The 57,671-nt window shown below is 46.6% G+C and carries 46 protein-coding genes and 1 tRNA gene (2 of these 47 running past the window's edge); 29 read left to right on the top strand and 18 right to left on the bottom strand.

Going from position 1 to position 57,671, the window contains the following annotated elements; translation table 11 throughout:
- The 9 genes from MUY27_RS13145 to MUY27_RS13105 all read left to right on the top strand — a co-directional run.
- Positions 1-4,146, top strand: the 3' portion of a protein-coding gene (locus MUY27_RS13145) for a beta strand repeat-containing protein (protein ID WP_245130491.1). Its footprint begins 504 nt before the window's first position; 4,146 of the gene's 4,650 nt are visible here — the last part of the coding sequence; its start codon lies beyond the left edge, outside the window; the stop codon is at positions 4,144-4,146.
- Between the two features lie 102 nt (positions 4,147-4,248).
- Positions 4,249-5,181 carry a PorP/SprF family type IX secretion system membrane protein gene (locus MUY27_RS13140; protein ID WP_245130490.1) on the top strand — a complete coding sequence of 311 codons (933 nt, stop codon included), beginning with the start codon at positions 4,249-4,251 and terminating at the stop codon, positions 5,179-5,181.
- Between the two features lie 410 nt (positions 5,182-5,591).
- Positions 5,592-5,768: a hypothetical protein gene (locus tag MUY27_RS13135; RefSeq protein WP_245130489.1), complete on the top strand. Its 177-nt coding sequence runs from the start codon at positions 5,592-5,594 to the stop codon at positions 5,766-5,768.
- Between the two features lie 773 nt (positions 5,769-6,541).
- Positions 6,542-6,637 carry a hypothetical protein gene (locus MUY27_RS20675; RefSeq protein WP_338042675.1) on the top strand — a complete coding sequence of 32 codons (96 nt, stop codon included), beginning with the start codon at positions 6,542-6,544 and terminating at the stop codon, positions 6,635-6,637.
- Positions 6,638-6,875: 238 nt separating this feature from the next.
- Positions 6,876-7,967 (top strand): sensor histidine kinase, encoded by a 1,092-nt coding sequence (locus tag MUY27_RS13125; protein WP_245130488.1) that lies wholly within the window; start codon positions 6,876-6,878, stop codon positions 7,965-7,967.
- Positions 7,964-8,662, top strand: coding sequence for a LytR/AlgR family response regulator transcription factor (locus MUY27_RS13120; protein WP_245130487.1), 699 nt, complete (start codon positions 7,964-7,966; stop codon positions 8,660-8,662). Before MUY27_RS13125 ends, MUY27_RS13120 begins: the two co-directional genes overlap by 4 nt.
- Before the next feature lie 30 nt (positions 8,663-8,692).
- On the top strand, positions 8,693-10,948 hold the full coding sequence (locus MUY27_RS13115; protein ID WP_245130486.1) for a CocE/NonD family hydrolase: 2,256 nt from the start codon (positions 8,693-8,695) through the stop codon (positions 10,946-10,948).
- Positions 10,949-10,998: 50 nt separating this feature from the next.
- Positions 10,999-12,432 (top strand): S41 family peptidase, encoded by a 1,434-nt coding sequence (locus MUY27_RS13110; protein WP_245130485.1) that lies wholly within the window; start codon positions 10,999-11,001, stop codon positions 12,430-12,432.
- A gap of 32 nt (positions 12,433-12,464) precedes the next feature.
- Positions 12,465-13,910, top strand: coding sequence for a serine hydrolase domain-containing protein (locus MUY27_RS13105; protein ID WP_245130484.1), 1,446 nt, complete (start codon positions 12,465-12,467; stop codon positions 13,908-13,910).
- A gap of 103 nt (positions 13,911-14,013) precedes the next feature.
- On the opposite strand, the gene MUY27_RS13100 is transcribed toward MUY27_RS13105, so the two are convergent.
- Both MUY27_RS13100 and MUY27_RS13095 read right to left on the bottom strand, forming a co-directional pair.
- The gene (locus MUY27_RS13100; RefSeq protein WP_245130483.1) at positions 14,014-14,220 is read right to left on the bottom strand and encodes a hypothetical protein; all 207 of its coding nucleotides are present in this window, start codon (positions 14,218-14,220) and stop codon (positions 14,014-14,016) included.
- 186 nt (positions 14,221-14,406) lie between these two features.
- A tRNA-Asp gene (locus MUY27_RS13095) sits at positions 14,407-14,480 on the bottom strand.
- A gap of 192 nt (positions 14,481-14,672) precedes the next feature.
- Between MUY27_RS13095 and MUY27_RS13090 the strand changes: the two genes are divergently transcribed.
- From MUY27_RS13090 to MUY27_RS13080, 3 genes are all read left to right on the top strand, one after another.
- Positions 14,673-15,461: an adenylate/guanylate cyclase domain-containing protein gene (locus MUY27_RS13090; RefSeq protein WP_245130482.1), complete on the top strand. Its 789-nt coding sequence runs from the start codon at positions 14,673-14,675 to the stop codon at positions 15,459-15,461.
- A 111-nt stretch (positions 15,462-15,572) separates the two neighbouring features.
- Positions 15,573-16,310: a YoaK family protein gene (locus tag MUY27_RS13085; protein ID WP_245130481.1), complete on the top strand. Its 738-nt coding sequence runs from the start codon at positions 15,573-15,575 to the stop codon at positions 16,308-16,310.
- 164 nt (positions 16,311-16,474) lie between these two features.
- Complete coding sequence (locus MUY27_RS13080) at positions 16,475-16,843, top strand: hypothetical protein (protein WP_245130480.1); 369 nt, start codon at positions 16,475-16,477, stop codon at positions 16,841-16,843.
- A 71-nt stretch (positions 16,844-16,914) separates the two neighbouring features.
- On the opposite strand, the gene MUY27_RS13075 is transcribed toward MUY27_RS13080, so the two are convergent.
- The 4 genes from MUY27_RS13075 to MUY27_RS13060 all read right to left on the bottom strand — a co-directional run bounded on the left by MUY27_RS13075 (position 16,915) and on the right by MUY27_RS13060 (position 22,266).
- Positions 16,915-17,466 (bottom strand): YciE/YciF ferroxidase family protein, encoded by a 552-nt coding sequence (locus tag MUY27_RS13075; protein ID WP_245130479.1) that lies wholly within the window; start codon positions 17,464-17,466, stop codon positions 16,915-16,917.
- Positions 17,467-17,538: 72 nt separating this feature from the next.
- A complete protein-coding gene (gene ligD / locus MUY27_RS13070) occupies positions 17,539-20,100 on the bottom strand; it encodes a DNA ligase D (protein WP_245130478.1) in 2,562 nt (853 codons plus the stop codon).
- A gap of 3 nt (positions 20,101-20,103) precedes the next feature.
- Positions 20,104-20,871 (bottom strand): non-homologous end joining protein Ku, encoded by a 768-nt coding sequence (gene ku / locus MUY27_RS13065; protein WP_245130477.1) that lies wholly within the window; start codon positions 20,869-20,871, stop codon positions 20,104-20,106.
- Positions 20,872-20,934: 63 nt separating this feature from the next.
- Positions 20,935-22,266: an APC family permease gene (locus tag MUY27_RS13060; protein ID WP_245130476.1), complete on the bottom strand. Its 1,332-nt coding sequence runs from the start codon at positions 22,264-22,266 to the stop codon at positions 20,935-20,937.
- 167 nt (positions 22,267-22,433) lie between these two features.
- Between MUY27_RS13060 and hflX the strand changes: the two genes are divergently transcribed.
- Entirely contained in the window at positions 22,434-23,618 is a 1,185-nt protein-coding gene (gene hflX, locus MUY27_RS13055) for a GTPase HflX (protein ID WP_245130475.1), read from the top strand.
- Here the strand turns inward: hflX and MUY27_RS13050 are convergent.
- The 4 genes from MUY27_RS13050 to MUY27_RS13035 all read right to left on the bottom strand — a co-directional run bounded on the left by MUY27_RS13050 (position 23,615) and on the right by MUY27_RS13035 (position 29,435).
- The gene (locus MUY27_RS13050) at positions 23,615-27,355 is read right to left on the bottom strand and encodes a sensor histidine kinase (protein WP_245130474.1); all 3,741 of its coding nucleotides are present in this window, start codon (positions 27,353-27,355) and stop codon (positions 23,615-23,617) included. The genes hflX and MUY27_RS13050 overlap by 4 nt on opposite strands.
- Before the next feature lie 70 nt (positions 27,356-27,425).
- Positions 27,426-28,313: an ACP S-malonyltransferase gene (fabD, locus tag MUY27_RS13045; RefSeq protein ID WP_245130473.1), complete on the bottom strand. Its 888-nt coding sequence runs from the start codon at positions 28,311-28,313 to the stop codon at positions 27,426-27,428.
- A gap of 59 nt (positions 28,314-28,372) precedes the next feature.
- Positions 28,373-29,014: a GTP cyclohydrolase I FolE gene (gene folE, locus MUY27_RS13040; RefSeq protein ID WP_245130472.1), complete on the bottom strand. Its 642-nt coding sequence runs from the start codon at positions 29,012-29,014 to the stop codon at positions 28,373-28,375.
- Between the two features lie 4 nt (positions 29,015-29,018).
- Positions 29,019-29,435, bottom strand: coding sequence for a 6-pyruvoyl trahydropterin synthase family protein (locus MUY27_RS13035; RefSeq protein ID WP_245130502.1), 417 nt, complete (start codon positions 29,433-29,435; stop codon positions 29,019-29,021).
- A gap of 75 nt (positions 29,436-29,510) precedes the next feature.
- Here MUY27_RS13035 and mqnB point away from each other — a divergent pair, with 75 nt between their 5' ends.
- From mqnB to MUY27_RS13020, 3 genes are all read left to right on the top strand, one after another.
- Entirely contained in the window at positions 29,511-30,161 is a 651-nt protein-coding gene (gene mqnB / locus MUY27_RS13030) for a futalosine hydrolase (protein WP_245130471.1), read from the top strand.
- A 53-nt stretch (positions 30,162-30,214) separates the two neighbouring features.
- Entirely contained in the window at positions 30,215-31,117 is a 903-nt protein-coding gene (locus MUY27_RS13025) for a menaquinone biosynthesis family protein (RefSeq protein WP_245130470.1), read from the top strand.
- Positions 31,118-31,243: 126 nt separating this feature from the next.
- A complete protein-coding gene (locus MUY27_RS13020) occupies positions 31,244-32,674 on the top strand; it encodes an ATP-binding protein (protein ID WP_245130469.1) in 1,431 nt (476 codons plus the stop codon).
- Between the two features lie 52 nt (positions 32,675-32,726).
- Here MUY27_RS13020 and MUY27_RS13015 read toward each other — a convergent pair whose 3' ends face one another.
- The gene (locus MUY27_RS13015; protein ID WP_245130468.1) at positions 32,727-33,644 is read right to left on the bottom strand and encodes a coiled-coil domain-containing protein; all 918 of its coding nucleotides are present in this window, start codon (positions 33,642-33,644) and stop codon (positions 32,727-32,729) included.
- Between the two features lie 289 nt (positions 33,645-33,933).
- On the opposite strand from MUY27_RS13015, the gene MUY27_RS13010 reads away from it, so the two are divergent.
- Positions 33,934-35,505 (top strand): glycoside hydrolase family 10-like protein, encoded by a 1,572-nt coding sequence (locus MUY27_RS13010; protein ID WP_245130467.1) that lies wholly within the window; start codon positions 33,934-33,936, stop codon positions 35,503-35,505.
- Between the two features lie 92 nt (positions 35,506-35,597).
- On the opposite strand, the gene polA is transcribed toward MUY27_RS13010, so the two are convergent.
- The 4 genes from polA to aspS all read right to left on the bottom strand — a co-directional run bounded on the left by polA (position 35,598) and on the right by aspS (position 41,503).
- Positions 35,598-38,408 (bottom strand): DNA polymerase I, encoded by a 2,811-nt coding sequence (gene polA, locus MUY27_RS13005; RefSeq protein WP_245130466.1) that lies wholly within the window; start codon positions 38,406-38,408, stop codon positions 35,598-35,600.
- Positions 38,409-38,513: 105 nt separating this feature from the next.
- Positions 38,514-39,104, bottom strand: coding sequence for a DNA-3-methyladenine glycosylase I (locus MUY27_RS13000; protein ID WP_245130465.1), 591 nt, complete (start codon positions 39,102-39,104; stop codon positions 38,514-38,516).
- A 123-nt stretch (positions 39,105-39,227) separates the two neighbouring features.
- Complete coding sequence (locus MUY27_RS12995; protein WP_245130464.1) at positions 39,228-39,695, bottom strand: FKBP-type peptidyl-prolyl cis-trans isomerase; 468 nt, start codon at positions 39,693-39,695, stop codon at positions 39,228-39,230.
- Between the two features lie 62 nt (positions 39,696-39,757).
- Positions 39,758-41,503, bottom strand: coding sequence for an aspartate--tRNA ligase (gene aspS / locus MUY27_RS12990; protein ID WP_245130463.1), 1,746 nt, complete (start codon positions 41,501-41,503; stop codon positions 39,758-39,760).
- Between the two features lie 189 nt (positions 41,504-41,692).
- Between aspS and MUY27_RS12985 the strand changes: the two genes are divergently transcribed.
- The 7 genes from MUY27_RS12985 (at position 41,693) to ffh (ending at position 47,561) form a co-directional block, all read left to right on the top strand.
- Entirely contained in the window at positions 41,693-42,331 is a 639-nt protein-coding gene (locus MUY27_RS12985) for an O-methyltransferase (RefSeq protein ID WP_245130462.1), read from the top strand.
- A 3-nt stretch (positions 42,332-42,334) separates the two neighbouring features.
- Positions 42,335-42,868 carry a glucosaminidase domain-containing protein gene (locus MUY27_RS12980; protein ID WP_245130461.1) on the top strand — a complete coding sequence of 178 codons (534 nt, stop codon included), beginning with the start codon at positions 42,335-42,337 and terminating at the stop codon, positions 42,866-42,868.
- 54 nt (positions 42,869-42,922) lie between these two features.
- Entirely contained in the window at positions 42,923-43,801 is an 879-nt protein-coding gene (locus tag MUY27_RS12975) for a glucosaminidase domain-containing protein (protein WP_245130460.1), read from the top strand.
- A 19-nt stretch (positions 43,802-43,820) separates the two neighbouring features.
- Positions 43,821-44,606, top strand: coding sequence for a carboxypeptidase-like regulatory domain-containing protein (locus MUY27_RS12970; RefSeq protein WP_245130459.1), 786 nt, complete (start codon positions 43,821-43,823; stop codon positions 44,604-44,606).
- Positions 44,596-44,925, top strand: a complete 330-nt coding sequence (locus MUY27_RS12965) for a hypothetical protein (protein WP_245130458.1) — start codon at positions 44,596-44,598, stop codon at positions 44,923-44,925. Before MUY27_RS12970 ends, MUY27_RS12965 begins: the two co-directional genes overlap by 11 nt.
- Before the next feature lie 64 nt (positions 44,926-44,989).
- Positions 44,990-46,093 carry a DUF3078 domain-containing protein gene (locus MUY27_RS12960; RefSeq protein ID WP_245130457.1) on the top strand — a complete coding sequence of 368 codons (1,104 nt, stop codon included), beginning with the start codon at positions 44,990-44,992 and terminating at the stop codon, positions 46,091-46,093.
- 139 nt (positions 46,094-46,232) lie between these two features.
- Positions 46,233-47,561 carry a signal recognition particle protein gene (gene ffh, locus MUY27_RS12955; RefSeq protein WP_245130456.1) on the top strand — a complete coding sequence of 443 codons (1,329 nt, stop codon included), beginning with the start codon at positions 46,233-46,235 and terminating at the stop codon, positions 47,559-47,561.
- 527 nt (positions 47,562-48,088) lie between these two features.
- Here ffh and MUY27_RS12950 read toward each other — a convergent pair.
- Positions 48,089-48,439, bottom strand: a complete 351-nt coding sequence (locus tag MUY27_RS12950; RefSeq protein WP_245130455.1) for an MmcQ/YjbR family DNA-binding protein — start codon at positions 48,437-48,439, stop codon at positions 48,089-48,091.
- Positions 48,440-48,499: 60 nt separating this feature from the next.
- On the opposite strand from MUY27_RS12950, the gene pepT reads away from it, so the two are divergent.
- The 3 genes from pepT (at position 48,500) to MUY27_RS12935 (ending at position 51,572) form a co-directional block, all read left to right on the top strand.
- Positions 48,500-49,747: a peptidase T gene (pepT, locus tag MUY27_RS12945; protein WP_245130454.1), complete on the top strand. Its 1,248-nt coding sequence runs from the start codon at positions 48,500-48,502 to the stop codon at positions 49,745-49,747.
- Positions 49,748-49,815: 68 nt separating this feature from the next.
- Positions 49,816-50,058 (top strand): hypothetical protein, encoded by a 243-nt coding sequence (locus MUY27_RS12940; protein ID WP_245130453.1) that lies wholly within the window; start codon positions 49,816-49,818, stop codon positions 50,056-50,058.
- A 158-nt stretch (positions 50,059-50,216) separates the two neighbouring features.
- Complete coding sequence (locus MUY27_RS12935; protein ID WP_245130452.1) at positions 50,217-51,572, top strand: DNA recombination protein RmuC; 1,356 nt, start codon at positions 50,217-50,219, stop codon at positions 51,570-51,572.
- A 73-nt stretch (positions 51,573-51,645) separates the two neighbouring features.
- Here MUY27_RS12935 and MUY27_RS12930 read toward each other — a convergent pair whose 3' ends face one another.
- Both MUY27_RS12930 and MUY27_RS12925 read right to left on the bottom strand, forming a co-directional pair.
- Entirely contained in the window at positions 51,646-52,965 is a 1,320-nt protein-coding gene (locus tag MUY27_RS12930) for an amidohydrolase family protein (protein ID WP_245130451.1), read from the bottom strand.
- Between the two features lie 20 nt (positions 52,966-52,985).
- Positions 52,986-56,117 (bottom strand): amidohydrolase family protein, encoded by a 3,132-nt coding sequence (locus MUY27_RS12925; RefSeq protein ID WP_245130450.1) that lies wholly within the window; start codon positions 56,115-56,117, stop codon positions 52,986-52,988.
- Positions 56,118-56,244: 127 nt separating this feature from the next.
- Here MUY27_RS12925 and MUY27_RS12920 point away from each other — a divergent pair, with 127 nt between their 5' ends.
- Positions 56,245-56,718 carry a cytochrome B gene (locus tag MUY27_RS12920; RefSeq protein ID WP_245130449.1) on the top strand — a complete coding sequence of 158 codons (474 nt, stop codon included), beginning with the start codon at positions 56,245-56,247 and terminating at the stop codon, positions 56,716-56,718.
- Positions 56,719-56,932: 214 nt separating this feature from the next.
- Positions 56,933-57,671, top strand: the 5' portion of a protein-coding gene (locus MUY27_RS12915) for an anthranilate synthase component I family protein (RefSeq protein WP_245130448.1). Its footprint extends 671 nt past the window's final position; only the first 739 of its 1,410 coding nucleotides appear in the window; its start codon is at positions 56,933-56,935; its stop codon lies beyond the right edge, outside the window.

Below are 57,671 nucleotides of genomic sequence, written 5' to 3'. Positions count from 1 at the left end.
ACCACCACTACGATTAATAATGTAAAGGTGACGCAGGTACGCGAACTGTACAGCGATTATTCAGGTTCTACACTGCCGCCGGGTTACCTGCCAGCAGATCAGCCTTCGGGTATGAACCATAACGAAGGCATCTTCGCAGAAAGTGCTACGGGTGCAGGCGCACATACGCTGACCATTACCAACTCAACGGTTACCAAATACCAGAAAACAGGTATCCTGGCCTGGGGGCCGACACTGACCGTCGACATCCACGACAATACGGTACAGGGATACGGCCAAACGCTTTTCAGTACAGGCAATGGCATCCAGATCGCATCTTCAGACCGTACGAGCCTGGGCGGTTTCAACGGCGACCGTACGGGTACAACCGGCAGTGTGGTGAATAACCAGATCCTGGGTATCGGTATTGTGATCCCGACCCAGGGTAATCCCGGTTATTATTACAACGCCGGGCTGGGCGGTTCTACGGGTATCCTGCTGTACAATGCCGGTAACGGAATCCAGATCAAGAACAACACGATCACGGGCAGTGGTACTTATAGCTGGCACAACAGCATCAACTCATCCAATAATGATGGTTATGCAAACCAGGCGATCGATATCACCAACAGCAATAATGCGGTGATCCAAGATAATACGATGAAAGATTTTGATGCAGGCATCCTGGAAGAGTCTTCGCTCTCCGGGTCCAGCCTGACGGTATCGGGCAATACTTTCAGCGGAAACCAGATCGACGTGATCGGTGCTGCGGGCGATGACCAGTTCAGTCTGGGCAGCGGTGCAGAGATCATCGGTTATCAGAAAAGCAATAACGGAACCGATGCGATCACCGGTTTTGGCACCGGCGATAAGCTATACCTGTTCGATGCCACGGCCAGCAATGTCCTGAACGGGATGATCGGCAATAGCCCGAGCATAGACTTTACCGGCGGCACCATCAGTACTGGTGACGGCAGCAACGTAGCAGCACATTCGGTACAGGTAGCGGTAGGGCCAAGCTCGACAACGCTATACATTGATGCCGATGGACAAGCAGGTGCAGCAGAAGTGCAGGTGAAGCTTAACGGTACCTACTCTACCGGTAATTTTAAATTGAATAAAGCATACATTGAATATGCCACTCCGGCAGCTACTTTAGTTCATAATAACACACAAACGGACTATAGTACTATTCAATCAGCAATTAACGCCGCAGTGAATGGCGACGAAGTGGATGTGCGAGCCGGTACCTTTACGGAGCAGCTGACGATTACACAGGGTATTACGCTGAAGGGGGCAGGATTAAGCCAAACCATTATTCAGTCGCCATCGGCATCGAGCCTGGTGCAGAGCGGTGGGAATTGGAAGAATCTGAAAGCGCAGGACGTATTTGCGGTCATCGGCGTTAAAAGCCCGAATGCAGCAGTGACGATCAGCGACCTGACGGTAGACGGCAACAACCAGGGCTACCTGCCTGATGCCACCTATCCGGACAAGAACGCGTACGCTTTTGATGGTATCGCATCGCTGAATACCACCACTACGATTAATAATGTAAAGGTGACGCAGGTACGCGAGCTGTACAGCGATTATTCAGGTTCTACACTGCCGCCGGGTTACCTGCCAGCAGATCAGCCTTCGGGTATGAACCATAACGAAGGCATCTTCGCAGAAAGTGCTACGGGTGCAGGCGCACATACCCTGACCATTACCAACTCAACGGTTACCAAATACCAGAAAACAGGCATCCTGGCCTGGGGGCCGACACTGACCGTCGACATCCACGACAATACGATCCAGGGATACGGCCAAACGCTTTTCAGTACAGGCAATGGCATCCAGATCGCATCTTCAGACCGTACGAGCCTGGGCGGTTTCAACGGCGACCGTACGGGCACAACCGGCAGTGTGGTGAATAACCAGATACTGGGTATCGGTATTGTGATCCCGACCCAGGGCAATCCCGGTTATTATTACAACGCCGGGTTGGGTGGTTCTACGGGTATCCTGCTGTACAATGCCGGTAACGGAATCCAGATCAAGAACAACACGATCACGGGCAGTGGTACTTATAGCTGGCACAACAGCATCAACTCATCCAATAATGATGGTTATGCAAACCAGGCGATCGATATCACCAACAGCAATAATGTGGTGATCCAAGATAATACGATGAAAGATTTTGATGCAGGCATCCTGGAAGAGTCTTCGCTCTCCGGGTCCAGCCTGACGGTATCGGGCAATACTTTCAGCGGAAACCAGATCGACGTGATCGGTGCTGCGGGAGATGACCAGTTCAGCCTGGGCAGCGGTGCAGAGATCATCGGTTATCAGAAAAGCAATAACGGAACCGATGCGATCACCGGTTTTGGCACCGGCGATAAGCTATACCTGTTCGATGCCACGGCCCGCAATGTCCTGAACGGGATGATCGGCAATAACCCGAGCATAGACTTTACCGGCGGCACCATCAGTGCAGGTGACGGCAGCAACGTAGTAGCACATTCGGTACAGGTAGCGGTAGGGCCAAGCTCGACAACGCTATACATTGATGCCGATGGACAAGCAGGTGCAGCAGAAGTACAGGTGAAGCTTAACGGTACCTACGCTACTGGAAACTTTAAACTCAATGGCGCTTATATTGAATATGCTTTAGCCACCCCAGTTATCACCTTCAACGCCTTATCTGCAAAAATTTATGGAGATGCAGATTTTGATCCCGGTGCAACCAGCACTAATAGCGGTGTTCCGGTAACGTATACCAGTAGCGATACCACTGTGGCAGCCATTGTAAACGGTAATATCCATATCGTGGGGGCGGGCTCGGCTACAATAACCGCCAGCCAGGTAGCAAGTGGAAATTATGCTGCAGCAACGAATGTACAACAAACACTCACTGTTAATAAGAAAGCCATCGCAGTTACAGCAGACGCCAAAACCAAAACCTATGGGGACAGCGACCCTGTGCTGACCTATACCTTCAGCCCGGCATTGATCCAGGGTGACAGCTTCAGCGGTTCATTTACAAGAGTAGCAGGCGAAAATGTAGGGACGTATGCGATCAACCAGGGCACACTGGCTTTGAGCAGCAACTATACGCTGACCTATACCGGTGCAAACCTGAAGATTGGCAAGAAAACCATTGCGGTAACGGCAGACGCAAAAAGCAAGATATACGGACAGGCAGACCCGGCGCTGACCTACACCTTCAGCCCGGCATTGATCCAGGGAGATAACTTCTCTGGCAGCTTAAGCCGTGCAACAGGCGAGAATGTCGGTACATATGCCATCAACCAGGGATCGTTATCACTAAGCAGTAACTATGCGTTAACGTATACCGGCAATAGCTTAACCATCAACCCGGCTAACCGTACGCTGACGTTCAATAACCTGCCGTTAAAAACCTACGGTGATGCTGACTTTGACGGTGGCGCCAGCCTGAGTAGTAACGAAACAGTGAGCTATGCTTCGGCAGACCCTTCCGTAGCTACCGTGGTGAACGGGAAGATCCATATTGTAGGTGCAGGCTCAACGGTGATCACGGCTTCGGCGCCCAATAACGCGAACTATAACTTTACTGCACCGATAACCCAATCGTTCCTGGTGATTAAAGCGAACCAGACGATTAGTTTCAGCAGCATCCCGACACTGACCCGCGGCGGCAAGTACGACTTGTCCGGCGTGAGCAGCAGTTCGGGCTTACCGGTAAGCTTTGCGGTAGCCGACAAGATGATCGCCTCGCTGCAAGGCACACAGCTGACAGCACAGGCCATTGGCACCACCAGGGTAACCGCATCAGCGGCTGGTAACAGCAATTACAATGATGCGATAGCGGTGGTGCAGACGGTAAAAGTGATTGATCCTAACGGCTTGCAGGTATTGGTACGCAGAGACGTATCACCAAATGGCGACGGCATCGGCGACGGCTTGTATATCGAGGGTATTCAGGATTACCCGAACAATAACGTAACGGTCGTGAACCGCGATGGGGTGAAGGTGTTCGAGGCAAAGAACTACGACAATGTGAACAATATCTTTAATGGTCGCTCTAACATCACGAATGCTTTACAAACACCGGGAACCTACTTCTACATTGTACAATGGACAGACGCGCAGGGTGTAGGCCGCCGCAAGGCCGGTTACTTTGTATTGAAGTATAACCAGTAACGAGAAACCAGAGACAAGAAACAAGAATGCCAAAATCCAAAGTCCTCCCTTCCGGGGAGGATAAATGAGGGGCTAAGACAATACAAAAAGACAAAGGATTACATGAACCTTTTCCAATCAACCAGACTACAAAGAGCGATCCGCGGCATCATGGCTGCGGGCGCTTTGTTCAGCATAACCACTGCCGCGAAAGCACAGCAGTTCTTTACCTATAACCAGTATATGAACAACCTGACGCCGATTAACCATGCCTACTCGCTGGTGGATAAGAATGGTAACATCACGGGGCTGTTCCGCAAACAATGGGTAGGGGTAGAAGGCTCACCGCAGACGTTTATCTTTAATGGGTATGCCCCTTTGGAAAACATCGGAGCAGCCATCGGTGGTACGGTACTAAACGATAAGTTTGCGGCAGAGAACCTGACAGAAATCAACGGATTTTTTGCCAAAGGCGTACAACTGGGCCGTAATAACTACCTTGGGGTATCGCTGAATGCGGGTTACCGCAGGTATACCACCAACTACGCAGAGCGTAACGCGGGTGACCCGGTATTTGCCAACGACGTACGGCAGAACAAGGCGAACATTGGTTTCGGGGTAATGTATTATACCAGTAATGCTTACCTGGGGGTATCGGTACCCGAGCTGACGATCACCAGCCTGGGTGATGCAGGGGTGCAGCAGAACGCCTATTTCCGTAACCATTATTACTTCAGTGGCGCTTATCTGCTGAACACCGCTGAAGATTTCAAGGTAAAGCCGGCCTTCCTGGCCACTTATACCCGTGGCGTACCGTTTGTGGCAGACTTCTCAACGACGATGTACATCAAGAACACCTTGGGCATCGGCGCCAACTACCGGACGAACAACGAGATGTCGGGCATCATCAGCGTAATGACAGATCAGTTCCGGCTGGGTTACAGTTACCAGTTCGGCACCTCATCGGCGAATATAGGCAGGTTTAACAATGCCACCCACGAAGTTACACTCAGCTACCGCTTCGGTAAACACTTGAACGAACACGGCTTGCTGTAATTGCATAGCAAACCTATTAATAAAACCGGGCAGCACCTGCTACCCGGTTTTTTATCGACTTCAATTCCAATAGTTAATGAATGCTATCGGCAGTGGAATAATCGTCAAGTTGATTTGGTATTTAAAGGTTCGAGTCCCGATTATCAAAAACGTCAAAAAACCTTTAACAATTTAGTTTAAAAGGAATTCTAAATTTTTAGCTGAATGAACGGGGCTGTAACCTTTCCTGCAACTAATTCAATCATAAGCATGTAATGTGATAACGGGCTAAGGTACGTGAGATCATCTTCTGTATAATCGCTTGCAGGGCTCTTTTAACATAATGGGCATAAGCCTTACGGGTTTTAGCGTCCGTGCCACAACGTAAATATCAATATCACCTGAAGGATTAGCTGGGCAACGTGCGCGTAATGATCGAGAAGGCCAGTACGGGCAGCACCACGGCAGTTGACGAGAACGAGTATTACGCCTTCGGTTTTAAGTACCGGGTAACAGCGATTAACCTTTGCTATAGAAAGTATAAGTATGGGTGTTTATTGAGTGTACCGAGAAGTGATATCAAATTTACAGACCCTAAAAGTCCGTAGGATACTCCCAATTGATCTTCCTTTTAAGGTTTTAAGTAGAAAATAAAACATTGGTACCCGATTTGGTACCCTTTTAATAGTTTTAAGGCTGAAACTCAAGTTCAATTGAATCTAAATGTGCTTAATTACGAATGTTTAATAAACTTTTCAGTTAGGTTCGAGTCCTGTCTATGGAAATAAAAAGCCCTGTAAGTTATTGACTTACAGGGCTTTCTTGATTTTTGTATATTTCTTAGCGGAATGGACGGGACTGTCCATCCGTATGAAGTAGTCTCATTTAGAGATATATAAAGTTATAAATGATCAATGGTACCCTAATTGGGACCCGAGATAAATACTTTTAGTTAGCAGTATTTGGAAAGAACTTTTGTTATTCAAACTTACGAAATAGCTTTAAAAAAAACAAAGACAACTATTTATTAGGCTCAAAGGATAGATCAATTCAGTGACGATGTAATCATTTCGTAGCTGGAACTATTATTAAACCACTGCAATCGGTTTTATCACCGGCAGTTCATCACGCGCAAAATGCTCATCATGACCTGATCTGGCTGATGAATGTCTGGCTGAACGATTATTTTGAGCATGCCATACTGAACGGCTTACGCCACAGGCCATCGCTGCCCATTTGCAGGTTTCGCAACGTTAGTTATCAGACATGCTGAAACGCCGACGGGCAAAACCACCCAAGAGCATATCCATCTGCTCCTGATCGAGAAAGCGAAACGCTGCTCAGTAATGAAAAGCTGACGACTGCCGAGATCGCTTATCGATTGGGTTTTGAACATCCACAATCGTTTAACAAACTGTTCAAGCAGAAAACCAATCTATCCCCGCTGGAATTCAGAAGAGCTTTTAACGAAAACTGAGATCCGGTTCGCAACTGCTGATCCTGCATGACGAAGGACATGGAGCGGGTTATTCAGCTGATGGTGTAAATTATTCGGATGAATTTATGAAAGGCCTGCTAAAACCGCTGAAGTCAATCGGTAACAGTGCAGTCGTCGATTAACGTTGAAGGGGTGCGTTCATCCCCTGATTACCGCGCTCCTGTACTTTATCTTTCAGATCTTACAGATATTACGTTGCTTTGATCTAAATAGCCCAATGAAAGGAAGAGATCAAATTTCATTATACTGGAAATGCCAGCTGGCCGGCTGGTCAGTTGCGTCTTTGTACTGGGCTACACAGGGAATGCTGGACGGACATTTTATTCTCTGGATCGGATCGTTGCAATTCGTGTCTGATGTGGTACTGTATATCCTGATCACCCATCTTTACCACCGTTTTGCCCTTCGGCGCGGTTGGCAGAACCTGGAATTAAGGCCCTTAATCGGCAGGCTGATCCCGGCACTTGTTGTTTTAAGCGTGTTATACCTGGCGGTAACGGCTAGCAAGGTTTATGTTTTTCGTTTATTCTTTACCCATTACGACGCGGGTACGATTGCCGGTCTGCTGCGCAATAACGGATTGCCCATGTTCATGGCCGGTATCCGGCTGATGTCGATCTGGCTGCTGGCCCACCACCTGTATTACTATGGGAAACGCGAATTGAGCCTGGCGCAGGAAAATTCCCGGTTGGCCCTTGCCGCTAAAGACGCGGAAATGAAGCTGGCGCTCATCACGAAAGATGCCCAAATGGAGACGTTACAGTCCCAACTCAACCCACATTTCCTGTTCAACGCACTCAATACGATCAAGGCACTGGTGGTCGACGATCCTGCATTAGCCAGACGCGGCATCGACCTGATGTCTGAGCTGTTACGATCGTCGCTTTATCACAACAGGATGGCTACGCATACCTTGCGAGAGGAGATCAGTTTGATAACGGATTACCTGGAATTGGAGAAGCTACGGTTAGAGGAACGACTTCAAGTCAATATCGCCTATCCTGATGAGCTTGCAGGAACAACCATATTGCGTTACAGCATACAAGTATTGGCGGAAAATGCGGTTAAGCATGGGATCAGCCATCAGCGTTCTGGCGGACTGCTCAGTGTAAACGTGACCGGGCACCAGGATTGTATCGAGGTACTAGTACGGAATCCGGGAACGCTGCAGATTGCGGTCCACAATGAAGGTCTGGGCTTAAAAAATCTGAACGAGCGGTTACAATTATACTATCAGGGTAAAGCGAGTTTTCACATTAATGAAAATGCCGGGATCGTTGCGGCATCCATTTTTATTCCAAGGATATGAAGCAAATAAGGGCGGTGATCATTGACGACGAGCGGAGCGCCAGGAACGAACTCCGACGGCTGGCTACCCGCTATCCCGACCTGGAGATCTCGGGCGAAGCCCGGGACGCGGATGAGGCACAGAAACTTCTGGGGATACTGAAACCCGATCTGATCTTCCTGGATATTCAAATGCCGGGCAGATCCGGCTTCGAACTACTGGAATCATTGGAACGGGTCCCGCAAGTGATCTTTGTCACGGCATTCGATCAATATGCGTTAAAAGCTTTCGAGGTGAGCGCGCTATACTACCTGCTCAAGCCGGTGCGCGAAGAACGTTTCGCTATAGCCATCGAACAAGCCCGGGAAAGATTGCGAAAGACCGAGGAACCAGCTGTTTTTGTTAAAGACAAGAACCGGTATTATTTTCTCCCCTGGAAAAACGTCTACCTGGTTGAATCGCTGGACAATTATGCCCGGCTGTATTTCGGCGACCGGAATGTCCTGATCAAAAGTTCGCTGAACCGGCTGGAAAGCCAGCTGGAGAAAAACGGTTTTTTCCGCGCCAACCGGGCGCAGATCTTTAATAAAAATTTTATAAAAGAGATCGTTACGATGTCCGGCGGGCAGGCACAGGTCATGCTAAAAAGCGGTGATCAGCTAGAACTTTCCGAACGTCAATGGGTCAAATTTAAAAAGACAAACGCGGGTAAATAGTTAAACACCTTATTTAAAGCGTAAAAAAAAATGAACAGATGGATCTGCCTGGCATTGCTATGCCTTTTTTTTAACCTATCCGGCAAGGCACAGTCTTTAAAATGGACTGCCGAAGCCGGTCGCGACAGCGTGCATACAGATCTGCAGATCCGGCAGATGGCCGGGAAATTGCAGAACATCTACAGGGAGCGTAACCGCAAAACCTATCTCGAAAACTATTACCGCTTGCAGTTGCTGACCGGGAATTATGCAGCGGCTATCCTTACCGCAAAGCAGTGGCTCCCGCTTTGGCAAGCCGAAAGCCCTTATAAACCGGCGGTCAGCCTTGCTTATCAGCTTTATGCCCGGGCTAAACAAGTGCAGTCGGCTCATCCGGGCACCTTTACAACGATCTATACCCAGGTATTCCGAGAGGCCATGCGTAAGCTGGACGACCGGACCGCTTACCGCGAATACGGCAGTTTTTCGAATCCCGGGGTCCTTAATAATTTAAGATCAGCATTCGAGGATCGTTTAAATGCTGCCAATAAAACAGCTATGCTAATCCCGGCTGAAGCGCTCGCCCTTTGCGTTGCCTATGCCGATCTGTGCCTGGCTGAGGAAACGGGACAGATCGCGCAGGCGCTGATCCTTGCCGATTGCCATAGACGATATGCAGTTACTCAACAACTGGCGCGCATCCCCAGCGGCATACATCTGCATGTAGTGACGATACTTAAAAAAGAGCAACACCAACCACAACCGGCGGCGATGCAGTATACCATCTATGCAGACAGTGTCCCCGGCGTGAGATTATATGCTCCGGCAGCTTATGGTTATGCAGGCGTCGTGGTTTACAGCCGGGGTAAGGGATTTAGTCGGGATGGGATTGTGCCCTTTGAACATGACGGGGAAGATGCCAACCAGATCATCACCTGGATTGCCAGGCAGCGCTGGTGCAACGGAAAAGTCGGCATGTTTGGCGGCAGCTATAATGGGTTCACCCAATGGGCGGCAGCCCAATACCATAATCCTGCACTGAAAACCATCGTGCCCTATGTAGCAGCGATTCCGGGCCTCGGCCTGCCCATGGAAAATAATGTATTCCTCAACGCCAATTACGGCTGGGCTTTTTATGCCACGAACAACCGCTACCTGGATAACCGTACTTACAATGACCCGGACCGATGGGCATCATTGAACCGGAACTGGTTCAAAAGTGGCGCAGCCTATAATAAGATCGATAGTGTTGACGGCACCCCCAATCCCTGGCTGCAACGCTGGCTGCAGCATCCAGACTATGACCAATACTGGCAGCAGCAGGTACCTTACCAGCAGGATTTCGCCAAGATCAACATACCGGTGCTAACGGTAGAAGGCTATTACGATGACGGACAGATCTCAGGCCTGCATTATTACCAGGAACACCTGAAATATAACCGTAAAGCAAATCATTATCTCCTGATCGGCCCTTATGACCATTTCGGCACCCAAAACGGCGGCGTTCCGGTATTACGTGATTATGCCGTCGATCCCGCGGCATTGATCAGTACCCGCGAGGTCACTTTTCAGTGGCTCGACTATGTACTGAAAGACAAAAAGCGGCCTGCCCTCATTAAAGGCAAAGTGAACTATGAGGTAATGGGTGCGAACAAGTGGGTGCATACTGGATCTATCGCCGGAATGGCCGATAAAAAACTGCGCCTGTACCTGACCGATCAACCAAGCGGAAATTACTACCAGCTCTCGGCAAAACTGCCGGTGCATCCTTTCCAGCTTAACGATACGGTAGACCTGTTTAGCCGACAGGCCTGGTACGGCGATTATTACCCATCGCCCATCATCAAAAACGACATCAACCGCAGCAACGGGCTGTTCTTTGTATCAGAACCATTTAATACAGCAATACAAATTAACGGCCTGTTTACCGGCGAGCTGAAAGCGATCATCAACAAACGCGATATGGATATTACCGTGGTACTTTACGAAGTAACGCCCGATGGCAAATATTTCCAATTGTCTTACTTCCTGGGCCGTGCCAGTTATGCCCACGATATGACGCAGCGCCAACTGCTGGTACCCGGACAAACCACCACGATCCTTTTTGAACGTACCCGCCTGGTCAGTCGGCAACTACAGAAGGGCAGCCGTTTGCTGGTGGTGGTCAATACCGATAAGAACCCGTTCGCGCAGGTTAACTACGGGACAGGCGGTGATGTGGCTAAAGAAACCAGCAGCGATGGCAAAGCGTCTTTAGTGATCAAATGGCTAAACGGGAGTTACATCGATATACCCGTCAAATTTTGATTTCACATTTTTTAACAAACCACAGTTATTGATGCATTTATTTTAGCATTATGAAAAACTACCTATCCTTTGCCTTCCTTCTTTTGCAATCGCTATCGCTTATTGCACAAACCAGTAAAAGTTTCAACCCGCAGCAAACCATTACCGCAGACTCGGCTCGCCATAGTATTAAGGAACTCCTGGACGAGATGGCCAAAAAACATCCCGGCTTTTACCGTTATACGCCGAAGGCTGAATTCAACCATTTTATCGATTCCAGCCTTTCGGCCATCCAGGGGCCGATGGATGAATTAACCTACTTCCGCACGTTAAAGCCCCTTATCGCGAAAATACGTTGCGTGCATACCGGTGTTTCCTTACCCGAGCAATATATCAACTTCCTGAATGAACAACCGAATATGCTGCCGCTGGATGTTTACTTCACCGACGAAAAAGCCTACCTCATTAAAAACTATTCAAATAATAGCGCAGTACCCGTCGGTGCTGAACTGCTGAGCATTAACGGACATCCCATTACTGCAATTAAAACACAATTGTTTGAAATGATATCGTCAGATGGTTTTAATGAGACCTGGAAGTACCAGGCCATCAATAATCGCTTCGCGCAGGTTTACCGCACTAACTATAAGGTTAGCGATTCTTTTAAGATCCGCGTAGCGACTAACCAGGGCGAAAAGGAATTTGACCTGCCTGCCGTTCGCAATGATCAGATACCGGTACCTGCGGCCATGGACTTGGGCAAGCACCCCCGGTTGAGCTTTAACAAGAAAGATTCCGTCGCTATCCTGACCATTCGCTCGTTTGGCGAAACGGATATCAAAGCCGGCGGACAACAGTTTAAGAAGTTTATTGCCGGCGTTTTCAAAGAGCTTAAGGCGCAGCATACCGGGAAGCTGGTGATCGATCTGCGAAATAATACCGGTGGCAGCGACCCTAACGCGGCTTTGCTGTGCAGGTACCTGATCGACCGGCCTTTCCGTTACTGGGACCGGATCGAGGTGACCGAGCCCTTTGCTTTAAGCATAAAAGGTTCGGCCAAGCTCGTCTACGGCAAACCCTTAAAGGCGGATTCCGGCTACCTCTGGCGGAAATCTAAATTTACCCGTGAATTTGATTTTTACGAGCCGCAGCAACCTGAAGACGATGTTTATAGAGGAAAACTGGTCGTATTGATCAATGGCGCCTGTTTGTCGTCTTGTGCAGACGTTGCTGCGGTGTTGCAGTACAACAAACGTGCAACAATGGTCGGCGAGGAAACGGGCGGGGACTACGGGGGCAATAACAGCGGACTGATCCCCGAAGCCCAGGTCGCTTTCGGTATAAAAGTTTCTATCCCTTTGCTGAAGTATATTAACGCCGTGGATCAAAACAAAAACTTCGGGCATGGCACTACTCCTGACATCATTGTTGAACCCTCTTTGAGCGATATTTTAACTGGGCGGGATGCGGTCTTAGCCAAGGTATTACAGCATTTAGCCAATTAAGTGTCACACTTACCATTTGCGTCAATTTCCATATGAAACGATTCATTCACCTCATTACCTTTATCATCACCAGTTATACTGCCTCGGCACAATCCCCCGCCGAGCGCGTCGATGAAATTATCCGGCGGGAAATGCAGGAACGCAAGGTCCCCGGATTGCAGATCGCCATCGTCAAGAACGGCGAGATCGAGTTGAGCCGCTCCTATGGCCTGGCCAATCTCCAGGACAGCGTACCGGTGGATAACCGGACGATCTTCCCGATCAACTCCTGCACTAAGGTTTTTACCAGTGTAGCGGTCATGCGGCTGGTGGAAGCGGGTAAGGTCAACTTATCAGCGCCTGTCGCCGCCTACCTGGACAGCCTGCCGCCAAGCTGGCAAAAAGTAACGGTCAGGCAATTGCTGACCCATACCTCCGGTCTCCCTGACCTGCTTAAACTGCTAGACCCCAATACCGGCGGCTTAGCCGCATTAAAAACCGAAAAAGGCGCCTGGGAAAAGCTGAAAGCCCAAGCTTTGGATTTTCAGCCAGGCGAACGCTTCAGTTATAACCAGACCAATGGCTATTTGCTCGGCAAGATCATCGAGAAATTTTCCGTGCAGCCCTTTGCAGAGGTCTATGCCGAAACCCAGTTCGGCCCATTGAACATGAGCCACACGCTGTTCGGGGACTCACGTGATGTGATCCCGCATTACGCGCCGACCTACTTTTTCCGCGGCGCGCTTGATGGCAGGCGGCTGACCCAACCAATACTGGTTAACAATTATTATGAATTTCCCTATTTCCGCAGGACCGGGTCCGGGTTGAATAGCACTGCGGAGGACGTAGCACACTGGCTGATCGCCCTGCAAAGCGGCAAATTGATCGCTTCCAAAGCCCTTCGCGACACCATGTGGTCGCAGGCTAAATTCAACAACGGTCAGCCAACCCCCTGGGCCTTAGGCTGGGGCATTGCCAAAGTTAGGCCTAAGCACCGGGCCATGGGCATGTCCGGCGGGGGGCGCGCCGCTTTTTTATTGTATCCCGATGATGACCTGGCTGTTATCGTTTTCGATAACCTCGGCAACAGCAATCCCGAAGATTACCTGGAAGAGATCGCGGCGTGTTACCTGCCTGACATTGCTGAGGCGGATCCGCTGACCTTTTTAAGGACCAACCTGAGAAAAGTGGGTTTTGACAAAGCCATAGCCATAACGGAGGCGCAGATGAAAAAGGACCCGGGCTTTCGTCCCAACGAGTTCGAGCTGAATGAGTGGGCCTACCGCATGCTGGACAAGAATCAATTACCCGAAGCAACGGCGATCCTGCAACTGAACGTCCATTTGTTCCCTAACAGCTCCAACGCGTATGACAGCTATGGCGAAGCCCTGTTAAAGTCCGGAAGGAAAAGCGAGGCTATGAAGATGTATAAAAGGTCTTTAGCGCTAGACTCTCATAATGACCATGCGAAAAGGGTACTTAGGGAAAATGGGCAGTGAAAAACGCTTTGCAAAATTCGATTATTTGCCCCTCAATATCATGTGATTATTATGATTATTAAAATCACTAGTACAACCATACTTATGAAATTCATGATTGCTGTTATTTATCGGGGGCTGGCATATTTACGCGCGGAAGCGCCGGTAAGCTCTGGTCACTGTTCGATTTAGCCGGATCAGCTGCATTGGTGACCAGGTTCTTAAAAAATATACCTGCGATATTCGCATCCAAACGCACGGTCCTTACCGTTGACCCAAAGGTCCGTAGGATAGCTGCCAACAAGCTGGAATTGAAGACATTAATCGGCATAATAAAATGGTACCCGATTTGGCACCCTTTTAAAAAGTTTCAACGGTGCGACCAAAGACCATTTCGGTCTAAAATATGCTTATTTGAGTGTATTTGACAGGATTTGACAATTGGGTTCGAGTCCCATCAGTCAGAAATAAAAAAAACCTGTAAGTCAGCGACTTACAGGTTTTTAATCATTTCTAGCGGAATGGACGGGACTCGAACCCGCGACCCCATGCGTGACAGGCATGTATTCTAACCAGCTGAACTACCACTCCTCCCGTTTGGGACTGCAAATATAGAAACTAATTTCAGTTTATAAAATCCATTTCGTTGCTTTTACCGATAAAGCCTTTGTCATCACAATCTTTAAATGTTGTCATCTTATTTTCACATCAATTTAATTAATCGTTTGATTAAAATGTTTTTCAAAGCTTTGCGTCTGTCTACTTAAACACAACACGCACAATATGAATACCTCTGAAAATCCTCATAAACTTTCTTCATTCGCAAATAAAGAAACCCAGCCGTCTGTTTGGGCTGATACCAATAGTTGTCAGTACCTGACCGAATCTTTTGCCTTATTAAAAAAGAACAGCACGACCATAGAGGGTTTGCCCAACGGAAGTGTCGAGAAAGAGCTGGCCATTGTTTTTTTAGATGTCCGGAATTTTACCGGCCTGATGGAAGCCCGTCCTGTTAATGAAGTGATCCAATTGGTAAGATGGTTGTTTAAAGGGTTCACGCAGATCATTAATAGCTTTAACGGCAGGGTAGTTGAAATAGCTGGTGATAGCCTTTATGCCGTGTTTGGCTTGGCAACAACTGCTGAAAAAGCTATCAATGATGGGTACCAGGCCGTACAACGGATTTTTGAAACCATGAACTGGTTCAATGCCGCTTACACCAACATTAACAGTGGTTATCCTTTGGAGATAGGCGTTGGGCTACATACCGGAAATGTGGTTGTTGGCGAAGTGGAGTTTGATGCTAAAAGGCAATTATCTGTAATGGGGCTGCCTGTAAATATTGCTGCCAGGTTGCAGTCAAAAACAAAGGAGGTAAATAACGACTGGCTGATCTCTGAACAGGCCTATCAATACCTCGATCATCAGCATAGCGACTTTAAGCCTTTAGCGTTAAAACTGCAGGGCATATCTGCTGCGCAACAGGTTAGGCTTGCAGGAAAACCTTATCAGCGACTGATAGCAGATAGCAGGAGCAGTGAAATGGATTACATCATGGCGATTTCCGGGTAATAATCTTACTTAAATACGCTTATTTGTTCTTTTCAACATATTTATCGCATCGCTATTTTTAAATAATCCCCAGGAAAATTACATTTAGCCCCAGCTTAGGTTAACCGCATCATGCTGCGACATTGGGGTAATAAAAGAACTTTCAAACACAATTTCCTGCTGGCTTCACTCCTGGGGCTTACCGCAGGCTTTGTTAACGCTGCCGGGTACCTTGCTTTTGCCGTACTAACTACTAACGTAACGGGCCACGCTGCACTTTTTGCTGAAAGGCTGGCTTTTCGCGATTGGCCGAACGCTACCATTATCGCCCTATGGATGTTTCTATTCCTGGCCGGGGCTTTCACGTCTGCCTTAGTGGTTTCTATAATCGGAAAGAACCATCGTTTTGGGTATGTAATACCTATCTCTGCAGAACTGCTGATCTTGCTTTCGGTAGCCAGCTTTGGTCATTTCTATCATGGCTATTTTATTGAAAAGGCGTTTCTGGCCGGTGGCCTGTTATTCGCCATGGGCATGCAGAATGCATTGGTGTCCTTAGTATCAGGCTTTGTAGTGCGGACCACCCACCTTACCGGTACATTTACAGACTTGGGCATTGATATCGCCCATGCAATACAATTGAAGCGTACCGAACGCAAAATGCTAATGCCCCGCATACGGTTACGACTGGTGATTATCTTTTGCTTCATGCTCGGAGCATTGGCCGGGGCTTATCTTTTTCAGTTACTTCGTTACCGAGCTTTCTTTATCCCCTGTGGGCTGCTTGTATATGCGCTGATCTACGATGTAGTAAGGGTGCATATTAAACGGTACTATCATAAGCATCTGCATCAAAAAAATCAGGACTAAATCCAGCAAAGCTAATCACGGTGATTACGTTAAAAAGTCGGCAATAACGGCCTTGTGTTCCTATTGTATTCCTCATTAAAAGGTAACGTTTTAGTGAATAGGAAAATTTTCGCGTTATAGATGCATGAGTTTTTATATCTTTATTTTTTAATTATAACTAAACTATGTCAATTAGAAAGAAAATTGAAGAAGGTGCTTCAACTATTGCTTTGGTAAGAAAATTAGAAAACACCTTATTCGATTTGCTTGATGATGACGACCCTGTTAACATTTACATGCTGACAGACATCTGCAAACAACTGAACGTTGATATTACTGCCTATTTCTCTGGTATTTACACATCCGGACGGTATAACCTCAAGGTTTTAAGTAAGGGAGATTTTAATGTAGCGTTAAACGTGGCGGAAGCTTTATATGAAACCTGTGTGCGTTTCCAGAAATTCGAACTCGCTCTTATTGTTAATACTGAAATAGCAAAGGCTTTGCAGGAAACAGGAGTAGACCTGAAATGGATTGACGGTAAGTTTATCTGAATCTGAAGTTACCGGAAATAAAAAACCGCCTCAATAATACTACTGAGACGGTTGCGTTTCTATGCGTATTGTTACTTCGCTTCGTTCTTTGCCGAAGGATTGATGCTACCTTCTGCCAGCTGTGTTAACAGACCGTCGGTCTTTTTTTCTTCTTCCAGTGTCTGGTTCAGAAGTTCAGCAGCTTCTGTATAACCAAGCGTAGTGGCCAGCGTTTTCAAGGTGCCATATGAAGCGATCTCATAGTGCTCTGCTTTTTGTGCCGCCGAAATAATACCGACATCGCGGGTGATGCTGCCTTTTTCGGTGTCTTTCATGATCTCTTCGCCTTCTTTGATCAGGCCTTCCATGGCCTCACATTTTTTGGCTGAAGCTTTTTCTTCAATAGAACCGAACACTTGTTTCAAACGCTCTATCTGGCCTTCGGTTTCCTGCATATGCGTTTCTAAAGCCTGGCGCAATTCATCTGAAGTAGCGTTTTTTGCCATCTTGGCTAATGCTTTGCTCAGGTGTTGCTCTGCCCAGTAAATATCTTTAAGTTCGTCTATAAACAGTTCTTGTAAGGCCGACTCGTTAGCATCAGTCGCTACATTTTCTTCTTCTTTTGCTTTAGTTTTAGTTGCCATTTCATTTATTTTTTTAGTTATTAATTAAACGCGATAGCATCAAAGTGGTTTTATTTCTTTCTAAGAAATAGCTTATTTCTTTTTGAACTGAACCGTATCCGGTTTCAAAAGCTGCAAGGCCTTTTGCAGGTCAGCCTTTTTCTTCATCATATCCTTCCAGGGGTCATCAACCTGTTTTACACGATCCGGCATGTTGAAAATGGTAAAGTCGGAGATCTTCAGGTTTTCATTCACCTCGTGCCAGTGCAGTGGTGCGGACACGGTAGCACCTGGTTTAGGCCGGGCAGAATATGGCGCAGCAATGGTTTGTCCACGGCGGTTTTGCAGAAAGTCGATATAGATCTTATTTGGCCGCTTGGCGGGCGTACGTTCTATGCTGGTAAATTCGGGTAGTTCTGCATGGATGATCGTGGCAATATATTCTGCAAATACCCGGATGAAATCGTAATTATACTTGCCGCCCACATAACAGTAAATATGCAAACCTTTTGATCCCGAGGTTTTAATATAGCAGTCCACATTCATGCGGTTGAAGATCTCCTTAGTTTTATGTGCCGCAGCGATGGTCTGGCTGAAAGGTACATCGTGCGGATCAAGGTCGATCACCAGAAAATCGGGATGGTCCGGCTTTTTGTACGAGCTTAACCAGGGGTTCATTTCAATGCACCCTAAATTAGCCAGCAGTAGTAAAGTAGCTTCATCTTTACCGATGATGAACTGAATGTCTTTATGGATACTTTCCGAATAGAGCGGTTCAGTTTGCACCCAATCGGGTATCATTTTCCGGTCTACATCTTTCTGGAAGAAACCCTCGTCTGCAATGCCGTTGGGCTGGCGCCGCATAGAGATAGGCTTGTCTTTCATAAAGGGAATGATCTGCGCCGACACCTGCTTATAATAGTGGATCAATTGACCTTTGGTAATACCCTCTTCTTTCCACCATAACTTGTTCTGGTTGGTCAGCTTCAGGGTTTTACGGCCGATCTTTATCGTTTCATCATCTGCCAGTTGCGTTTCCGGAGTTTCTATCACTACTTTTTCTGGTTCTTTATCGTTTCGTAAACCTTTAAATACGGGATGGCGCAGATGCCTGTCGCCGGTCCATTCACTATAATAAACTTCGCATACCAATTTTGGCTTCACCCAGGTAACCGGTCCGCGCTGATGGATTTTCTCTTCGAGTGTGCGCTCTTTGGTCACAAGGGGCTGCATTTTTTCATACAAGTCTTTCAGTGAAGCTTCGTTAAACCCGGTACCGCAGTTACCGGCGTAACGGATGTTCGCGCCTTCTCTGATACCCAGCACCAGCGAACCGAAATAACGCCGCGAGCCTTCTGGTTTGGTAAAACCGCAGATAATCGCTTCCTGCGAATTCTGCAGTTTGAACTTCAGCCACCTGTCCGAACGTTTACCGCTTTCATAAGTGCTGGTTTTATCCTTGCCGATAATCCCTTCCCAGCCTTTTTCCTTGGCAGTTTCCATCAGAGCGGCGCCTTTACCTTCCACATGGTCGTGGTAGATCAACTGCTTCAGTTGAGGGTATGAATCCAGCAGGGCTTTCAGTAATTCTTTACGTTTCCATAATTCCAGCGAGCGGACATCGTGCCCATCCAGCATCAGCAGATCAAACACATGGTAACGCAGGTTTAGCTTTTTACCGCTGTTCTGGTAGTTTTGTAACTCCTGGAAACTTGCGCGGCCTTCTTTATCTTCAGCTACTATTTCACCGTCTAATACGGCTTGGCGGTCAATAGTTTTTATCTCGTCTAACACCTGTTTGTACTTGTCGCCGAAGTCGATGTTATTCCTCGAGATCAGTTTGGCTTCCTTACCGGTATAACCCAGTGCCCGGTAGCCATCCAGCTTATGTTCGTAAAACCAGTTTTGATCCTCAAATAGTTTGGCTTCCAGCTTGGCCATCATTGGCTCGTACTTTTTACCGGATGTCTTCTTACTGTTATTTTGCTTGGAATCAGGCTCCGGCTCATGCGTTTCCGCCGGGGCTGAAACATGTTCACTATGATCGTAAACCTCAGCCGGTGATTCATGCTTCGGCAGTTTTTTTACTTTCTCTGTCTTATTGTTCAACAGCTCCTTAATATTATCGGGTACGAAGTCCTCGCTGTTGTAAGGATCGCTAACTGCAAACTCATCTTTATGCTTAATCAGCAACCAGGATTTTTCGTCTGAATGCAGTTTGACCAAGGCAAACTCACCTTGTAAAATTTTGCCATGCAGCCTGAATTTCAGGTCGCCTTTGTGTAAGCCGGCATGCAGTGCTTTTACATCGTCTTCACGGGTTTCAGCAAGCGACTCGTAGGTGCCTTCGTCCCAGATAATCACTACGCCACCACCATATTCACCCTGGGGAATCAGTCCTTCAAAGGTTCGGTAATCATAAGGATGGTCTTCTACCATCATGGCCAGTCGCTTGTCCTTCGGGTTCATGGAAGGGCCTTTCGGCACTGCCCAACTTTTTAAAACACCGTCTAACTCTAAACGGAAATCGTAGTGTAAGTGTGAAGCATGGTGCCGTTGAATTACAAATCGCAATGTTTTGCCGGTGCCTTTACCCCCTTTAGGTTCTGATGTTTTGTTAAAATCGCGCTTCTTTTCGTATTCTTTCAATCCCATACCTTACGCTCCTTTCTTCAGGCTGGCCATCAATTGGTCGTACAGGTCATCACCCGGTTCTTTAACAGGTTTTAGCTTTTTAATGGTTGGGCGTTTACCTTTTGCCTTCGCCTTGATGATCTTCATCAACTCGTCGGTGTATTCGTTCTTAAATTTCGATACGTCGAACTTCTCAGAGTATTGATTAATCAGCGCCAGACCCATATCCAGTTCCTTTTTGCTCAGTTTGGAATCTTTAGGCACGGTTAATTCGTCGCTGCTGCGCAGATCCTGCCCAAAACGTATGCGGGTGACTACTAACACGCCATTTTCCGGATGGATAATGCACAGGTTTTCTGCGCTGCGAAGCACAAAGCGCGCAAGACCTGCCTTTTTACTTTTCTCTAAAGCTTGTACCAACAGCGAGTAAGCTTTGCTGTTTTTTTGCTCGGGTTCGGCATAGTACGAGGTCTCGTAGAACATCGGGTTTACCTCGTCCATTTGCACAAAGCTTTCGATCTCGATCATACGGGTTTTTTCCGGACTGGCTGCTTCAAAGTCGGCATCCTCCAGGATCACGTAGTTGCCATCGTCCATTTTGTAGCCTTTTACAATCTTGTCGTAAGGCACTTCTTTTTTGGTATTTTCGTTTACCCGCTGAAAGCGGATGCGGGCATGGTCGCGGCCATCCAGCATGTCCAGGTCAATAGAACTGGTTTGCACGGCCGAATACAGTTTAATGGGAATATTAACAAGGCCGAATCCAATCGAGCCCTTCCATATCGATCTCATAGATAGTGCATTGTAGCCTATCTATAACTATGAAAATGCCGAAACAGTTTTAGTGTAGTAATTTCATACTACAGGCGAGTTCTTAAAACGTTTATAAAACCTTACAACCTGCCATGCTATTTCTACTGTGGCAAGGGTGAGTAAAGCAAATAAAGCGGGTATAATTGCCTTTTCTTCGGATGCTAATGCACCTGCTAAAGCCACCACATAAACGGCTGTGGGTATAATCAAACAGACGCAAAGCCAGCCTGTCCTTAACGGTATTTTAAACGGACGGAGTAGATCTGGTTGCCGGATACGCATCACAATAAGGGTGATGTATTCCATGAACAAGCCTGCGCCGTAAACTGTAACGTCGATGATCAGCAGTTCGTCGAACGACCATAGGATCATCAGGCTAACTATCAGTGAGCAGATCAATATCGAAAGATATGGTGTACCGAAACGGTTTAGTTTATTCAGTTTCGCTGGTAGCAGCTTATCATCTGCCATTACTTTTGGGATGCGACTAACCGAAAGCAGCACAGCGGTATAAATACCCATTGCACTGGCCATGCCACCTGCAGCGAGCAGAACACCTAACCAATGCCCGCCGATAAAAACACCCAAAGCGGGGAAGCGCTGGTCTGATAGGGTTTGTGGGTTAAAGCCCGATTGCTGGGCAATCAGGATCACTACAAAATAAACCACCATCACCAGGCCGAATGCCGTAAACACGGATAATAAGTAAGATTTAACCGGTCGTTCCACTTCCTGCGCGTAGGTAGTTACGTTATCCCATCCCAGGCAGTTCCACATCACGGTGTATAAAGCCATGGAAAAAGATGGAAACGGTAGACGCTTTAACGAAGGCGCAGGCAAGTGTGCAGCCAGCGAATGGTGCATCAGGCTGACGATGAGCAGCACAATGAAAGGGCCCAGTACTGCCACGCTCAAGATCATGGAAGCACGGCCTACCTGCACTATCCCTAGGATGTTGATCAGCGCGGCTACCCAGACAAATACCAGGCAAACGATTACTTGGTAAGTGGCCATCCAGGGGAAGAAAAAGCTGCCGTACTGCACAAACATTACTGGGTAAATGGCCAGGTCGATAAAAGTATAGAGCCAGGTCCACCACCCTTCATAAAAACCCCAGCGCAGGCCCAACGCATTTTTAACCCAAACATAATAACCGCCCTCTACTGGCATCATACTGTTCAACTCTGCCACTGTTAGTATTGCCGGGAGGTCCCATAACAACGGTGTAATTAGCAGGATAAGCAGCGTGGCATGGGTACCCGCATAAGCAATCAGTGACTCCAGACCATAAGGCCCTCCGGACACCGTAAAGAATACAATAAATATCAGCTGTAAAGCGCGGAGCTTGTTAGATTTTGGCGTGCGGTTCTTCAATTTTATTCCTGCTGCAGGCTTCTAATTTAATTGAAGCTTCGCTGATTCAAAAATCCGGTATGCCGATTTGTTATCAATAACTTAAGTTCCATACCGGGTTGAAGTAACTTTTCTGCCAATTTGCTTGTTTTTTATAACTTGGCATTTGTATTGCGCCTTAAAAAGTAATGAGAAAAAAGTTTTATGATACTGCTGTGAAGCAGGAGAAAGCCGTTTTGGTGGGTATCGTCACTCCTGACGAGACCGATGCCCAGGAACGCGAATATTTAGAAGAGTTGGAGTTTCTGGTGGATACCGCCGGGGGCGACACCGTAAAAAACTTTACCCAGAAGATGCAGCGGCCAGACAGAGCTACATTTGTAGGTTCGGGTAAACTGGAAGAAATACGCGATTATGTAAAAGCCGAAGAAATTGATATGGTGGTGTTTGACGATGAATTATCGCCGTCGCAACTGCGGAATATCGAAAGAGAAATCGGTGTAAAGATATTGGATAGAAGTAACCTGATCCTGGATATTTTTGCGCGCCGTGCGCAAACAGCCCAGGCAAAAACGCAGGTAGAGCTGGCCCAGTTGCAATACCTGTTGCCTCGATTGACAAGATTATGGACCCACTTGGAACGGCAGAAAGGTGGTATCGGGATGCGCGGACCAGGTGAGTCGCAGATTGAGACTGACCGCCGTTTGATCCTGAACAAGATCTCCCTGCTAAAGGAAAAACTAAAACATATTGACCGGCAGAACGAGACGCAGCGCAAAAACCGCCAGCAGTTAGTTCGTGTAGCATTGGTTGGATATACCAACGTGGGTAAATCTACCATCATGAACATGATCTCAAAGTCGGAAGTGTTTGCAGAGAACAAGTTATTTGCTACGTTGGATACAACTGTACGCAAGGTGGTGGTAGAAAATCTGCCTTTCCTGCTTTCAGATACCGTAGGGTTCATCCGTAAACTACCACACCATTTGGTAGAGTGTTTTAAGTCTACTTTGGATGAGGTACGCGAAGCGGATATCCTGGTACACGTGGTAGATGTTTCGCATCCTAACTTTGAAGACCAGATCCGTACGGTAAATGAAACGCTGAAAGACCTGGGCGCGATTGACAAGCCGGTAATCACGGTGTTCAACAAGATAGATGCTTATCAACCGGTAACGCATCACCCGGAAGATCCCGCGCAGCAGCTAACCATTGAAGACTTTAAGCATAGCTGGATGGCGGCTAATAACAGCCCGGCAATTTTCATCTCTGCCTTGAAGAAAGAAAATGTAGATGAGTTCAGAAAGCTGCTGTACGATAAAGTAATAGCGATACACACCGAACGCTACCCGTACGATAACTTGCTTTATTAAGAGCCTTCCTGCCCATGAGCGGCAGGAAGACTTAAATGAAATATCGTCCCCACACCGATCTCGGTTTCAAACCATACTTTCCCGCCCGCGTTTTCTATCGAGTTTTTAACGAACGCCAGCCCCAACCCTGTTCCCGAGCTCTTCGTAGTAAAGTTAGGTTCGAAGATTTTATTCCGCAGATTTTCGGGTATACCAGAACCATTATCTTTAATATTGATTAGTATGCGGTGATCGTTGATCAGGTAGTTGATATCAATAATACCCGGGTGCCCCGGCGGCATAGCTTCAATGGCATTTTTAAGCAGGTTATTGAAGCACCGTAATAGCTGGTCACGGTCGGCCATGATGAAGAACGGTTGCTCGGACAGGTTCAGGTTGATAAGTACATTATCCATCTGTCGGTAAACCACCACGGCCTGGTGCAGCATTTCGAAGATGTTTAAGCGCTGCATGCGCGTCTCAGGCATTTTTGCAAAAGCAGAGAATTCAGATGCGATAGTAGAAAGGCTCTCGATCTGCTCTACGAATGATTTGCTGAAGCGCTCAAACTTGGCATCAAAGCGCGGGTCTTTATCCTTCCATGATTTTTCCAGCAACTGCAATCCGAGTTTCAAAGGCGTCAGCGGGTTCTTAATTTCATGGGCTACCTGTTTGGCCATTTCGCGCCAGGCGCTCTCCCGTTCAGATTGGGCCAGCCGGTTTGCACTGTTTTCCAGCTCGGCAATCATTTTGTTATACTCCGCTACCAGGGCACCAATTTCGTCATCTCTTTCCCACACAATCGGTTCATTTTTACGTCCGTAAATAGTTTTGCTAAGGCTATGTTGTATAAAACTTAGCGGAGAAGTAATCTGCTGGGCGATCAATATGGCGATAGAGCCGATCAGGATAAATATGATCGCATAGATATTGATCATCGCATTTAGCAGCGACCCCAGCCGCTCGCGGTACTCTAACTCATTAGAGAAGAAAGGCAATTGTAAAAAGGCAATGGTTTCACCCCTGTTATTCCTTATCGGCGCATAACCGGCCTTATAATTTAAATCGCCGATACGCTCGGTATTTACCAGTTCGGATTTTTGAAGCTTGTTCATGTAAATGAAAGCTTTCCCGTTCATTTTAGGCATTAACAGGCCTAAACGGTAAACTTTCGGTTGGGTAGAGAATAGCAGGTTACCCTTGCGGTCAAACAGGTTCAGGTCAGCAGAATAAGCGTCGGCAAAGGCATTGAAACTTACCTGCGTTTCCTGCTTCAGCGGGTCTGTATCCTTATCCATGTAGTTCTCCAGCGCTGAGGCAATTCTCAGTATCCTGTCGGTAAGCGCGCTGTTTTGCTGCTCCTGGTATTGCGATGATATAGAAAAATAGGTAATGATCGCCACCAACAGTAAGGTAACCACCACGGCAAAAATCATGGAGAACTGTATGCGCGTTTTGTAAAGTATCCGCTCCAGGTTAATGCTGAAAGCCCAGCGTACGCTGTTTTCCGTTACAGATACCAATTTCACCCTGCTCCAAAGCCATCTTAAGGCCAGTACAATACCATTAAATACCAGCAGAAAAACAAAGAAGAAGGTGAGCGAGGTAATGCCGTTTAAAACCGGGTATTCCCGTTTGCTGATGATGATCAGCTTCCTTGCACTTGGCTTGTAGACAAGGTGATTATAATTTACCGCAGGCCTGAAACTGGTAACACCCAGGCTACTGGTGTTCTGGAAAACATATTGCTTTAAAGGCGCGCTGAAAGTGTGATTAACAATATCGTAAATGTAACTGCCGCTCTGTGAAAGCAGTTGGTTGTCGCTATAGAAGGCGTAAGAGTAGCCTTTAAAATCGTTGCTTTCGCGCTGGCTGTTATCCAATAATAATTCGGGCGAAGCTTCTGTATATTGAAGGGGCTTTGATTGTAGCGCAATTACGAAGGTGCCCAGGTTTTCGCCCTTGTATGCTACAGGCAATAACCCAAAATAGCTCTGAAAACCAAACGATTCATTTTCGCGGTAAAAATAGTTGGAGACTTTAAAGGCGCTGTAAAGCACCATATCTTTAAAGTTGTCCAGTATATAATTATTATCGTGAGTTAAAGGCTGCCCTTTGGCATCAAACTCATAGATCTTAAACCCGTATTTAGCCAGATAGCCGTCGAAGTAGTTCTTTTTGAAATAAGTGCGCAGGTAGGCATTATTGCGATTTGTTTCTTTAAAATACCTGATCAGGTAGGGGTCTGTGATGATCTGTTTTTCGATCGCCCTGAAAATTTTATCAGCCGCACCATCGTCCGCAGCCTCCAGCTTCTTGATCAGCAGTTTACGGTTTTCATGTTCCCGTAACGCCTGGAAACGGGTGAGCTTAACAGAGGCGATCAGTGAGCTGATAATGATTATGGCCATAAAAGCAGGGGCGCTGATCTTGCTTTCGCGATACCAAATAATCCAGGCCCTGATGGCAATGATAATCCCGGCCAGGAGATAAAACAAGGTAAATACGCTGAGGTACCAATTAATCAGCGTGGCGATAATGATCCCCGATGCAAATATGATGGCCTTATTGCGAACAGAAACCTTTACCTTCATTAATATGGCCAGCAGGGTCTCATCAATCAGGTTAAATACCAGGAAATTAACGCAAACAATGGTGATACCCATTATACTCAGCCATGAAAGGTTGAGCACATTGTTCACATCAAAGCTGATATTTGATTCTACCACCATGCCATAGTACAGCTGTACAAAAATCGTTAGCAATACGATCAGGAATACGGTGGATAAAACGACTATAGCGTAACCTGTCGCCTGGTTTTTAACTTCTTTTGTTAACAGCCGGAAACGGTTAACATAAATAAAACCGGTAAACCAACACAACAGCAGAACATTGATACATAAATCGCCGAAGGATGGAAAAAGCCAGCCATTTGCGTACCAGTGCGGATTAAACAATTCTGTTTCATACAGGCATTCGGGCCAGCCCAGCAGGTTAGCAGCTTTAACGGCTACTATAAATAAAAACAGCAGTGCAACCGCCTGCCACAATTTGCCTTTCCTGGCCAGGTTCCGGCAAATGATATTGATCAGCAGGCTGATAAGCAGAAAGGTAATTGTCCATAACAAAATCTGGCCAATGTAGTTACCCTGGTAGGCGCCTGATTTAAGTTTAACAGAGAAGAGATACTTGCCGTCTATACTGTGTATGTTATAGACGTGGGCATCGGTAAAATCGGCAAGTTCCAGGTCGTTTTCTGTCTTCAGATCCTGGTCAAAGGCATTATGCAGGTATTGGTTACGAATGGGATACGATGGCTTAACATGGATAAAAAATATCGCCGTAAAATTACCCCTGCTTTTTTTAATGGCCTCGTAGTAACCGTTCTGCGTTTTAATGAAAGATCGCCCTTCTTTAACCTTATCATTTTCAGCCAGCACTTTTACCCCAGACCAAAAAGAAAGCTTACCATCTACCAGCGTGCTTAACCATATCCGATGGGTATTGGTTACCTCTTCAATAAAAGAAAGCGCGTCGCGCTGGTTATGCGGAAGGGTATTTAGTTGTGCAAACCGAGATGGGTTATTTAGTATACCGTCTACATACGTTTCTTTTTTTTGTATCGCTTTCTCCAGCAGCTTGCCAGATTGCTTAAGATCATAGGCAGGGGTATGGGTTTGCTGTACAACAATTGCTGTAAGCAGTAGAGCGGCACAAACTATAGCCAGCCAAACACGTATTTTAGCTGAAGCGTTCAAAAAGGCAGTTTTTCAGGCAAATGTAAAGGTAGTATAAAAACAAAAAGCCACGTTAAAGTGGCTTAAATATTTATGCGTTAATCGTGGCGCTGTTAGTCGGTATAGCGCGGTCAACCTTTTTAACCAGACCCTGCAGTACATTGCCTGGCCCGACTTCGGTAAACGATGTGGCACCATCTTCCAGCATATGCTTTACCGTTTGCGTCCACCTAACGGCGCCGGTAAGCTGTGCGATCAGATTATGTTTTATATGCTCGGGATCAGTATATGGCTTAGCATCAATATTTTGATAAATAGGGCAAACCGGCGAATTGATCGTGGTTTTAACGATAGCTTCTTCCAGTTCAACCCGGGCTGATTCCATTAAAGGAGAGTGGAATGCGCCGCCAACGTTCAGCTTTAACACTCTTTTCGCGCCGGCAGCGGTAAGTTTCTCCATCGCCAGTTCCACGCCTGAAACGGTTCCGGAAATAACCAGCTGGCCCGGGCAGTTGTAATTAGCAGGCACTACTACATCGCTGATCTGGTGGCAGATATCCTCCACGGTAAAATCATCCAGGCCAAGTACTGCTGCCATAGTAGAAGGTTGTATTTCGCAGGCTTTTTGCATGGCATTAGCACGTGCAGCTACCAAACGCAGGCCGTCTTCGAACGATAACGCACCGGCGGCTACCAGGGCAGAAAATTCGCCCAGGGAATGCCCGGCTACCATATTTGGCTGAAAATCGTCACCTAATACTTTTGCTAGTATTACAGAATGCAGGAAAATAGCAGGTTGTGTTACGCTGGTCTGCTTTAATTCTTCCTCTGTTCCGCTGAACATAATATCGGTAATACGGAAGCCTAAAATTTCATTTGCTTGTTCAAAAAGCGCACGGGCCTGTTCAGACTGGTCGTACAGATCTTTGCCCATTCCTGTGAACTGGGCGCCTTGTCCCGGAAAAACGTATGCTTTCAATTTAGTAATTAGTTTTTTGGTTATTCAGTTATTAAGGTAAGGCAGCAACAGGTACTGCTTTAGCTCAGTTTACTTGCTATCAGGTTCAAAAATTCGGTACGTGTTTTCTCTTTTAAGAATTCGCCGGTAAAGGCAGAAGTGGTGGTTACCGAGTTTTGTTTCTGTACGCCACGCATGCTCATGCACAAATGGCGGCATTCGATTACTACGCCTACGCCTAAGGGCTGTAAGGTGTCCTGGATACAATCGCGGATCTCATTCGTCAGGCGTTCCTGAACCTGCAACCTTCTCGAAAACACATCTACCACACGCGGGACCTTGCTTAGCCCTACTACATGCCCGTTAGGGATATAAGCCACGTGGGCTTTACCAAAAAACGGCAGCATGTGGTGCTCGCACATTGAATATACCTCAATATCCTTTACCACCACCATCTGGCTGTACTCTTCCTTAAACATGGCAGATCTTAGAATCTCTCCTGCGTCAAGGTCGTAGCCATGCGTCAGGAACATTAAAGCTTTTGCCACGCGCTCAGGCGTTTTCAATAACCCTTCGCGGTTAGGGTCTTCGCCAATTTGCTGTAAAATATCCTGGTAATGGGCAGAAAGGCTGGTGATCAGTTCCGGGTTATAGCGATCTATTTTCCGGTAGTTTTGTACCCCTTCATCCCTGTCCGGAATGTTGTCGTTAATATCTGTCATCTTCTTATTCGCCAAAATATTCGGCGGAATTATTTTCGGTTTCGGCTAATTTAACTGAATGCAGAAAGACACCTTCATGTGCTTCTACAGGCGCTTTCAACTGGTTGAATATTTCAATGCAAAGTAACTCTGTTGAAGCCATTTTGCCTTTCATAAACTCCACATCCAGGTTAATGTTCTTGTGATCCAGCTTTTCAATCACATATTCATTAATAATCTTTTTCAGATCCTTCAGATCTATCAGGTAACCGGTTGCGTGCGTTATTTCGCCTTTAACAGTTACAAATAAGTTATAGTTATGGCCGTGCCAGTTAGGATTAGCGCATTTACCAAATACTTCTGCGTTCTGTTCTGCGCTCCATTCATCCCGATACATCCGGTGTGCGGCATTAAAATGCTCTCTGCGCGTAATGTAAATCATCATAATAATAATTGGCCAAATATACAAAACAAAAACAGGCGTGTTGTTTTATCTTCGTCATCAAATAATCTGGATATGCGTGTATTAATTGTAGCGGCAACCGGGGCGGAGGTGAGTAACCTGAAGTCAGAGGAAGTTGAAAGTCAAAAGTTGAAAGTTGAAAGTGATGGCTTACAACCCGCAACTCGCAACATGCAACTAAACTTCCTCATCACCGGCGTGGGTATGGTAGCTACAGCTTACGCGCTGGGCAGGCAACTGGCACAAAATCATTATGACCTGGTGATCAATCTCGGTATTGCAGGCAGTTTCGACCGCAGCATTGAGTTGGGTGAAGTGGTTGAGGTGATAACAGATACATTTGCAGAATTAGGCGCCGAGGATGGCGACACCTTTTTACCACTGAACGAGATGGGATTTGGCGACGTGACATTCGCACCAGACAGGCATCCGTTCCTGAACATTAAACAAGTGAGCGGAATTACGGTGAATAAAGTCCATGGCAATGAGGCTTCTATTGAAAAAGTGGCGTCGCGGTTAAATCCGCAGGTAGAGAGCATGGAGGGCGCGGCCGTATTTTATGCGTGCCGGCAAGCTGGTGTTAGATGTGTGCAGATCAGGGCTGTGTCAAATTATGTGGAAAAACGCAACCGCGAGTCATGGAAGATAGGTTTAGCCGTTAAAAATCTGAATACATTTGCTGCCGCGCTGCTGCGCGAGTTATAGGTTACGGGTTCAAGGTTTTATATCCCGAGCTTTAGAAAATTCAACAAATTACCATGAAACTTACACTTGGCTTTTCACCCTGCCCAAACGATACTTTTATTTTCGACGCGCTGATCCATCATAAAATTGATACTGAGGGTTTAGAATTCGAAGTTTTTTATGACGATGTGGAAACGCTGAACCAGAAGGCCCTGCGCGGCGAACTGGATATCACTAAACTGAGCTACCATGCTTTTGCCTATGTGGCAGAAAAATATGCCCTGCTGGATGCAGGTAGCGCATTAGGTTTCGGTGTTGGGCCAATGCTGATCTATAAAGGCCCGATAAACCGTTTTTCAACGGATGCAAATACTAAAACAATCGTAGCGGAAGCCGGTATTGGAACAACCATCGATCTAAATGCGGTGATTAATCAAGCCAGGATCGGGATACCAGGTAAGTACACCACCGCGAATTTTCTGCTAAGCCTGGCCTTCCCCGAGGCTAAAAATAAGGTGGAGTTGGTTTTCTCTGATATTGAAGGGGCAGTACTGAGCGGAGAAATAGACTTTGGCCTGATCATTCACGAAAACAGGTTTACTTACCAGGATAAAGGATTATCGAAATTTAAGGATTTAGGTGAATACTGGGAGAAGCAGACCGGCTGCGCCATCCCGCTCGGTGGTATTGTGATTAACCGTGACATCCCGCTTGATGTAGCGCTAAAAGTGAACCGTGTGCTGCGTAAGTCGGTAGAATTTGCTTTTGCCAACCCAAAATCCGGCTTGGAATACATCCGTTCACATGCGCAGGAAATGAGCGAAGAGGTGATGTATAAGCATATCGATTTATACGTGAACAAGTATTCTGTAGACCTGGGCAATGAAGGCAGGAACGCTATACAGTTAATGTTTGATAAGGCTACCGAAAAAAATATTATCCCGCCGATCAGCCACTCGCTTTTCCTGACAGACTGATTTTAATCCCTGCTTTACTGTTATTCAGCACCCTTCTAATCTTATCACCCAGTTAATAACTTTAGCTTTTAAGACTTGATGTTTCTTTTGGCTTAACAAAAAACTTCGATGTGTGTTTAAGCAAATATGATAACGAGGTTTGCCATAAATGATAGCGCCTATAAACTTCCGGGAAATGTTTGGCAGTTGCTAATCTCGCCGTTATTACTCATCGCTATCACTCAACTGAAACTAAACTTCCCCGACCTGTTGGGCAAAAGCACGCCTTTTTTGCTCTACTTCAGTGTTGTAATTATTACCGCCAGATACTGGGGCCGCAATTACGCCATCATTTTATCTTTTGCTGCAGCCTATTGTGCAAATTACTATTTTATATCCAGGCAGCATACGCTGGTTACTTCAGGGCCGGGTGCCATACAAACCCTTATTTTTCTGGGGGAATGCGTGCTGATCTGTTCAATCGGTACCGCCTTATCAAAAGCCCGTAAAGAAGTACAGCGGCAAAGCGGCCGCTTCCGCGCCGTAATTGAAAATAGTCAGGATGCCATTTTACTGCTGACTGCGCAGCGGGAGGTTACTTACGCCAGCCCCGCAATTTTTACCATATTGGGTTATTCGGATGCCGAGATTAAGGCATTGCCCGAAAATCAACTGATCCACCCGGAAGATTATCAGCGTTACCTGGACGCCCATAAAGAAATTATTGCCAGTCCGGGTGCGCACACCAAGGTGCAATGCCGGTGTGTGAAACGAAACGGCGAAAGTTGTTGGGTAGAGGGCATGATTACTAACCTGCTGGAAGATGAAGCCATATGCGCATTGGTTTGTAACCTGCGCGATATTACCCTGCAGGTAGAGTTACTACAGCAAAAAGAGCAATTTATCGGCGTTGCCTCGCACGAGCTTAAAACACCGATCACCAGCTTAAAGATGTATGCGCAAATGATCAGTAAGAAAGTGCACGAAAGTAATGACGAAACCATCAAGCCTTTGGTGAAACAGCTGGATAAAGTAGTGAACCGCACTACCGGTTTAATTACAGACCTGTTGGATGTTACCCGAATCAACAACGGCAGGCTTACCTTAAATAAAAAGCTTTTTAATATTAATGACCTGATCAGGGAAGTGGGTGAACAACTGGAAGTGATTAATTCGCGTCACCGCATAGAACTGGATATTGCAGAGTTACCCCAGATAATGGGTGACGATCTGAGGTTGAGGCAGGTGATTGTGAATATGGCTAATAATGCCATTAAATATTCGCCCAATGGCGACCGGATTATTATCCGCTCGCGGCTGTTGCAGGGCAGTGTGCAGGTGCTGGTAAAAGATTTCGGAATTGGAATAGAAAAGCAATATCATCAGGTAGTATTTGACCGATTTGTGCAGATCGAACTAAAAAAATCATATACCATGAGTGGTATCGGGTTGGGGTTATTCATCTCTGCTGAAATTGTACGCGCCCACGGCGGAGATATCGGCTTTGAAAGCGAATACGGAAAAGGTTCAGAATTTTGGTTTACCTTACCGCTTAGCCCCGGCCAGGAAAAGGCATAAAAAAACGCCGCGGTGTTTCCGCAGCGTTTTGAGATAATATCTTTCCTTGAAATTATCTAAGATTGAAGGATGTTTTACCCATGGTAAAACCATCGGCATAAAGAATTACGGTATAAGTGCCCTTTATAAAAGGGTTCGCATTTACCCAATCAATGGTATAAGGGCTATCGTCATTCTTAAACTCAATAGACGTTTTATAGGTGTACTGAAGTTCCTGGCTGTCGGCAGTAAAGGTGCCTTCATCTGTACCGGTGATCAGGTTACCGGCTGGATCTATGATACGCACATAAACATCATGCAGGCCCTGTGTAGCAATCGCGTTGTTAGCTACTGTAAAGTTAATCTTCAGCTTCTTAACGTTTTTAGCCTTATCATTATCGCTTTCCTTACCGTTACCTTTCACCTTAAACGTGCCTATGTTAAGGCTCGAAGTTTTTAATGCAGAACCTACCTGCACTTTTGTGTTCAGGTCTTCGTTTTGCTTTGCAAGTTCAGTAGCCTTGGTACTTACAGTAGCCAGATTGGTTTTTAAGGTATCCCGCTCGGTGGTCAGGGTGGCGTTTTGTTTCTTCAGCTCCTCTATATCTGCAGTGTATTTTGTAACAAAGTAGCGTAGCTGTTTAATATCTTCCTGTGCCTTTCGTAAATCTGCTGCGGTAAGCTTTCCTTTTGCCAGTTGCACGCGCAGGTATTTGATCTTAGACTGCAAGGAATCATTCTTGGCCTGCATTTCGGCAGATAACTTGGTTTTGCTGCTATTTACCTGCTGTATCTGGGCTTCGAGGCTATCCAGCTCAGTTTGCAAGCGTGTTTTTTCATCATTCTGGTAAACGATTTTTTCGTCTGAACCTCTTTTCTGATAGTAGAGATAAACATCTGTACCCAGCAGGGCGATCACCACTACAATTAGAAAATAAATGACGTTGGAATTTTTTCTGGAATTTTGGTTTTGTCCGGATTGATTCTCCATAAGTTAGTTATTTAATGATAAATGCGTTATGCTGCACAATGGTCTGCTATAACGTGCAGCTGCCTTTAACTTTTTGCGATAATACAAAAATTATATTAACTCAAAATTTTATCTGTACCACTTCAGCATGTCAGCCCACCTAACATACTGCCTCATAGTAACATTTGTTTAAAATTAATTACTATACCATAAAAACACAAAAATGGCTGAAATATTGCAAGCGCTACGCAAATAGCTTTGGGCAAAGTTTCTATATCTTTGCCCGCACTTGAATTATAAACGTATAGGTATGGGCAAAGGAAGATTATTAGTTTCAGGATTTTTGTTATTGCTAACCGGTTATTTTGCTAACGCCCAGCCCCCTGCCGCAAGTACAACTACTGCCGAAGTGCCGGTAGCAGTAAAAGCGCCAAAGCGCGAATTCAGAGGTGTATGGGTAGCCACCGTCGTTAACATTGACTGGCCCAGCCGCGTTGGTCTTACTTCTGATAAGCAGAAAGAACAGCTATTAAAAATTCTTGATTACCACGCCCAGAGCAACATCAACGCCATCATGTTCCAGGTGAGGCCGGCGGCTGATGCCTTTTATGCCAAAAGCCGCGAGCCGTGGTCGCGCTGGCTGATGGGTAAGCAAGGGCAGGCGCCCGATCCGTTTTATGATCCGCTGGAGTTTGCCATTACTGAAGCGCATAAACGCGGTATGGAATTACACGCCTGGATTAACCCTTACCGCGCCACGTTTGATGCTAATTACGCCAACATTGCGTCAAACCACCCCACCAAAACACATCCCGAATGGTTCTTTACTTATGGCAAGCAAAAGCTGTTTAACCCGGGACTGCCCGAAGTGCGCGAATATATTGTGCAGGTAGTGTTGGACATTGTAAAGAATTACGAGATAGACGGCCTGCACATGGACGATTATTTTTACCCATACCCGATTGCCGGGCAGGTAATTAATGATACGGAAGCCTTCAAGAAATATGGTTCGGCTTTTACTGATATACGCGACTGGCGCCGGGATAACGTTAATCAACTGATAAAAATGCTGGCAGACAGCATCCATAAATATAAACCATCTGTAAAGTTTGGCGTAAGCCCGCTGGGAATCTGGAAAAACAAACGCCAGGATGTGGAAGGATCTGAAACCAACGGCGGCTCTTCTTACCTTGAATTGTATGCCGATACCCGCAAATGGGTGCAGGAAGGTTGGGTTGATTATATTAATCCGCAGATCTACTGGCCTTTCGGCTTCAGGGCAGCGCCTTTTGAAAAGCTGATCGACTGGTGGAGCGATAATACATTTGGGCGGCATTTATACATCGGTCAGGCTGCTTACCGTATTAATGAGCGTAACCAGACCGCATTCAGAAATCCGCGCGAGTTGCCTAACCAGATCCGTTACATCCGGGCAAACCCAAGGGTACAAGGCAGTATTTATTTTAGCTCGAACTCGCTGACGGCTAACCCGCTTGGCTTTAGCGATTCTTTGCGACGTGATTTTTACCGCAAACCAGCATTGCCACCGGTAATGCTGTGGCGAGATTCCATCGCTCCTAATGCGCCGCAATTGCTAACCGCGGTAAGTAATCCGCGTGGGGTATTGCTTAACTGGCAGGCGCCACCACCGGCAAAGGATAACGAACCCGTTGCAGGTTATGTGGTATACCGCTTTGGCGAAAAGGACATGATCGATACTTCAGACCCTGAACATATTTTGTATGTACGCTATAATACCGACACTACCTTGCTGGATAACAGCGCCGAAAAAGGGAAGAAATATATTTATGTAGTGACGGCGGTGGATCGTATCAAGAACGAAAGTGAGCACTCCATCCCCGTTACGATTGTGCTGGAATAGCTTTCAAAAAGAACAAATAAGCGAAGAGCGCAGTACAAAAATACGTGTATGCGCTCTTCTGTTTTTACGAAATTCTTTTACATCGCTAAAAATTAATGTGCTTCCAGCCAGTTGAAGCCTGTACCGATTTCTACCATAATAGGCACTTCGGTTTTGATAGCGGTTTTCATGTTATGTTCGATAATTGGTTTGATAAGCTCCACCTCGTTGTGCGGTACATCGAACACCAACTCGTCATGCACCTGCATGGTCATTTTACCTTTTAAGCCGCTTGCCTTTAGTTCGCGGTGGATATTGATCATGGCAATCTTGATCATGTCCGCAGCAGAACCCTGTATAGGGGCGTTGATGGCATTTCGTTCAGCAAAACTCCGAACCGTGGCATTAGCCGAATTAATATCACGCAGGTAACGGCGGCGGCCCATTAAAGTCTGCACATAACCATTCTCACGGGCAAAGTTCATGGTATCGCTCATGTAGCGTTTAATGCCCGGGAACTGGTTGAAATATTGTTCAATAATGTCTGCGGCTTCTTTACGCGGGATACCCAGACTTTGCGATAAACCGAAAGCAGATTGCCCATAGATGATACCGAAGTTAACCGCTTTGGCATTGCGGCGCATGGTGCTGTCTACCTCTTCCAGCTTCACGCCATATACGTTTGCTGCGGTAGCGGTATGGATGTCCAGGTTGTTGGTAAAGGCGTTCATCATGTTCTCATCCTTACTGATCTCGGCAATCAAACGCAATTCAATCTGTGAATAATCGGCAGAGATTAAGGTATGATCGCTATCTCGTGGGATGAAAGCCTTACGTACTTCGCGGCCTTTTTCTGTTTTGATCGGGATGTTTTGCAGGTTAGGGTTGTTAGAGCTTAAGCGCCCGGTGGCAGCCACGGCCTGGTTGTAAGAGGTATGCACACGGCCGGTCTTCGCATTGATCATTAATGGCAGCGCGTCTACATAAGTCGACTTTAGTTTCTGTAACTGGCGGAAGTCGAGGATGTCACGGACGATATCGCTTTTGTTAGCCAGTGCCAACAGTACATCCTCGCCGGTTTGGTACTGGCCTGTTTTGGTTTTTTTGGCTTTGGGGTCCAGCATCAGCTTCTCGAACAGTACTTCGCCCAGTTGCTTTGGCGAAGCAATATTAAAACGTAAGCCTGCTTTTTCATAAACGGTCTTCTCCAGTTGGATAATATCTTTCTCTAACTGGCCAGAAAAATCACTCAAGGTATCTTTATCGATTCTAACACCTTCGAACTCCATATCTGCCAGCACATAGATCAGCGGGTGTTCAATCTCGTGGATCAGTTTTTCGGCCTCAACCTCTTTTAGCTTGGTTTCAAAAACGTTTCGTAGCTGTAAAGTCACGTCGGCATCTTCGGCGGCGTAGTCTTTAATTTTCTCGATTTCTACGTCGCGCATGCTCAGCTGCCCTTTACCTTTTGGCCCGATCAGTGAAGTGATAGATACCGGTTTATAGCCCAGGTAATTTTCGGAAAGGATATCCATGTTATGGCGGGTATCCGGGTCGAGCACGTAGTGGGCCAGCATCGTATCAAATACCTTACCTTTCAGCTGCACATCATACCATTTCAGCATCAGCATGTCGAACTTAATGTTATGCCCGATTTTGCCGATGTTCTCATCCTCGAAAACACCTTTAAACTCGTTCACAATCGCCTTCGTCTCCTGTTGGTCGGCAGGGACAGGCACATACCAGGCCTCGCCCGCTTTAACAGCAAATGATAGGCCTACCAGTTCGCAGTAGTTGGCATCTGTTCCCGTAGTTTCGGTATCAAAACAAAAGCTTTCCTGTTGTTTCAACAGATTAATCAGTTCCTGGCGTTTTTCGGCGGTATCTGCCAGGTGGTATTCGTGTGGTGTATTTTCAATGGTTTTGCCTGCCTGCGGAATATCCGAAGTAGCGATATCGCTCACATCAACGGTAAGTGTGGTTCGGCCTGTAGCGGTGGGGTTGCCAAACAGATCTGTCTGAACGCCTACAGCTTTTAATTCTGTTACGCTAAAATCGTCGCCAAAAACACGGCGACCAAGCGTACGGAATTCCAGCTCTGCAAACAAAGGTTCTAGAAGGTCTTTACTTGGCGCGCAAATTTCCAGGCCCTGTTCGTCCAGCTCTACTGGAGCATCCAGTAAAATGGTTGCCAGTTTTTTAGACAGCAGGCCCTGATCAGCAAATTTCTCTACATTCTCGCGTAGTTTACCTTTAAGCTCATGGCTGTTTTTGATGATATTCTCTACCGAACCATATTGTTTGATCAGGCTCTTAGCGGTCTTTTCACCTACACCCGGGATACCCGGGATATTATCCACGGCATCGCCCCAAAGCCCCAATATATCTATTACCTGACAAACATCATCCACCTCCCATTTCGCTTTCACTTCCTTCACACCCATAATCTCGATGTCGCTGCCCATGCGCGAAGGTTTGTAGATGAAAATATTGTCTGAAACCAGTTGGGCAAAATCTTTATCGGGCGTCATACAATACACCTGGTAACCTTTTTGTTCGGCCTTCTTGGCAAGCGTACCAATGATATCGTCGGCCTCGTAACCGTCTGAAGTAATCACCGGGATATTAAAACCCAGGATCACTTTAATTACATAAGGCAAGGCTGCGGAAAGGTCTTCCGGCATGGCCTGGCGATGCGCTTTATAATCGGTAAAATCTGTATGGCGTTCTGTTGGCGCATCGGTATCAAATACCACTGCCATATGCGTAGGTTTTTCTTTGCGCAGCACATCTAACAGGGTATTGGTAAAACCCATCACCGCAGAAGTATTTAAGCCCCCGGAAGTAAAACGCGGGTTTTTACTTAACGCAAAATGAGCCCGGTAGATCAGGGCCATACCATCCAACAGAAACAGTTTCTTCATCGATCAGAATTTATGATTACACCGATTTATAAGTGATTTCACTAATTACGTTAAAACGCAATCGTCCAAAGTTACAATTATCGTGCAGCATCGGTGCAATCTGTATTAAATCAGTGTAATCAGAGAATGTGACCTGAAATCGCAGCTTAGCAAATGGTCATTCACCATACCGGTTGCCTGCATGTGTGCATAACAAATAGTAGAGCCAAAGAATTTGAAGCCACGTTTTTTCATGTCTTTGCTGATCGCGTCAGATTCAGGGCTGGTCGGGTTGATGCGTATATCGGGTTTGTTATCCACGGCTTTACCTTCGGGCATAAAGCTGTACAGGTATTTATCAAACGAACCAAACTCTTTCTGTATAGCTAAGAACAACCTGGCGTTGGCAATGGCGCCCACTATCTTCGCCCTGTTGCGGATAATGCCTGCATCCTGCATCAGTCGTTCTACGTCTTCCGGGGTAAAAGCCGCTACTTTAACCGGGTCGAAATCTGCAAAAGCTTTACGGTAATTTTCACGACGGCGCAGGATAGTGATCCAGCTAAGCCCCGCCTGCGCGGCTTCCAGTATCAGGAATTCAAACAGCACCCGGTCGTCATGCGTTTCTTTTCCCCACTCTTCATCGTGGTATTTGACATAAAGCGGGTCAGTGCCGCACCAGGCGCAGCGTTTTGGTTCGTTGATTGGTTGATCCATTTTTGATGAGGTTTGCGCGCTAAATTACTAAAATAATTAGCAATAAAAAATCTTATCTGGAATATACCTAAACAAAAACGCCCTCCTGTTATCAGGAAGGCGTTTAAATAGTCCTTTATCTCTTTATTTAAATCCTAACAGATCAATAGTAAACACCAATACCGAATTGGCTGGAATTTTACCTTGCGCAGTATTTCCATAACCCAAACCAGAAGGAATGATCAGCAGGATTCGTCCGCCCACATTAATATGCGGAATACCATATTGCCAGCCTTTGATCAGTCCGCTCAAAGCGTAATTATTCAGACTGTTGCTATCGAAAACAGTACCGTCCAGCAGTTTGCCGGTATAATTTACCGATACGGATGAACTTGCTGTTGGGTAAGCACCGCTGCCGGGACTGATTACCTGGTAGTACACACCCGAATCGTCGCGGGTGGCGTTAATGTTGTTGGTTTGGATGTACGCTTTAATTTTGGCATCGTCTGCTGCTGCTTGCGCAGTGGCATCAAAATTTGATGACGTATCGCTTTTTTTACAGCCGGTTAGCCCAGCAAGCGTAACCATCACAAGTAGTAAGTATTTTTTCATTAAAAGGGTATTTATGGTATGATACGTAAAAGGAGCTGTGATTATTACAGCTCCTTTTACATTTATACGGTCGTTTTGATCTTCAGCTCCTGCATCTGTGCATCAGCAATTACCGAAGGTGAGTCGATCATCACATCGCGGCCCGAGTTATTTTTAGGGAAGGCGATCACGTCGCGGATAGAATCCAGACCGGCGAATATCGAACACAAGCGATCAAAGCCAAAAGCGATACCACCATGTGGAGGTGCGCCAAATTCAAAGGCATCCATCAGGAAGCCGAATTGTTTTTGCGCTTCTTCTTTACTAAAGCCCAGGTGCTTGAACATCAGCCCTTGCAAATCTTTGTTATGGATACGGATAGAACCGCCGCCAATTTCTGTCCCGTTGATCACCAGGTCATAAGCGTTGGCACGCACCGCACCCGGATCGGTATCCAGCAGGGCAATATCCTCTGGTTTTGGCGAGGTGAACGGGTGGTGCATGGCATGCCAGCGGCCGCTTTCTTCATCAAACTCCAATAGTGGGAAGTCTAATACCCATAGCGGTGCGAATTTATTTTTATCGCGCAAACCTAAACGACTGCCCATTTCCAGGCGCAACTCATTCAGTTGCTTGCGAACTTTATCTGTCTGCCCGGCCAGGATCAGGATCAGGTCGCCCTGTTCTGCGCCAAAAGCTTCTGCCCATTTCTTCAGTTCGTCTTCGTTATAGAATTTATCAACTGACGATTTCAAAGAACCATCTGTATTGTAACGCATGTAGATCATGCCGGTAGCCCCAATCTGCGGGCGCTTTAACCACTCGGTCAGTTCGTCCAGTTGCTTACGGGTGTAACCCGCCTTACCTTTCGCATTGATACCTACTATCAGTTCGGCGTTATCAAAAATGCTGAAGCCTTTACCTTTAACAATATCATTCAGCTCAACAAACTCCATCCCGAAACGTACGTCCGGTTTGTCTGAACCATACAGACGCATGGCATCGGCATACTGCATCCGCGGGAAATCGCCCAGGTCAAGCCCTTTTACCTTGGTGAACAAGTGGCGGGTAAGTCCTTCAAAAATATTTAAGATGTCTTCTTGTTCTACAAAAGAAAGCTCGCAGTCTACCTGGGTAAATTCAGGCTGGCGGTCTGCGCGTAGGTCCTCGTCGCGGAAACATTTTACAATCTGGAAGTAACGGTCGAAGCCGCTTACCATCAACAGTTGTTTAAACGTTTGCGGCGATTGCGGCAAGGCATAAAACTCGCCAGGGTTCATGCGGCTGGGCACCACAAAATCGCGTGCGCCTTCCGGGGTTGATTTGATTAGTACCGGGGTTTCCACCTCGATGAAATTTAAATCGCTTAAGTAGCGGCGTATTTCCTGCGCCATGTTGTGGCGAAGCAACAGGTTGTTGCGGATAGGATTACGGCGTAGATCAAGGTAACGGTATTTGGCACGAAGTTCTTCGCCGCCATCTGTTTCATCTTCTATCAAAAACGGCGGTATTTTAGCCTCGTTCAATATTTCCAGTTCCTGAACTTCAATCTCGATATCCCCGGTTGGTATGCGCGGGTTTTTACTTGTACGCTCTAACACTTTTCCCGTTACGCGGATTACAAACTCGCGGCCCAGGTTACGAGCCTGTTCACGGATGGCCGCATCGGTATCTGCATTTAATACCAATTGTGTGATACCATAACGGTCGCGTACGTCGATGAAGGTAGTTCCGCCCAAATCGCGCGATTTCTGTACCCATCCTGTTAACGTAACCGATTGTCCGAGGTTGCTGATCGTCAGCTCTCCGCAAGTATGTGTTCTAAGCATAACCTTTTATTAGAAGTGTGCAAAAATGTGCAAAAAAAGTGTAATGAGTGTAAAATAATGGAGTCTCAGTATCCATAATTATAGACTTTTTATAAAATAGCGGGGGTCAGCTCTTGATTCTTGTCTCCTGATTCTTGGCTCTCGTTTCTTGCTTCTTGCCTCTTATCTCTCAAACCCTACCTTTGCGCTATGGAAATTCTTGATCCAAAACTGCAGGCCTACCTGGAAGCGCATGTAGATGCAGAGCCAGAGGTGTTAAAAAACATCAACCGCGAAACGCATGTGAAGGTGCTGAAGGCCAACATGCTTTCGGGCCATTACCAGGGCAGATTGCTGAGCATGCTGAGCAAAATGGTGCAGCCCGAAAGAATTTTAGAGATCGGCGCTTTTACCGGTTACTCGGCCATTTGCCTGGCGGAAGGATTGACAGAAAACGGCGTTTTAGATACGATAGAGGTAAATCCGGAGATGGAAAGCATGCTTCGCCGTAACTTTGAAGCAGCCGGGATGACGGATAAAATACGACTGCATATCGGTGATGCGATGCCGAAAATTTTGGAGTTTACGGAAAGTTTATTTAACATTGTATTTATCGACGCCGACAAAAAGAACAATTTAAACTATTTTGAAAGCGTAATTGATAAAGTAAAACCGGGAGGTTTAATTATAATTGATAATGTGTTATGGAAGGGAAAAGTATACGGCGATGCAAAAGATGCCGATACTGAACTCTTCCGGAAACTAAATGATCAGATCACTGTTGATACACGGGTTGAAAAAATAATTCTGCCTGTAAGAGATGGTGTCCTGATCATCAGAAAAATTTAAATTATGAAGAAAATCTTACTGATTGTTTCTTTTCTGGCTACCGCCTCAATTGCCTCAGCGCAAAATGCTTCACAATCTTATATCCAGCGTTTCAAAGATAATGCCATCCGCATTATGCATGAGAGCGGTGTACCTGCAAGTATTGTATTAGCCATTGCCATGCATGAATCTGGCAGCGGAACCAGCAAACTGGCGCGCACGCAGAACAATCACTTCGGGATGAAAGGCAAAAGCGCTGTATCTTATACCGGCCGCAAAGCCACACATTCATCCTATAAACAATACGATTCTGCGCAGGATTCTTTCCAGGATTTTGCCCGTGTCATGACAGAACGTAAAAAATTTACTAAACTGGCTGAAACCTTAAGCCATTACGATTACCTGGGCTGGGTAAAAGGCATTCAACACAGCGGTTATGCCAGCAGCCGTAAATGGGGTGCGCAAGTGCTTGGCCTGATCAGAAAGTACAACCTGAGCGCTTTTGACGAGCGGCCTGATACCACCCGCAACCAGGCGCAACCAAAAAATGTAGAATAACATTCGGTTTTAAAATATTAAGTTTGGGCTTGTAATCAAGCCCTTTCTTGTTTAATGCGTAAACTCATCTACCTGCTAGCGGCTTCAAGCCTGCTTACCTCTTGTATCACACGCAGAAACCTTCCGCGTCCGCCTGCACACCCGTCGCCGTCTTCGACATCGACCCCGTCTGTTTATGTTCCTTCGAACAGCGAAGTAGAAAAGAACAACGACCAGATCCGCAAATCGCGTCAGGGTACGTATCCAACCTATACGGTTTATACCTATATCGACAGATTTAAAGCCATAGCAGTCCAGGAGATGAATACTTATGGTATCCCGGCAAGTATTACGCTGGCCCAGGGCCTGTTTGAATCGGGTAACGGAAACGGCGAACTGGCCAAATATGCCAATAACCACTTTGGCATTAAGTGTACCAGCGACTGGCACGGCCAATCTTACTACAAGAACGATGACCAGATTAATGATTGTTTCCGGGTATATGATTCGCCCGAACAATCTTTCCGCGACCATTCTGAATTTCTGAAACGCAAACGTTACGCGCACCTGTTCGAGCTGGATAAAAACGATTACCAGGGATGGGCGCAGGGGTTAAAGGATGCCGGTTATGCCACCAACCCCAATTACCCTCAACAGCTGATCAAGCTGATCCAAAAGTATAACCTCGACCAGTTTGACCGTCCGGAAAGCGAGATTGCCAAGATCAAGCGTGAAGACCGCGTGCTGAGCCAGATTAACCAGAACATACCTAAAGAAACCCGCGATTCTGTAGTTGCTGTTACGCCTGCAAACAAATTGTATACGGTGGTTACCGGCGATACACTATACAATATTTCTAAACGTTTTGGATTGACGGTTGACGATTTGAAGGCCCTGAACAACATGACGGATAATAATATTAAGATCGGTCAAACGCTGGTTATTTCGCGGTAGCTGTTAATTTTTGTTAAAGATGGTGGCAAATCCGGTATGGTGGAGTAGTTTTAGCGCAGTGAGTAAGAACTGGATCATATTAATTCTTTGTTTTATCGGCCTCCATACTATCGCCCAGCCTAAAACGATCGATGGGATTGTATTTGATAAGGACAGCAAGGAACGTATTGCCAAGGTAAACGTTGTAAATACCCGTACCGGCGAATCGGTTTACAATAACCTGCAGGCCGAATTCCATATCGGGGCGCAGCCAGGCGACAGGCTCATTTTCAGTAAACTGAACTATTTCAGCGATACCCTTACCGTAAAAGGTACAGGTTCGCTACCGGTTTACCTGAAACCCAAAAGCATTATGCTGAACCAGGTCAATGTGCGCGATACCCTGCAATCGCCGCAAAAACGTTTACTCGAAACCAAGAAAGATTACAGCATCATTTACGGTTCCATTGGCAACCGCGATGTCCTGAGCGTTTCTCCGGGTGGGGGTGCTGGCCTTAGCATAGATGGCTTGTATAACATGATCAGCCGTAAAGGGCGAAACGCCGAACACCTAAAAGAAATCATCGAACGCGACTACCACGAAAATATCATTGATTACCGGTACACAAAAACGCTGGTAGCCAGTGTTACCGGCTTACGCGAACCGCAGCTGACAGACTTTATGCGCAAATACCGCCCGGGCTACTACCAAGTAGTCACCGCCAGCGATTACGAGTTCATCCTGAGCATTAAGGCAAATTACAAGCGTTACATACGTAACCCAAGGGCCTTAAGTATTCCCCCGTTGTTCCTGAATGGTAAATAAGCCCATTGTTTTGGTTGCCCGCTTTTTAAAAGTGGATGGAATGGCCCTGTTTCCGGTAATTCTTGTACGAAGCAAAGAGCTGTTGAAGGACGATGTCCTGATCCGGCATGAATCGATCCACCTGCTTCAGGAGGCAGAGTTATTGGTTGTTCCCTTTTACCTGCTGTATGCGTTTAATTACCTGGTGAATCTCATCCGGTTTAAAAATCACCACAAAGCCTACCTCAATATCTGTTTCGAACGCGAAGCCTATGCAAACGAAGCCAACAAAGGTTACCTTCAGCAAAGAAAATGGTGGGCCTGGGTGAAGTATTTGTGAAATAAGTGCTTCTGTTAAAGTTTTTTCTTTCAGTAAAATTTGTTTTTGTGTTTCTTTGTTGCTAATGTCAAAGAAAGCGTTCTACCTACTGACTTTATTTTTAGTTCTAACCGCTTTTAGCGCTCATGCACAATTACGTGACAGTTTACGCCGGGCCGACAGCATCAGGCGGGCGCTGGTGATCCGTTATGCCGATAGTTTGCAACGTGCAGACAGCCTGAGGCGTATGGACAGCCTTTCGCGGCTGGATACCGTAAAGCTGGATACCGTTATCCTGAACAAATACCGCAGGGATGTCAGGCGCAGCCCACTGCCAGTTATCGTGCGCCCCATAGTGGTTGACCCTAACCTGGTACCGGTAAGTATGCTGGACTATAAGGTTACCTACTGGCGTAAATGGATCACCATGGGTTTTAACCTCAACCAGTCGGCCTTTAGCCATAACTGGGCCAATGGTGGTATCAGCTCTTTAGCCCTTGGCGGAAACTTCGACTATAAAACAGAATACAATAAGGCCCCCTTTAACTACACCGGCGAACTGTTGCTGCTTTACGGCAAAACAAGCAACGAAGGGCATATCAACAGAAAAACTACCGACCGCATCTTTTTCGACAACAAGGTAGCCACCCAATTATCTAAAAACTGGTATTTCTTCGGGTCGGTAAGTATAGAATCGCAGTTTGATAAAGGCTATCAATATTCAGACAACGGCCCGCCGATACTTATTTCGCGTTTTATGGCTCCCGGCTATATTACAGAATCCGTCGGTGTGGAGTATAAGCCAAACAAAGCTTTTGATCTTCGTATCGGTACAGGTACAGCCAGGCAAACCCTGGTATTATATAATGACCTGGACAGGAGCATCACAGGCAATTATGGGGTTGATACTACAAAGAGGATCCGTAACGAGCTGGCTTTCCAATTGGTTGCCCTGTATGACAAAGACATCATGACCAACGTCCACCTGAATACCCGTTACGCGATGCTGGTTCCTTACGGCCGTTCGCTGATGAATATAGACCATCGCTTAGATGTGGTACTTTCTGCCAAGGTAAACAAGCTGGTAGCCGTAACTATTACCGGTACGGCCTTGTATGATAAAGATTCACGCGCCGGAATACAGGGAACAGAAGCTTTGGCCCTGGGTGTAATTTACAGGTTCCCGTAACTATTTGGGCAGTATATTGTTTGGTGCTGATAAGCCCCCAGCACTACAGGCTATTATTTCGGATGCTGAAGGTGTAAAACGCCTTAAAAATCATAACTTTGTAGCCTCAAAAAAAATGGGGATAAAGGATTGATCAAATATGTTTGAAAATCTATCGGATAAGCTCGACAGGGCGTTTAAGGTCCTGAAAGGACAAGGTACTATTACAGAAATCAACGTGGCCGAAACCATGAAGGAGATCCGCAAGGCCCTTCTGGATGCCGACGTTAACTATAAAACTGCCAAAGCTTTTACAGATGACGTAAAGCAAAAAGCATTGGGCGAAAACGTACTGACCACCATTTCGCCGGGACAGTTGCTCACCAAGATCATGAACGACGAGCTGACCGCCCTGATGGGTGGCAGCACCGCCGAGCTGGAGTTTCCGGCAACGCCTACCATTATCCTGATTGCAGGTTTAAACGGTGCGGGTAAAACCACCTTCACCGGTAAACTGGCCAACTTCCTGAAGACCCAGAAAAACAAGAAGCCTTTACTGGTTGCGGATGATATTTACCGCCCCGCGGCGATTGACCAGTTGGAAGTTTTAGGGCAGCAGATTGGCGTACCTGTTTATGCCAACCGCGAATCTAAAGACCCGGTAGCTATTGCCCTGGAAGGTATTGCACAGGCCAAACAGAACAACCATAACGTAGTCATCATTGATACCGCCGGCCGCTTAGCGGTTGACGAGGCCATGATGCAGGAGATAGAGCGCGTAAAAGCTGCCACTAAACCGCACGAGATTTTGTTTGTGGTGGATGCCATGACCGGGCAGGACGCCGTGAACACCGCAAAAGTGTTTAACGACCGCCTGGACTTTACCGGCGCCGTGTTAACCAAGCTGGATGGTGATACCCGCGGTGGTGCGGCGCTTTCCATTAAGTCGGTAGTGAATAAGCCCATTAAGTTCATCGGTACGGGCGAAAAGATGGAAGCGCTGGACGTTTTCCACCCCGACCGGATGGCTTCGCGTATCCTGGGCATGGGCGACGTGGTCTCGCTGGTAGAACGCGCGCAGCAGCAGTTTGACGAAAAGCAGGCTGCCGAGTTGCAGAAGAAGATCCGCAAGAACAAGTTCGACTTTAACGACTTCTACAGCCAGATACAGCAGATCAAGAAAATGGGTAACATGAAAGATCTGATGGGCATGATCCCCGGCGTGGGTAAAATGATGAAAGACGTAGAGATTGGCGACGATGCCTTTAAATCTATCGAGGCCATCATCCAATCCATGACACCGTTTGAGAAGGAAAACCCCGACAGCATTAACCAAAGCCGCCGCAACCGTATTGCAAAAGGCTCTGGCACTAAACTGGAAGAAGTGAACCGCCTGATCAAGCAGTTTGAAGATATGCGTAAGGTAATGAAGCAGATGAGCAACCCGGCTGCCATGGCCAACCTGATGCGCCGCATGCCGAAAATGTAATTCGGAGAGAAGCAAGAAACAAGAGACAATAATCAAGATATAAGGCCCCGACAAGGGGCTTTTTTAATGTTATACCTCCACCTTGTCATGCTGCTTGTCGACCAGTCCCGAACCAGTTTCGGCAAGCATCTATCCACAACAACGTCATTGCGAGGCACGAGGCAATCTCTTTATAACTACTTCACCCATTTTTGTCATTGCGAGGATCCCGATGGCTATCAGGAGACGTGGTAATCTCGTAGCATCACTCTTGATTCTTATCTTTCTCCATTATGTAGAGAGCAACGGGGACGCTTCTTCTCACTAAATAAGTTGAAGACGATGCTTCTCCTTCAACCGACGGAAGAGCTTTAAAGGCCGTCTATTTCGGAGAGGGGTTGGGGAGAGGTCGTAACTAACAGCCATAGCCACGAATGAGCGCTATAAATGGAAGATTGCCACGCTTCGCCCGCAATGACAATCTTTTACTATTCCCTCCCTTGGGAGGGTCAGGGAGGGGTAACCTTCCATTTCGAATTTTATATCACCTACAAACCAAATTCGGCTTTTAGCTTCTTCGTTAGTTTTTTTACTACCTCGTTGTAAGAGTGGTCTATCATTTCCTGGAGTTGTTTGTTGGTCAGGCTGCCGTCCATAAACACGGTGTTCCATTGCGCTTTGTTCATGTGGAATCCCGGCTGCACCTCGGTGTACTGTTCGCGCAGTTGGATGGCTAGTTCAGGGTCGCACTTTACGTTGAAGCGGTTGCCAGGCTCTAAAGGGATCAGCAGGAAGATCTTTCCCGCAACTTTAAACACCAATACGTTATCATCAAACGGGAAGCCCTCGGTAACGGCAGGTTTCTCAAGACAGTAATCGCGCAGTTCCTCAACGTTCATTATCAATAAAACTTGATTAGGCAGTAATTAAAGCCCTAATTTGCACAAATAATTTTGCGTATGAACCAACAATTCCAATTTACCGTAGCAGAGCGTTTTCTGCAATACGTTAAGATAGATACACAGTCTGATGGCGAATCAAAAAGCTATCCTTCTACCGAAAAACAAAAGAACCTTGGCCGGTTACTGGTTGATGAGTTAAAGGCCATGGGCATTGAAGATGCCGAATTAGATGAATTTGGTGTGGTTTATGCCACCGTTCCGGCTAATACCGATAAGCCGAACGTTCCGGTCATCTGCTTTTGCTCGCACATGGATACCTCGCCAGATTGTAACGGAGAAAACGTAAAACCAATTGTTCACCAGAATTACCAGGGGCAGGATTTGGTCTTGCCGGATGATCCTTCCGTTGTGTTGAAAATGGCCGAACATCCTGACCTGAAGAACCAGCTCGGTAACGACATCATCACCGCCAGCGGCACTACCTTGTTAGGGGCGGATAACAAAGCCGGGGTAGCAGAGATTATGGATGCTGCTTACCAACTGATGCAAAACCCGAACATCAGGCACGGTAAGATCAGGCTGTTATTTACGCCTGACGAAGAGATTGGCCGAGGCGTAGATAAGGTAGACCTGGAAAAGTTAGGTGCAGAAGCCGCCTATACCATCGATGGTGAAAGCGCCGGGCATTTAGAAAATGAGACCTTCTCTGCAGACGGAGCAAAGTTGATTATACATGGTGTAAGCTCGCACCCGGGCTTTGCAAAAGGCAACATGCAAAGCGCCATAAAGATAGCCGGTAAAATTATTGCCGAGCTGCCGTTTGAGTTATCACCGGAAGGGACAGAAGGCAAGGAAGGTTTTGTTCACCCGGTAGCGGTAAGCGGGCACGCCGAAGAAGCGGTGATCAATTTCATCATCCGTGATTTTGAGGATGCGAAACTGGTAGAACATGCGCAGGTGATCCGAGATATTGCCACCCGGGTAATTCAGGATTTCCCGGGCGCAAGCTTTCAATTAGAGGTTAAAGCGCAATACCGTAACATGAAGGGTGTGTTGGATCAGCATCCGCATATTGTGGAATACGGCTTGGAAGCCATCAAACGCGCCGGAATGACACCGCATTTAGAAAGCATCCGCGGTGGTACAGATGGTTCGCGGCTTTCGCTGATAGGTTTGCCTTGCCCCAATATTTTTGCAGGCGAGCATGCTTTCCATGGCAAGCAGGAGTGGGTATCTGTACAGGACATGCAAAAGGCCGTACTGACCATCCTTAACTTGTGCCAGATCTGGGAAGAAAAGGCCTGACGATGATTTTAATAGGCCATTTGGCAGAACCGTTTTTATCAGCAGCTGTTGTAACCTAAAATAACACTATGAAAAAGCTATTTTGCCTGATGGCCGTTTCTTGTTTAATCACCCTTTCTGCCTGTAACCACTCCGGCGCCAAAACGGGTAACGACCGTCCTGATTCGGGCACGGCAGGTAGCTCTGGTCCGGCGGATACAACTACAGCACCCGGTACCGGAAGTACAATGGGCACTTCAACCGGAGGGTCTGACACCAGCAATAACGGCAAGGGTGTTGCCAACCCAACGGCGGACACGGTGAGGCATTGAAATTTACTTTTATCAATCTTCTAACCCAATTGGCTTAACGTCAACTATATTTAGCCCTTTTCCAAAGGAGAAGGGTTGGGATGAGGTCGGCAAGCATTAGTCTAATATTTTTATTATTCGCTTTTTTATCTACATTCGTTTGCTAAAATTTTTATCAAATGGATGTAGCTATCTTATTGGCAGGCATTGTTTTGCTGCTGGTTTCCGTCTACCTGTTTATCAAAAGCAAAAGTAAAAGCAGCGCTACAGAAAGTGCGGTTAAGCAGGAAAATGAGCAGTTGAAGATCCAGCTGGCGCGAGCCGAAGAGAAATCGCAATGGATTGTTGCAGAAAAAGAAAATATCACTGCACTTTATAAAGAAGAACAGCAACGCCTGCAGCACGAACTATCGCACGAGCGGATCAAACTTTCGGAAGCTTTGCAGGCCATAGAACGTTCGGAAGCTTACCAGCATTCACAACAGGAAAAACTACAGGAACAAAAAGCAGAGTTGGAGCAAACCCGATTGCGTTTTCACCGCGAATTTGAAGCCATTGCCGAAAAGCTGTTGAAAGAGAAATCGCGCGAGTTTACCGATACCAACCGTACCAACCTGGATACCATGCTGAATCCGCTTAAAGAAAACCTGAAGACCTTTGAAGAAAAGGTAGACAAGGTGTACCAGATGGAAGCCGCCGAGCGTAACACGCTTAAAGGAGTGATCACCCAGCTAATGGAGTTGAACAGGCAGATCAGTAATGAGGCGCAAAACCTGACCAAAGCCCTGAAGGGCGATACCAAAAAGCAGGGCAACTGGGGCGAATTTATTTTGGAGAAAGTATTGGAAAGGTCGGGCTTGGTAAAAGACCGCGAATACCGTCTACAGGCCAGCTACCAGAACCAGGACGGCAGCCGTTACCAGCCTGACGCGATTATAGATCTGCCCGATCAGAAACACTTGGTAGTAGACGCGAAGGTTTCACTGGTAGCTTACGAGAAACTGGTGAACTGCGAAACTGACGAAGAACGCAAACTGTACGCACGGGCACATGTAGAATCGCTTCGTAACCACATCCAGGGGTTGGCCGCAAAAAACTACCACGACCTACGGCAACTGAACTGCCCCGAGTTTGTGATGTTGTTTGTTCCTATCGAATCTTCTTTCAGCATTGCCGTGCAGTTGGATACCGAGCTATTTACAGATGCCTGGGATAAACGGGTGGTGATTGTAAGTCCGTCTACCTTGCTTGCTACTTTACGCACCATTGCCAGTATGTGGAAACAGGAAAATCAGAACCGTAACGTAATGGAAATTGCCCGGTTAAGCGGCGAGATGTATGATAAATTTGCAGGTTTTGTTGGCGACCTGGAATCGATAGGGAAAAACCTGCGCCAAAGCCAGGATGCCTACGATAAAGCTTTTAACAAACTGGTAGATGGTCGAGGAAACCTGACGATCACCGCTGAAAAGATTAAAAAGTTAGGCGCCAAAGCAAATAAGCAACTGGATAACCGGTACGTAACCGAAGAATAACCCTGCACTTACCGAAACGAAAAAGCCTCTTTACATCACTGCAAAGAGGCTTCAAATTTTTCCGACAGGCTTATTACAGCTTCACCGGAGTGTTGTATTTTTCGCTGTAACGTTTGTATAACTGCTTATGCAGGTTATCTAAATTAACGTTACGGCCCTGGATGTATTCGTTGGTGACATCTAATGTCAGCATATCCAGTGCATCACCGGCAGATACAAACAGGTTGGCATCTTTACCTACTTCCAGCGAACCGGTAGTTTTGTCGATCCCTAAGATTTTAGCGTTGTTCAGGGTGATCATTGAGATTGCCTGCTCTTTGGTTAAGCCATAACCAACTGCCTGGCCTGCCTCGAAAGGCAGGTTACGCTGGCGCCAGAAACCTACGCCGGTTAAGCCGTACAATACGCCCGCATCCTGTAACAGGTGAGGTAACTTGTAAGGAAGATACACATCGTCCTCGTCATGCGCAGGCAGCGCCTGGGTTTCTTTAATGATTACCGGAACGTTGTTTTGCTTCAACAAATCAGCAACCAGGTATGATTCGTTACCACCAACAATAACGGCAGAGATACCGTATTTCTTGGCAAAATTCACAGCCTGTTCAATCTCCTTTGCACCTTCAGCATTAACGAAGAGTTTTTTAGTGCCGTTAAATAAACCACGCATCGCTTCCAGGCGAAGGTTGGTTACCGCCGGGCGTGCACCTGCTGCGTAAGCCTGTGCTTGTGCGAATAGATCATTAATCGCGTCGATTGCTTTTTGCGCACGTTCGGCAGGGCTTTCCTGCTGGGCTTGTGCTTGTGCAAAGAAGGCTCTGCGGCCACCTGCCTGACGTGCAACCGGCCAGGTTAAATGGATGGCCATATCTTTTTTATAAGCCGCATCTTCCCAGTTCCAGCCATCCAGCATCATTACAGATGATTGCCCCGATATGGTACCACCTTCTGGTGTTGGCTGCGCCAGTACGATACCATTGCTGCGAACGGTAGGGATTACTTTAGAATCTGTATTGAAAGCGATCAGCGAACGGATGTGCGGGTTAAGATCGCCGGTCTCGGTTTCGTCATCAGTAGCTCGTACCGATTCAAACTCTACCAAACCCAATGAGGTTACCGGGCAGATAAAACCAGGGTAAACTTGTTTTCCTGTAGCGTCTACTACGGTTGCGCCCGCTACAGATGGTGCTGCGCCTTCGCCTACAGCAGTGATTTTTCCTTTATCGAAAGCAATGTAACCGTTATTGATCACACGGCCATTACCTACGTGGATGGTGGCGCCGGTAATCACCACCGGGCCGGCTTGTGCTTTTGCCGGCAGGATGTTAGCCTGGCCAAAAGCGAGGACTGTGCTTAACAACAATCCCCCAAAACTGAATAATATTTTCTTTTTCATGATTGAATCTCAACTAAGCATTACTTTTTGTTCTGTGAAGATTGCTGTGTAGCCGTATTCTGGATCTGGATCAACCCGTTATAGCTATCAGCAACTACGTATGCACTTTCTTCCACATCGTCGCAAGTATATAACTGGCGTGGGCGACGGCCTGCAGGAGCGCCTTGTGTTCTGGTACCGGCATTTTTAGCCTGCAGCATTTTTTGGATAATACGGCCTTCTTCGGCTTTCATTTCCTGCTGGCGTTGTGCATCTTTTGAGTAATCCCAGTAAGGTACACCATCTACATAGGTTTTTTCTGCAACGGCGTAAATAGAAAGCGGGTTAGCAGACCAAACTACTAAGTCGGCGTCTTTACCTGGTTTCAAGCTGCCTACTTTATTATCAATGTGCAGCATTTTAGCCGGGTTCAGCGTCACCATTTTCAAAGCATCTTCCTGGCTCATTTTACCATAGGTTACAGATTTACCTGCTTCCTGGTTCAGGCGGCGGGCCATCTCGGCATCATCAGAGTTGATAGCCACGTTCACACCTTCCTGGCTCATCAGGTTGGCATTGTAAGGAATAGCATCCTGCACTTCCATTTTGTAAGCCCACCAGTCAGAGAAAGTAGAACCGTTGATCTTGTGCTTAGCCATCTTGTCGGCTACTTTATAGCCTTCCAGAATGTGGGTAAAGGTGTTCACCTTAAAGCCCATCGAGTCTGCCACGTGGATCAGCATGTTAATTTCAGACTGCACGTAAGAGTGACAGGTGATATGACGGGTATCGTCCAGAATTTCAGCAAGGGCTTCTAGTTCCAGATCGCGGCGAACGTTGTTTCCTTTTACCGCACGTGCAGCTTTGTACTCTTTAGCACGGGTAAAGGCGTCTACATAAACCTGCTCTACACCCATACGTGTTTGCGGGAAGCGTTGAGCCGTAGCGCCAAATTGCTGCGGAACGTTACTTTGTTTTACGTTTTCACCCAGGGCGAATTTGATAAACTGCGGTGCATTCTCAAACTTGATCTGTTCCGGCGTTAAGCCCCAGCGGTGTTTCATGATATAAGTTTGACCGCCGATAGCGTTTGCAGAACCGTGCAGGATGTGCGAAGTAGTTACACCACCAGCTAACTGGCGGTAGATATTTACATCAGTAGCATCCAGTACATCGCCGATGCGAACTTCAGAAGTAACAGATTGTGTACCCTCATTAACACCACCGGTAACGGCAATGTGCGAGTGCTCGTCGATGATCCCGGCAGAGATGTGTTTACCGGTAGCATCAATCACTTTGGCATTACCCGCAGACAGGTTTTTACCCACTGCCTTGATCTTGCCATTTTCGATCAGTACATCTGCATTTTGCAGGATACCTTCTTTTTCGTTGGTCCAAACGGTCGCATTTTTAAATAATACGTTTTCTGCCTTCGGAACTTCGGTGTAACCAAAAGCTGCGAAAGGATAAACTACCGGACCAACCGGGCCACCTGCACGTGGCGTTGCGCCAGGGGCAGCACCATTACCTGCTCCGCGACCGGCAAACGGACCGCCGCCGGCAGGGGCAGCGCCACTGTAAGTAGCAGTCCAGCGGAATTCAGACCCGTTGGTGATGGCGCCGTTACCGGTTAATGTTACCGGGGTGGCAGCAACCAGGTAACCGCTTAAACGTACGGTACCGTATGATTTACCTTGCAGGTTAAAGTACATGCTTACGTTATCGCCGCTGCGGGTAATTGTTCCGGTAGCATAAGCGCTATCTGCACCGCTGATGCGTAAAGCAGCATTATAAGCAGTAGGTGTACCGCTGATAGTTAAGGTAGCATTTTTCAACACGTCGCTGTTAACAGCGTAAGTACCGCGCAGGTCTACCACGTTCATTTTGTTTGCCACGAACTGACGGCCTTCTACCCAGGTTTCGTAAATTACGTTCTCTGGTTTGAACAGGTTATCAGATGTGATAATGAAGTTGGCCAGTTTGCCTTTGCTTAAAGTACCTACTTTATCGCTAACTCCCAACAATTGGGCAGGCGTAACGGTCAGGGCTTTTAACGCACCGGTTTCAGTTAAACCATTGGTGATGGCACTGCGAAGGTTAGTCCAGAAATCGCGTGCATTGGATAAGCCGTAAGAGGATATGGCGAAAGTAATGCCTGCTTTTTCTAATGCAGCCGGGTTAGTTGGCGCCAGTTCCCAATCTTTCAATTGCTCGTAGCTGATGTTCTTGGCGTCGATCGGATCCTCAACATCATAAGGAGCAGGAAAAGTAAGCGGAACAATAAAGCTGCTACCGGTAGCTTTAACGGCTGCAATGTTCTGGTATTCTTTACCATCTGTTTTCAGGATGTATTGCTTGCCGAACTCCTTGGCAATTTTATCTGCACGAAGGATGCTTTGCAGGTCGCTCACCTCAAACATCTGAGGTAAAGATTGGGTGCGGTTGAATTCAGCCAAAGAGATGTTATACTCTTTATTTTGGGTTTTGTACCACTGGGCGTCCAGGTAGGTCTGGCGGATCAGCGCGATGGTACCCATCAGTGAAGAAGGGTAATTGGTAGCAGCAGTGCCTTTGCTGAAAGAGTAGTGCGCCGCAGCCTGATCATCGATCATTACCTCATTGTCGCGCTCATCACCTAAAGAAACTACCGCAGAAGTACCGCGGGCAATACCGTCATGCACTAAAGTTTGTACGGCGGTAAAACCGTTTTTCTTCAGATCCTGCGCAGCAGTTGGGTTGGCGTGGAAAATGTTTTTGGCGTTTACATCCGGGCGGATGGCTTCGTTCCAGCCATAGGCGCCTGGTTTGGTAGATACCGGGGTAAACGTACGCCCGAAACCACCAAAGGCAGGGAATGCACTGCGCGGCGCTTCAGGCATGCCATAGGTGCTGTAAGCATCAATCAACCCCGGATAAATATATTTCCCTTTCAGATCTACCGTTACGTAACCCTTAGGTACGGCTACGCCGGTGCCAACTGCTTCTATCACCCGGTCTTTAACCAGCAGGGTGGCGTTGGAAATTGTCTGCTCCGGACTAACCACTATAGTAGCGTTAGTGAAAGCATACTGCCCCGGCCGTACATCCCATGCACCGTTTACAGGAAAGGTTTCCTGCGCACGGCTAAGCTGTACAACCAAAAGGGCAAAGCAAAAAAGTAAAAGTTTTTTCATTTTGCGTTTAATTAAGTTTAATTGTTCTAAAATATTTAACATTTCCATTAAACAGGTATCATATCGGCAACATCATACATTTGTTACACGTACTTAAGCCTGCACGAAAACTTTTAAATATTGTATCTTGGCGAAAAATTTCATTGGTATGAATGCTTATAATATAGTTAAATATCTGCACTCGGGCTTTCGCTTTGTAGTGATAATACTGTTGGTACTGGCCATTCTGCAATCACTATCCGGCTGGTTAGGCAGAAGAAGGTACACCGAAGGTAACCGCAAGCTCAACCTGTTTGCCATGATCTCTGCACACACACAGTTGCTGATCGGCCTGATCCTGTATTTCCTTAGCCCATTTGTGCAGTTTAACAGCAGTACCATGAAAACGCCGTTAACCCGTTTCTGGACAATGGAGCATATTACCATGATGATCATCGCCCTGGTGCTGATCACCATTGGCCACAGCCGTTCTAAAAAGCTGAATGCACCGGAAGCCAAACATAAGTCGATAGCTATATTTTATATCATCGCTATGATCTTAATCATATTAGCGATCGTATTAAGCCCGGATCATCGTCCATTTTTCGGAATTACAGCATAAAAATTTTTTTCAGGAACTATTTGAGTTTTCAAATATCTTTTTAATTTTGTTCCTCAACACTCATGATCAATTCATCACTTATAACCAAGAGCTGGTGGCACAAAGTAAAATTTGATGCCGGAAGAGATTATTGATTGGACTTTACTAAACAATTGTAAACCTGATACTAACCCGGCACTCCCTGCCGGGTTTTTTATTTTTATATACTTTGCAAATGAAAAAATATAAGTTAAACACCACACAAAAAAAGCTACTGGCCGATACCACTACCCCGGTAAGCATTTTTTTGCGTTTGCGCGATGTTTTTCCCAACTCACTGCTGCTCGAAAGTTCTGATTATCACAGCCGCGATAATAGTACCAGCTATGTATGCTGCGACCCTATTGCTGGTTTTGTATTGAATGATGGCCGTTTGAAGCAGAGCTTTCCGGATGGAACCTCTACCATTGCCGAACCCGGCACCTTTGACCTGGTAAGCGAAATAGACCGCTTTACCAAACAATTTGAAGCCGATGCCAACCCCGCTAAAATCATCGCCAATGGCTTATTTGGTTATTTTACTCATGAAGCCGTTGAGCATTACGAGACCATTAAGCTGAAGAAGGTGGAGGACGACTACCGTAAGATACCGGTGATGCAGTATCATATCTACAGGTACATCATCGCGATAGACCACTTTAAAAACGAGCTTTATATTTTCCAGAACCAACCCGAAGGTGCGGATGGCAGCGAGGGACTGGAAAAGATTGAATACCTGATCAAGAATAAAAACTTCCCCGAATATCATTTCCAAAGCAGTGACGCAGAGCAATCCAACCTAACGGATGAAGGATTCATACAATTGGTAGAGAAGGTAAAGCAGCATATCTTCCGTGGGGATGTCTTCCAGATTGTACCGTCAAGGGCTTTCTCTAAGAAATTCACGGGCGACGAGTTTAACGTTTACCGCGCGC

This window comes from Mucilaginibacter straminoryzae, assembly GCF_022953055.1.
Lineage (GTDB): Bacteria > Bacteroidota > Bacteroidia > Sphingobacteriales > Sphingobacteriaceae > Mucilaginibacter > Mucilaginibacter straminoryzae.
Note: the sequence above shows the minus strand (reverse complement) of the source record. Positions and strands in the feature narration are given on the sequence as shown.

Coding starts and splice junctions, on each gene's coding strand:
- MUY27_RS13000 (WP_245130465.1), bottom strand. CDS start 39,104: ATGGATCAACCAATCAACGAACCAAAACGCTGCGCCTGGTGCGGCACT.
- MUY27_RS12980 (WP_245130461.1), top strand. CDS start 42,335: ATGAAGAAAATCTTACTGATTGTTTCTTTTCTGGCTACCGCCTCAATT.
- MUY27_RS13015 (WP_245130468.1), bottom strand. CDS start 33,644: ATGGAGAATCAATCCGGACAAAACCAAAATTCCAGAAAAAATTCCAAC.
- ku (WP_245130477.1), bottom strand. CDS start 20,871: ATGAGATCGATATGGAAGGGCTCGATTGGATTCGGCCTTGTTAATATT.
- MUY27_RS12970 (WP_245130459.1), top strand. CDS start 43,821: ATGGTGGCAAATCCGGTATGGTGGAGTAGTTTTAGCGCAGTGAGTAAG.
- MUY27_RS13100 (WP_245130483.1), bottom strand. CDS start 14,220: ATGCCGATTAATGTCTTCAATTCCAGCTTGTTGGCAGCTATCCTACGG.
- ffh (WP_245130456.1), top strand. CDS start 46,233: ATGTTTGAAAATCTATCGGATAAGCTCGACAGGGCGTTTAAGGTCCTG.
- MUY27_RS12925 (WP_245130450.1), bottom strand. CDS start 56,117: ATGAAAAAACTTTTACTTTTTTGCTTTGCCCTTTTGGTTGTACAGCTT.
- MUY27_RS13035 (WP_245130502.1), bottom strand. CDS start 29,435: ATGATTTACATTACGCGCAGAGAGCATTTTAATGCCGCACACCGGATG.
- MUY27_RS13120 (WP_245130487.1), top strand. CDS start 7,964: ATGAAGCAAATAAGGGCGGTGATCATTGACGACGAGCGGAGCGCCAGG.
- MUY27_RS12995 (WP_245130464.1), bottom strand. CDS start 39,695: ATGAAAAAATACTTACTACTTGTGATGGTTACGCTTGCTGGGCTAACC.
- MUY27_RS13020 (WP_245130469.1), top strand. CDS start 31,244: ATGATAACGAGGTTTGCCATAAATGATAGCGCCTATAAACTTCCGGGA.
- ligD (WP_245130478.1), bottom strand. CDS start 20,100: ATGGGATTGAAAGAATACGAAAAGAAGCGCGATTTTAACAAAACATCA.
- MUY27_RS13090 (WP_245130482.1), top strand. CDS start 14,673: ATGAATACCTCTGAAAATCCTCATAAACTTTCTTCATTCGCAAATAAA.
- MUY27_RS13080 (WP_245130480.1), top strand. CDS start 16,475: ATGTCAATTAGAAAGAAAATTGAAGAAGGTGCTTCAACTATTGCTTTG.
- MUY27_RS12940 (WP_245130453.1), top strand. CDS start 49,816: ATGAAAAAGCTATTTTGCCTGATGGCCGTTTCTTGTTTAATCACCCTT.
- MUY27_RS13075 (WP_245130479.1), bottom strand. CDS start 17,466: ATGGCAACTAAAACTAAAGCAAAAGAAGAAGAAAATGTAGCGACTGAT.
- MUY27_RS12960 (WP_245130457.1), top strand. CDS start 44,990: ATGTCAAAGAAAGCGTTCTACCTACTGACTTTATTTTTAGTTCTAACC.
- MUY27_RS12965 (WP_245130458.1), top strand. CDS start 44,596: ATGGTAAATAAGCCCATTGTTTTGGTTGCCCGCTTTTTAAAAGTGGAT.
- MUY27_RS13140 (WP_245130490.1), top strand. CDS start 4,249: ATGAACCTTTTCCAATCAACCAGACTACAAAGAGCGATCCGCGGCATC.
- MUY27_RS12975 (WP_245130460.1), top strand. CDS start 42,923: ATGCGTAAACTCATCTACCTGCTAGCGGCTTCAAGCCTGCTTACCTCT.
- pepT (WP_245130454.1), top strand. CDS start 48,500: ATGAACCAACAATTCCAATTTACCGTAGCAGAGCGTTTTCTGCAATAC.
- polA (WP_245130466.1), bottom strand. CDS start 38,408: ATGAAGAAACTGTTTCTGTTGGATGGTATGGCCCTGATCTACCGGGCT.
- MUY27_RS12985 (WP_245130462.1), top strand. CDS start 41,693: ATGGAAATTCTTGATCCAAAACTGCAGGCCTACCTGGAAGCGCATGTA.
- hflX (WP_245130475.1), top strand. CDS start 22,434: ATGAGAAAAAAGTTTTATGATACTGCTGTGAAGCAGGAGAAAGCCGTT.
- aspS (WP_245130463.1), bottom strand. CDS start 41,503: ATGCTTAGAACACATACTTGCGGAGAGCTGACGATCAGCAACCTCGGA.
- MUY27_RS13085 (WP_245130481.1), top strand. CDS start 15,573: ATGCTGCGACATTGGGGTAATAAAAGAACTTTCAAACACAATTTCCTG.
- MUY27_RS13010 (WP_245130467.1), top strand. CDS start 33,934: ATGGGCAAAGGAAGATTATTAGTTTCAGGATTTTTGTTATTGCTAACC.
- MUY27_RS12950 (WP_245130455.1), bottom strand. CDS start 48,439: ATGAACGTTGAGGAACTGCGCGATTACTGTCTTGAGAAACCTGCCGTT.
- MUY27_RS13135 (WP_245130489.1), top strand. CDS start 5,592: ATGATCGAGAAGGCCAGTACGGGCAGCACCACGGCAGTTGACGAGAAC.
- MUY27_RS13125 (WP_245130488.1), top strand. CDS start 6,876: ATGAAAGGAAGAGATCAAATTTCATTATACTGGAAATGCCAGCTGGCC.
- MUY27_RS12935 (WP_245130452.1), top strand. CDS start 50,217: ATGGATGTAGCTATCTTATTGGCAGGCATTGTTTTGCTGCTGGTTTCC.
- MUY27_RS13025 (WP_245130470.1), top strand. CDS start 30,215: ATGAAACTTACACTTGGCTTTTCACCCTGCCCAAACGATACTTTTATT.
- MUY27_RS12930 (WP_245130451.1), bottom strand. CDS start 52,965: ATGAAAAAGAAAATATTATTCAGTTTTGGGGGATTGTTGTTAAGCACA.
- MUY27_RS13115 (WP_245130486.1), top strand. CDS start 8,693: ATGAACAGATGGATCTGCCTGGCATTGCTATGCCTTTTTTTTAACCTA.
- folE (WP_245130472.1), bottom strand. CDS start 29,014: ATGACAGATATTAACGACAACATTCCGGACAGGGATGAAGGGGTACAA.
- mqnB (WP_245130471.1), top strand. CDS start 29,511: ATGCGTGTATTAATTGTAGCGGCAACCGGGGCGGAGGTGAGTAACCTG.
- MUY27_RS13110 (WP_245130485.1), top strand. CDS start 10,999: ATGAAAAACTACCTATCCTTTGCCTTCCTTCTTTTGCAATCGCTATCG.
- MUY27_RS13105 (WP_245130484.1), top strand. CDS start 12,465: ATGAAACGATTCATTCACCTCATTACCTTTATCATCACCAGTTATACT.